Origin of the sequence: Mesorhizobium sp. M0816 (assembly GCF_040320005.1) — a bacterium.
Lineage (GTDB): Bacteria > Pseudomonadota > Alphaproteobacteria > Rhizobiales > Rhizobiaceae > Mesorhizobium.
In genome coordinates, this window is record NZ_JAMYOT010000029.1 from 1 (window position 1) to 55315 (window position 55315).

57 protein-coding genes and 1 pseudogene are annotated in these 55315 nt (G+C 63.5%); 20 read left to right on the forward strand and 38 right to left on the reverse strand.

What is annotated here, in order from left to right; genetic code table 11:
* Positions 1-52: 52 nt before the first annotated feature.
* Entirely contained in the window at positions 53-1588 is a 1536-nt protein-coding gene (gene hutH / locus NKI17_RS29885) for a histidine ammonia-lyase (protein WP_352571517.1), read from the reverse strand.
* Positions 1585-2820: an imidazolonepropionase gene (gene hutI / locus NKI17_RS29890; protein ID WP_352907167.1), complete on the reverse strand. Its 1236-nt coding sequence runs from the start codon at positions 2818-2820 to the stop codon at positions 1585-1587. The genes hutH and hutI overlap by 4 nt, the downstream gene beginning before the upstream one ends.
* A 98-nt stretch (positions 2821-2918) precedes the next feature.
* On the opposite strand from hutI, the gene NKI17_RS29895 reads away from it, so the two are divergent.
* Together NKI17_RS29895 and hutC are read left to right on the forward strand one after the other, a co-directional pair.
* Positions 2919-4271 (forward strand): formimidoylglutamate deiminase, encoded by a 1353-nt coding sequence (locus tag NKI17_RS29895; protein ID WP_352724511.1) that lies wholly within the window; start codon positions 2919-2921, stop codon positions 4269-4271.
* Positions 4268-5029 (forward strand): histidine utilization transcriptional repressor HutC, encoded by a 762-nt coding sequence (hutC, locus tag NKI17_RS29900; RefSeq protein WP_352724510.1) that lies wholly within the window; start codon positions 4268-4270, stop codon positions 5027-5029. Before NKI17_RS29895 ends, hutC begins: the two co-directional genes overlap by 4 nt.
* Before the next feature lie 170 nt (positions 5030-5199).
* Here hutC and NKI17_RS29905 read toward each other — a convergent pair whose 3' ends face one another.
* Positions 5200-5544 carry a RidA family protein gene (locus NKI17_RS29905; protein WP_352724509.1) on the reverse strand — a complete coding sequence of 115 codons (345 nt, stop codon included), beginning with the start codon at positions 5542-5544 and terminating at the stop codon, positions 5200-5202.
* A 212-nt stretch (positions 5545-5756) separates the two neighbouring features.
* Here NKI17_RS29905 and aztA point away from each other — a divergent pair, with 212 nt between their 5' ends.
* The 4 genes from aztA to NKI17_RS29925 all read left to right on the forward strand — a co-directional run bounded on the left by aztA (position 5757) and on the right by NKI17_RS29925 (position 8869).
* Entirely contained in the window at positions 5757-6569 is an 813-nt protein-coding gene (gene aztA, locus NKI17_RS29910; RefSeq protein WP_352724508.1) for a zinc ABC transporter ATP-binding protein AztA, read from the forward strand.
* Positions 6569-7444, forward strand: a complete 876-nt coding sequence (aztB, locus tag NKI17_RS29915) for a zinc ABC transporter permease AztB (RefSeq protein WP_023674413.1) — start codon at positions 6569-6571, stop codon at positions 7442-7444. The genes aztA and aztB overlap by 1 nt, the downstream gene beginning before the upstream one ends.
* A gap of 22 nt (positions 7445-7466) precedes the next feature.
* Positions 7467-8408 (forward strand): zinc ABC transporter substrate-binding protein AztC, encoded by a 942-nt coding sequence (gene aztC / locus NKI17_RS29920; protein WP_352724507.1) that lies wholly within the window; start codon positions 7467-7469, stop codon positions 8406-8408.
* 122 nt (positions 8409-8530) lie between these two features.
* Positions 8531-8869, forward strand: a complete 339-nt coding sequence (locus NKI17_RS29925; RefSeq protein ID WP_023674411.1) for a protein tyrosine phosphatase family protein — start codon at positions 8531-8533, stop codon at positions 8867-8869.
* A gap of 16 nt (positions 8870-8885) precedes the next feature.
* Here the strand turns inward: NKI17_RS29925 and NKI17_RS29930 are convergent, their stop codons facing one another.
* Together NKI17_RS29930 and NKI17_RS29935 are read right to left on the reverse strand one after the other, a co-directional pair.
* Positions 8886-9212, reverse strand: a complete 327-nt coding sequence (locus NKI17_RS29930) for a hypothetical protein (RefSeq protein ID WP_352724506.1) — start codon at positions 9210-9212, stop codon at positions 8886-8888.
* Between the two features lie 9 nt (positions 9213-9221).
* On the reverse strand, positions 9222-9689 hold the full coding sequence (locus NKI17_RS29935; protein ID WP_023674409.1) for an Lrp/AsnC family transcriptional regulator: 468 nt from the start codon (positions 9687-9689) through the stop codon (positions 9222-9224).
* 139 nt (positions 9690-9828) lie between these two features.
* Here NKI17_RS29935 and hppD point away from each other — a divergent pair, with 139 nt between their 5' ends.
* Together hppD and NKI17_RS29945 are read left to right on the forward strand one after the other, a co-directional pair.
* Positions 9829-10941 carry a 4-hydroxyphenylpyruvate dioxygenase gene (hppD, locus tag NKI17_RS29940; RefSeq protein ID WP_352569813.1) on the forward strand — a complete coding sequence of 371 codons (1113 nt, stop codon included), beginning with the start codon at positions 9829-9831 and terminating at the stop codon, positions 10939-10941.
* 51 nt (positions 10942-10992) lie between these two features.
* Positions 10993-11217 (forward strand): type II toxin-antitoxin system Phd/YefM family antitoxin, encoded by a 225-nt coding sequence (locus NKI17_RS29945; RefSeq protein WP_352724505.1) that lies wholly within the window; start codon positions 10993-10995, stop codon positions 11215-11217.
* Positions 11218-11236: 19 nt separating this feature from the next.
* Here the strand turns inward: NKI17_RS29945 and NKI17_RS29950 are convergent, their stop codons facing one another.
* The 7 genes and pseudogenes from NKI17_RS29950 to hmgA all read right to left on the reverse strand — a co-directional run bounded on the left by NKI17_RS29950 (position 11237) and on the right by hmgA (position 15979).
* Positions 11237-11548, reverse strand: coding sequence for a BrnA antitoxin family protein (locus tag NKI17_RS29950; RefSeq protein WP_352457131.1), 312 nt, complete (start codon positions 11546-11548; stop codon positions 11237-11239).
* Positions 11535-11793 (reverse strand): annotated as a pseudogene (locus NKI17_RS29955) (BrnT family toxin). Before NKI17_RS29955 ends, NKI17_RS29950 begins: the two are co-directional and overlap by 14 nt.
* A gap of 50 nt (positions 11794-11843) precedes the next feature.
* Positions 11844-12392 (reverse strand): DinB family protein, encoded by a 549-nt coding sequence (locus NKI17_RS29960; RefSeq protein ID WP_352724504.1) that lies wholly within the window; start codon positions 12390-12392, stop codon positions 11844-11846.
* Between the two features lie 4 nt (positions 12393-12396).
* The gene (locus NKI17_RS29965) at positions 12397-12690 is read right to left on the reverse strand and encodes a hypothetical protein (protein ID WP_352593145.1); all 294 of its coding nucleotides are present in this window, start codon (positions 12688-12690) and stop codon (positions 12397-12399) included.
* 4 nt (positions 12691-12694) lie between these two features.
* Positions 12695-13708 (reverse strand): fumarylacetoacetate hydrolase family protein, encoded by a 1014-nt coding sequence (locus NKI17_RS29970; RefSeq protein ID WP_352593142.1) that lies wholly within the window; start codon positions 13706-13708, stop codon positions 12695-12697.
* Positions 13705-14655 (reverse strand): MBL fold metallo-hydrolase, encoded by a 951-nt coding sequence (locus NKI17_RS29975; protein ID WP_352624205.1) that lies wholly within the window; start codon positions 14653-14655, stop codon positions 13705-13707. Before NKI17_RS29975 ends, NKI17_RS29970 begins: the two co-directional genes overlap by 4 nt.
* A 10-nt stretch (positions 14656-14665) precedes the next feature.
* Positions 14666-15979 carry a homogentisate 1,2-dioxygenase gene (hmgA, locus tag NKI17_RS29980; RefSeq protein ID WP_352755977.1) on the reverse strand — a complete coding sequence of 438 codons (1314 nt, stop codon included), beginning with the start codon at positions 15977-15979 and terminating at the stop codon, positions 14666-14668.
* Positions 15980-16133: 154 nt separating this feature from the next.
* Between hmgA and NKI17_RS29985 the strand changes: the two genes are divergently transcribed.
* The gene (locus tag NKI17_RS29985; protein WP_352907181.1) at positions 16134-16571 is read left to right on the forward strand and encodes a MarR family winged helix-turn-helix transcriptional regulator; all 438 of its coding nucleotides are present in this window, start codon (positions 16134-16136) and stop codon (positions 16569-16571) included.
* A gap of 30 nt (positions 16572-16601) precedes the next feature.
* Here NKI17_RS29985 and NKI17_RS29990 read toward each other — a convergent pair whose 3' ends face one another.
* The 4 genes from NKI17_RS29990 to NKI17_RS30005 are packed head-to-tail and all read right to left on the reverse strand — an operon-like array spanning position 16602 to position 19729.
* A complete protein-coding gene (locus tag NKI17_RS29990; protein WP_352755975.1) occupies positions 16602-17225 on the reverse strand; it encodes a DUF4304 domain-containing protein in 624 nt (207 codons plus the stop codon).
* Positions 17226-17257: 32 nt separating this feature from the next.
* Positions 17258-18292: an L-threonine 3-dehydrogenase gene (tdh, locus tag NKI17_RS29995; protein ID WP_352593130.1), complete on the reverse strand. Its 1035-nt coding sequence runs from the start codon at positions 18290-18292 to the stop codon at positions 17258-17260.
* A gap of 34 nt (positions 18293-18326) precedes the next feature.
* Entirely contained in the window at positions 18327-18545 is a 219-nt protein-coding gene (locus NKI17_RS30000; protein WP_352593127.1) for a hypothetical protein, read from the reverse strand.
* Complete coding sequence (locus NKI17_RS30005; RefSeq protein WP_352786319.1) at positions 18542-19729, reverse strand: glycine C-acetyltransferase; 1188 nt, start codon at positions 19727-19729, stop codon at positions 18542-18544. Before NKI17_RS30005 ends, NKI17_RS30000 begins: the two co-directional genes overlap by 4 nt.
* A gap of 265 nt (positions 19730-19994) precedes the next feature.
* On the opposite strand from NKI17_RS30005, the gene NKI17_RS30010 reads away from it, so the two are divergent.
* Positions 19995-22067 carry a putative bifunctional diguanylate cyclase/phosphodiesterase gene (locus NKI17_RS30010; protein ID WP_352645895.1) on the forward strand — a complete coding sequence of 691 codons (2073 nt, stop codon included), beginning with the start codon at positions 19995-19997 and terminating at the stop codon, positions 22065-22067.
* Positions 22068-22072: 5 nt separating this feature from the next.
* On the opposite strand, the gene NKI17_RS30015 is transcribed toward NKI17_RS30010, so the two are convergent.
* Positions 22073-22315, reverse strand: coding sequence for a type II toxin-antitoxin system Phd/YefM family antitoxin (locus NKI17_RS30015; protein ID WP_352593119.1), 243 nt, complete (start codon positions 22313-22315; stop codon positions 22073-22075).
* Positions 22316-22335: 20 nt separating this feature from the next.
* Positions 22336-22764 (reverse strand): MarR family winged helix-turn-helix transcriptional regulator, encoded by a 429-nt coding sequence (locus NKI17_RS30020; RefSeq protein ID WP_023674397.1) that lies wholly within the window; start codon positions 22762-22764, stop codon positions 22336-22338.
* A 117-nt stretch (positions 22765-22881) separates the two neighbouring features.
* On the opposite strand from NKI17_RS30020, the gene NKI17_RS30025 reads away from it, so the two are divergent.
* Positions 22882-23289, forward strand: a complete 408-nt coding sequence (locus tag NKI17_RS30025) for a hypothetical protein (RefSeq protein WP_352624197.1) — start codon at positions 22882-22884, stop codon at positions 23287-23289.
* A 132-nt stretch (positions 23290-23421) separates the two neighbouring features.
* On the opposite strand, the gene NKI17_RS30030 is transcribed toward NKI17_RS30025, so the two are convergent.
* Positions 23422-25467 (reverse strand): oxidoreductase, encoded by a 2046-nt coding sequence (locus NKI17_RS30030; protein ID WP_352645897.1) that lies wholly within the window; start codon positions 25465-25467, stop codon positions 23422-23424.
* Positions 25468-25580: 113 nt separating this feature from the next.
* Here NKI17_RS30030 and queF point away from each other — a divergent pair, with 113 nt between their 5' ends.
* Positions 25581-26042: a preQ(1) synthase gene (queF, locus tag NKI17_RS30035; protein WP_023674394.1), complete on the forward strand. Its 462-nt coding sequence runs from the start codon at positions 25581-25583 to the stop codon at positions 26040-26042.
* 14 nt (positions 26043-26056) lie between these two features.
* Here queF and NKI17_RS30040 read toward each other — a convergent pair whose 3' ends face one another.
* The 6 genes from NKI17_RS30040 to NKI17_RS30065 form a co-directional block, all read right to left on the reverse strand.
* The gene (locus NKI17_RS30040) at positions 26057-26953 is read right to left on the reverse strand and encodes an alpha/beta hydrolase (RefSeq protein WP_352645899.1); all 897 of its coding nucleotides are present in this window, start codon (positions 26951-26953) and stop codon (positions 26057-26059) included.
* A complete protein-coding gene (locus NKI17_RS30045; protein ID WP_023674392.1) occupies positions 26953-28137 on the reverse strand; it encodes a mandelate racemase/muconate lactonizing enzyme family protein in 1185 nt (394 codons plus the stop codon). The genes NKI17_RS30040 and NKI17_RS30045 overlap by 1 nt, the downstream gene beginning before the upstream one ends.
* A gap of 11 nt (positions 28138-28148) precedes the next feature.
* A complete protein-coding gene (locus tag NKI17_RS30050) occupies positions 28149-28706 on the reverse strand; it encodes a hypothetical protein (protein ID WP_352796320.1) in 558 nt (185 codons plus the stop codon).
* Between the two features lie 4 nt (positions 28707-28710).
* On the reverse strand, positions 28711-29190 hold the full coding sequence (locus tag NKI17_RS30055; RefSeq protein ID WP_352907168.1) for a DUF3828 domain-containing protein: 480 nt from the start codon (positions 29188-29190) through the stop codon (positions 28711-28713).
* Between the two features lie 105 nt (positions 29191-29295).
* The gene (locus tag NKI17_RS30060) at positions 29296-30945 is read right to left on the reverse strand and encodes an ABC transporter substrate-binding protein (protein ID WP_352907169.1); all 1650 of its coding nucleotides are present in this window, start codon (positions 30943-30945) and stop codon (positions 29296-29298) included.
* Between the two features lie 41 nt (positions 30946-30986).
* The gene (locus NKI17_RS30065) at positions 30987-32537 is read right to left on the reverse strand and encodes a trimethylamine methyltransferase family protein (protein WP_352542341.1); all 1551 of its coding nucleotides are present in this window, start codon (positions 32535-32537) and stop codon (positions 30987-30989) included.
* 91 nt (positions 32538-32628) lie between these two features.
* On the opposite strand from NKI17_RS30065, the gene NKI17_RS30070 reads away from it, so the two are divergent.
* A complete protein-coding gene (locus NKI17_RS30070) occupies positions 32629-33531 on the forward strand; it encodes a LysR substrate-binding domain-containing protein (protein WP_352569797.1) in 903 nt (300 codons plus the stop codon).
* Between the two features lie 17 nt (positions 33532-33548).
* On the opposite strand, the gene NKI17_RS30075 is transcribed toward NKI17_RS30070, so the two are convergent.
* The gene (locus NKI17_RS30075; protein ID WP_352542339.1) at positions 33549-34538 is read right to left on the reverse strand and encodes a zinc-dependent alcohol dehydrogenase family protein; all 990 of its coding nucleotides are present in this window, start codon (positions 34536-34538) and stop codon (positions 33549-33551) included.
* A 103-nt stretch (positions 34539-34641) separates the two neighbouring features.
* Between NKI17_RS30075 and NKI17_RS30080 the strand changes: the two genes are divergently transcribed.
* Both NKI17_RS30080 and mutL read left to right on the forward strand, forming a co-directional pair.
* Complete coding sequence (locus NKI17_RS30080) at positions 34642-35544, forward strand: LysR family transcriptional regulator (RefSeq protein WP_352569795.1); 903 nt, start codon at positions 34642-34644, stop codon at positions 35542-35544.
* Between the two features lie 88 nt (positions 35545-35632).
* On the forward strand, positions 35633-37483 hold the full coding sequence (gene mutL, locus NKI17_RS30085; protein ID WP_352907170.1) for a DNA mismatch repair endonuclease MutL: 1851 nt from the start codon (positions 35633-35635) through the stop codon (positions 37481-37483).
* 207 nt (positions 37484-37690) lie between these two features.
* Here mutL and NKI17_RS30090 read toward each other — a convergent pair whose 3' ends face one another.
* Positions 37691-38584, reverse strand: a complete 894-nt coding sequence (locus tag NKI17_RS30090; RefSeq protein ID WP_254817460.1) for a DMT family transporter — start codon at positions 38582-38584, stop codon at positions 37691-37693.
* A 90-nt stretch (positions 38585-38674) separates the two neighbouring features.
* Between NKI17_RS30090 and NKI17_RS30095 the strand changes: the two genes are divergently transcribed.
* Both NKI17_RS30095 and NKI17_RS30100 read left to right on the forward strand, forming a co-directional pair.
* Positions 38675-39601, forward strand: coding sequence for a LysR substrate-binding domain-containing protein (locus NKI17_RS30095; RefSeq protein WP_352907171.1), 927 nt, complete (start codon positions 38675-38677; stop codon positions 39599-39601).
* Positions 39602-39876: 275 nt separating this feature from the next.
* Positions 39877-40110, forward strand: coding sequence for a DUF2093 domain-containing protein (locus tag NKI17_RS30100; RefSeq protein WP_031211156.1), 234 nt, complete (start codon positions 39877-39879; stop codon positions 40108-40110).
* A 243-nt stretch (positions 40111-40353) separates the two neighbouring features.
* Here NKI17_RS30100 and lpxK read toward each other — a convergent pair whose 3' ends face one another.
* The 7 genes from lpxK to epmA form a co-directional block, all read right to left on the reverse strand.
* Entirely contained in the window at positions 40354-41382 is a 1029-nt protein-coding gene (lpxK, locus tag NKI17_RS30105) for a tetraacyldisaccharide 4'-kinase (RefSeq protein WP_352707196.1), read from the reverse strand.
* 1 nt (position 41383) lies between these two features.
* On the reverse strand, positions 41384-42700 hold the full coding sequence (waaA, locus tag NKI17_RS30110) for a lipid IV(A) 3-deoxy-D-manno-octulosonic acid transferase (RefSeq protein WP_352616932.1): 1317 nt from the start codon (positions 42698-42700) through the stop codon (positions 41384-41386).
* Positions 42697-43476 (reverse strand): lysophospholipid acyltransferase family protein, encoded by a 780-nt coding sequence (locus NKI17_RS30115; protein ID WP_023717166.1) that lies wholly within the window; start codon positions 43474-43476, stop codon positions 42697-42699. The genes waaA and NKI17_RS30115 overlap by 4 nt, the downstream gene beginning before the upstream one ends.
* A 5-nt stretch (positions 43477-43481) precedes the next feature.
* Positions 43482-43727, reverse strand: a complete 246-nt coding sequence (locus tag NKI17_RS30120; protein ID WP_023674378.1) for a DUF4170 domain-containing protein — start codon at positions 43725-43727, stop codon at positions 43482-43484.
* Positions 43728-43801: 74 nt separating this feature from the next.
* Positions 43802-44608 carry a 3'(2'),5'-bisphosphate nucleotidase CysQ gene (locus NKI17_RS30125; protein WP_352636583.1) on the reverse strand — a complete coding sequence of 269 codons (807 nt, stop codon included), beginning with the start codon at positions 44606-44608 and terminating at the stop codon, positions 43802-43804.
* Complete coding sequence (locus tag NKI17_RS30130; protein WP_352907172.1) at positions 44595-45938, reverse strand: TldD/PmbA family protein; 1344 nt, start codon at positions 45936-45938, stop codon at positions 44595-44597. Before NKI17_RS30130 ends, NKI17_RS30125 begins: the two co-directional genes overlap by 14 nt.
* 168 nt (positions 45939-46106) lie before the next feature.
* Complete coding sequence (gene epmA / locus NKI17_RS30135; protein ID WP_352624186.1) at positions 46107-47153, reverse strand: EF-P lysine aminoacylase EpmA; 1047 nt, start codon at positions 47151-47153, stop codon at positions 46107-46109.
* Between the two features lie 114 nt (positions 47154-47267).
* Between epmA and efp the strand changes: the two genes are divergently transcribed.
* A complete protein-coding gene (gene efp / locus NKI17_RS30140) occupies positions 47268-47834 on the forward strand; it encodes an elongation factor P (RefSeq protein ID WP_352907173.1) in 567 nt (188 codons plus the stop codon).
* Positions 47835-47965: 131 nt separating this feature from the next.
* Here the strand turns inward: efp and NKI17_RS30145 are convergent, their stop codons facing one another.
* Entirely contained in the window at positions 47966-48973 is a 1008-nt protein-coding gene (locus NKI17_RS30145) for an AraC family transcriptional regulator (protein WP_023674373.1), read from the reverse strand.
* Positions 48974-49199: 226 nt separating this feature from the next.
* Here NKI17_RS30145 and NKI17_RS30150 point away from each other — a divergent pair, with 226 nt between their 5' ends.
* Both NKI17_RS30150 and NKI17_RS30155 read left to right on the forward strand, forming a co-directional pair.
* Positions 49200-50582 (forward strand): FAD-binding oxidoreductase, encoded by a 1383-nt coding sequence (locus NKI17_RS30150; RefSeq protein ID WP_352624184.1) that lies wholly within the window; start codon positions 49200-49202, stop codon positions 50580-50582.
* Positions 50583-50792: 210 nt separating this feature from the next.
* Positions 50793-51533, forward strand: coding sequence for a gamma-glutamylcyclotransferase (locus tag NKI17_RS30155; RefSeq protein ID WP_023674368.1), 741 nt, complete (start codon positions 50793-50795; stop codon positions 51531-51533).
* Here NKI17_RS30155 and NKI17_RS30160 read toward each other — a convergent pair.
* Genes NKI17_RS30160 through NKI17_RS30170 form a run of 3 tightly spaced genes read right to left on the reverse strand, consistent with a single transcriptional unit; the run spans position 51520 to position 55313 of the window.
* Positions 51520-53502 (reverse strand): glycoside hydrolase family 127 protein, encoded by a 1983-nt coding sequence (locus NKI17_RS30160; RefSeq protein ID WP_352907174.1) that lies wholly within the window; start codon positions 53500-53502, stop codon positions 51520-51522. The two genes, NKI17_RS30155 and NKI17_RS30160, sit on opposite strands and share 14 nt — an antisense overlap.
* Before the next feature lie 27 nt (positions 53503-53529).
* Positions 53530-54387: a carbohydrate ABC transporter permease gene (locus NKI17_RS30165; RefSeq protein WP_254817449.1), complete on the reverse strand. Its 858-nt coding sequence runs from the start codon at positions 54385-54387 to the stop codon at positions 53530-53532.
* The gene (locus tag NKI17_RS30170; RefSeq protein ID WP_023674365.1) at positions 54387-55313 is read right to left on the reverse strand and encodes a carbohydrate ABC transporter permease; all 927 of its coding nucleotides are present in this window, start codon (positions 55311-55313) and stop codon (positions 54387-54389) included. The genes NKI17_RS30165 and NKI17_RS30170 overlap by 1 nt, the downstream gene beginning before the upstream one ends.
* Between the last annotated feature and the right edge of the window lie 2 nt (positions 55314-55315).

The window sequence follows — 55315 nt, forward strand, 5'->3', positions numbered from 1 at the left end:
CGGCAGGACAGAGGGGGGCGCGACAGAACGCGACCTGTCACGGCACACCGCCTCATGACGCAACGCCCGGCAGTTTCACCGCACCCGCAGCCTTCACCGCCGCGCCGCTGCGTATCATGGCGATGGCCTTCTCCATGTCGGGGTGGAAGTGCCGGTCGTTGTCGAGATGCGGCACCTCTGCCCTGACCAGCCGGCGCACCGCCTCCAGTGCCGCGCTCGAGGCCAGCGGTGCGTGGAAATCGCAGCCTTGCGCGGCGGCCAGTAATTCGATGCCGATGACGGCCGTCGCATTCTCGACCATGCCGATGAGGCGGCGCGCGCCATGCGCCGCCATCGAGACGTGGTCTTCCTGGTTGGCCGAGGTCGGGATCGAATCGACGCTGGCCGGATAGGCCTTTTGCTTGTTTTCAGAAACCAGTGCTGCCGCCGTGACCTGAGGGATCATGAAACCGGAATTCAGACCCGGCTTGGGCGTGAGGAAGGCCGGCATGCCCGACAGCGCCGGATCGACCAGCATGGCGATGCGCCGCTCCGACAGCGAGCCGATCTCGCAGACGGCGAGTGCGATCATGTCGGCGGCGAAGGCGACCGGCTCGGCATGGAAATTGCCGCCCGAAAGTGCGGAGTCGTCCTCGGCAAAGATCAGCGGATTGTCGGTGACGCCGTTGGCCTCGGTGCCGAGCGTCTCGGCGGCCTTGCGGAGCACGTCGAGTGCTGCGCCCATCACCTGCGGCTGGCAGCGCAGGCAATACGGATCCTGCACGCGCTCGTCGCCGACGCGGTGCGATTCACGGATGGCGCTGCCGGCCATCAAATTGCGCAACGCCTCGGCCGTCTCGATCTGGCCGCGATGTTTCCTGAGCAGATGGATGCGTGGATCGAACGGAGCGTCGGAGCCCTTGGCGGCATCGGTCGACAGCGCGCCGGCGACCAGTGCCGACTGGTAGAGCACTTCCGCCTCGAACAAAGCGGCAAGCGCATAGGCGGTCGAAAACTGGGTGCCGTTGAGCAGCGCCAGGCCTTCCTTGGCGCCCAGTGTCACCGGCTCCAACCCATGCGAAACGAAGGCGACCTTGGCGGGAAAGCGGCCATGCGGGGTAAAGCACTCGCCGACGCCGATCATCACGGCGGTCATGTGCGACAGCGGCGCAAGGTCGCCGGAAGCGCCGACCGAGCCTTGCGCCGGCACCACGGGGATAACGTCGTTGGCCAGCATCGCCTCGATCAGCTCGATCGTCCGCGGCCGCACGCCGGAGGCGCCCTGTGCCAGGCTGGCCAGCTTCAGCGCCATCATCAGCCGGCAGATTGCGACGGGCATCGGCTCGCCGACGCCGGCGGCATGAGACAGCACGATGTTTCGCTGCAACGTTTCCAGATCGGCGGCGGGGATGCGGACGCTGGCCAGCTTGCCGAAGCCGGTATTGATGCCATAGACCGGCTCGCCCTTGGCAACGATCCTGGCGACGGCCTCGGCGCTGGCCTTGATCTTCGGCCGGCAGGCATCGTCGAGCCTCAGTGCGGCGCCGCGATAGATGGCGCGCCAATCGGCCAGCGTGGCATTGCCCGGCCTTAGCTTGAGTTCGGTCATTGTCCCCTCCAGATGCGGGCATGCAGCGGGTTGAAGCCCATGCGGTAGACGAGTTCGGCCGGGCGCTCGACGTTCCAGATCGCCAGATCGGCGGATTTTCCGGCCTCCAGCGTACCGGTCTGTCCAAGCAGCCCGAGCGCGCGGGCAGCCTCGCGGGTAACGCCGGCAAGGCATTCATCGACGGTCAGGCCGAACAACGTCGCGGCCATGTTCATGGTCAGCAGCAGCGAGGTCAGCGGCGACGTGCCGGGATTGTTATCGGTGGCAACGGCCATCCTGACGCCATGCTGGCGAAACAAGGCGATCGGCGGCTTCTTGGTCTCGCGGATGAAGTAGTAGGCGCCGGGCAGGATGGTCGCCACGGTTCCTGCCTTCGCCATCGCCGCCGCACCCGCCTCGTCGGTGTATTCGAGGTGGTCGGCCGATAGCGCACCATAGCGCGCCGCAAGTTCGGCGCCGTGCAGATTGGACAGCTGGTCCGCATGGAGCTTGACCGGCAGGCCCGCCGCCTTCGCGGCATCGAACACGCGGGCGATCTGCTCCGGCCAAAAGGCAATGCCTTCGCAAAACCCGTCGACGGCATCGGCCAGGCCCTCGGCAGCGACGGCCGGCAAAATCTGCTTTGCAACAAGATCGATAAAGGCGTCCTTGTCACCTTTTGCTTCGGGCGGCAGCGCATGAGCGCCGAGGAAAGTGGTCCTGACTGTCACCGGCCGCTCACCGCCCAGCCGTCGTGCGGCGCGCAGCGACTTCTTCTCGTTTTCGAGGTCGAGACCGTAGCCGGATTTAATCTCGACGGTGGTGACGCCTTCGGCAATCAGCGCATCGAGGCGCGGCAGCGACTGGCCGACCAGTTCGTCCTCGCTCGCCGCGCGCAACGCCTTGACCGACGAGACGATGCCGCCGCCGGCCTTGGCAACCTCCTCATAGCTGGCGCCGGCCAGCCGCATCTCGAATTCATTGGCACGGTTGCCGGCGTGGACCAGATGGGTGTGGCAGTCGATCAGGCCGGGCGTAATCCAGCGGCCTTCGCAGTCGGTCGCCTCGGCGCCCTCGCGGAGAGCCGCCGGCATGTCGACTTCCGGCCCGGCATAGACGATCCGGCCGTTGCGCACGGCGACCGCACCGTGCTCGACGACGCCTGACCCGGCGCTGCTTTCGGCCATGGTCGCGAGGCGCGCATTGCGCCAGAGGCGAAGCTCTCCTGCCCGGCTTTTGCTCTCTGCAGCCATCATCTTTTCCGTTTCAATAGGTGACGATTATGTATATACATATGAAAAGGCACTGCAAGCGCTATCATCGCACGGCAGACCGGGATTTGGAGAAAAACGTGACAGCAATCTTTGCGGAACAGGCGCTTCTGCCCGACGGCTGGCACAGCAATGTGCGGATCGTCATCTCCGACGGCAGGATCGCCACGGTCAAGGCGAATACCTCGCTCCTGCCTGGCGACGAGCGCCGTGCCATCCTGCTATCAGGGATGCCGAACCTGCACAGCCATGCCTTCCAGCGCGGCATGGCCGGCCTTGCCGAATTGCGCGGCCCTTCCGCCGACAGTTTCTGGAGCTGGCGCGAGGTGATGTACCGTTTCGCGCTGTCGATGACGCCGGACCAGGTCGAGGCGGTCGCGGCCCAGCTCTATGTCGAGATGCTGGAGGCCGGGTTCTCGCGCGTCGGCGAGTTTCACTATCTCCACCACGACCGCGACGGCCGGCCCTATGCCAACATCGCCGAGATGGCGGAGCGCATTGTTGCTGCAGCGTCCGAGACAGGCATCGGGCTGACTTTGCTGCCGGTGTTCTACGCGCATTCCTCTTTCGGCGGCGCTGCGCCAAATGACGGCCAGCGCCGGTTCATCAACGATGTGAACCAGTTCTCGCGGCTTGTTGAGAAATGCCGCGAATCCATTCGCGCGCTGAATCAAGGCGTCGTGGGCGTCGCCCCGCACAGCCTGCGTGCCGTGACACCGGAGGAACTGGAAAACATCACGGTGATGGCGCCGGAGGGGCCTATCCACATCCACATCGCCGAGCAGATGAAGGAGGTCGAGGATTGTCTTGCCTGGTCCGAGGCGCGGCCGGTCGAATGGCTGCTTGCCAACGCCAAGGTCGACCGGCGCTGGTGTCTCATCCACGCCACCCACATGACCGAGACCGAGACGACCGATTTGGCGAAAAGCGGCGCCGTTGCCGGCCTCTGCCCGATCACCGAGGCCAATCTCGGCGACGGCACCTTTGCCGCGTCCTTGTTCATGCAGCATGGCGGCCGCTTCGGCATCGGCTCGGATTCGAACGTACTGATCGGCGTGCCGGACGAGTTGCGGCAGCTCGAATATTCGCAGCGCCTCGCCCACCGCGCCCGCAACGTGCTGGCGGTGGCCGGTGGCTCGACCGGCCGTGCTTTGTTCGATGCAGCGCTCGATGGTGGCAGTGCCGCGTTGGGCGCCGGCCACTCGCAGATCGCAGCAGGTGCCTCGGCCGATTTCGTCTCGCTCGACGGCAAGCATCCATCGCTGGCCGGCAAGACGGGCGATGCAATCCTTGATGCCTGGATTTTTGCCAACGGCACCAAGGTCGATTGCGTCTGGGTGCATGGCAAGAAACTGGTCAGCGGCGGCATGCATGCCAGGCGCGATGCCATCGCCGAGCGGTTCCGCAAGGTGATGACAGCGCTTTCGGCATGAGCATGCTCGGGACAATAAGCGCGGATTCTGGAAGCGCGGACGGCGGCGAGGTTCTTTCGCTGCACCAGCGCATCCTGTCGGACATCAGCGAACGGATCCTGTCGGGTGCCTGGGCGCCCGGCCACCGCATTCCGTTCGAGCATGAACTGACGGCCGAATACAATTGTTCGCGCATGACAGTGAACAAGGCGCTGTCGCAACTGGCCAAGGCCGGGCTGATCGAGCGCCGGCGTCGCTCCGGCAGTTTTGTCCGCCGGCCGCAGTCACAGGCAGCCGTTCTCGAAATCCACGACATCCGGATCGAGGTCGAGGCACTTGGCCTGCCCTACCGCTATGAGCGCATAGCGCGAAACAGAAGGCGCAGCAGCGCCGACGACCGCGCCCTGCTGGAACTCGACGTCGCCGGGCCGGTGCTGGTGCTGGAATGCCGGCATTTCGCCGGCAAGCGGCCGTTCGCCCACGAGCAGCGGCTGATCAACCTGGCTGCCGTGCCGGAGGCCGCCGAAGAGGCGTTTTTCGACACCGCGCCCGGTCCGTGGCTGATCGGCCGTGTGCCGTGGAGTGCGGCCGAGCATCGCATCCGCGCGGTTGCCGCCGAAAAGCACGTAGCGGCGGCACTCGACATCGCGACGGGCGCGCCGTCCCTGGTGATCGAGCGGCGGACATGGAGCGCCGAGCACCCCGTCACCCATGTCCGCTTCACCTATGCGGCCGAGAGCCACACGCTAGTGGCGCGGTTCACGCCGTCGCAGGGGTAAACCCTCCCCCTTGAGGGGAGGGTCGCGGAGCAAATTGCCGCATGGCGGCATTTTGTGACGCGGGGTGGGGTCGGTGCGACCTCGCCGACCCCACCCCGTCTCGCAGTCTCCGCTTCGCTTCGACTACTCGCCGACCCTCCCCTCGAGGGGGAGGGTAAAGAGCCGCATTCTCAAACCGCCGCGGTAACAATAATCTCGACCAGATATTCTGGTCCGGCAAGCTTGGCTTCGCCGGTGGCGCGGGCCGGCGTGTTGCCCTGCGGTACCCATTTGTCCCACTCCGCGTTCATCTCGGCAAAGGTGCTCATGTCGGCCAGCCAGATGATCGCCTGCAGGATCTTGGTTTTGTCGGTGCCGGCCTTGGCCAGCAATTCGTCGATCGCCGCCAGAATGTCCCTGGTCTGGGCACCGACGTTTCCGCCCGGCTTCCCGACCTGACCGGCCAGATAGACGGTGTTGCCGTGGATGACGATCTGGCTCATGCGCGGGCCTACATCGATACGACGAATGCTCATTGGATATTCCTTCTCTTCTTGTCGGTGCGCCTGTTTAGGGGCCGGGTTCGCCGGGGGCAAGGCCGCTCGAGCGGAACTTCTTGAGCCAAGCCAAAGCAGACAAGATGACGGCCCGGCCGCAATTCCGCCCGATTGGCTTGTTGACTAATGTAATAACATCACATATCGAATCCGCCCCTGCAGCGCCGATCATCGCCCCCTTGGATCGTCACATGAGCCAAACCTGCCTGACCTTCCGCGACCTCACGCTGGGCTACAATAGCCATCCTGCGGTCCACCACCTCAATGGTACGATCCGCAAGGGATCGCTGACGGCGGTGGTCGGCGCCAACGGCTCCGGCAAGTCGACGCTGATGAAGGGCATTGTCGGCGTCCTGAAGCCGATGGCCGGCGCGGTGATCCGGGCGCCCGGCGTACGCGCCGCCTATCTGCCGCAGCAATCGGAACTCGACCGCTCCTTTCCGGCCCGGGTCGTCGACCTGGTTTCGCTTGGTCTGTGGCCGCGGCGCGGCATGCTCGGCCGTTATACGAGGGAAGATCGCGTCTCGGTCAGCGAGGCGCTGATGGCCGTCGGCCTCGGCGGCTTCGAAAAGCGCCCGATCGACACGTTGTCGGGCGGCCAGCTGCAGCGCACGCTGTTTGCCCGCGTGCTGTTGCAGGATGCCGAGCTCATCCTGCTCGACGAGCCGTTCAACGCCGTCGATGCCAAGACGGTCGGTGACCTGATCGCGCTGATCAAGCGCTGGCACGGCGAGGAACGCACGATCATGGTTGTGGTCCACGATCTCGATCTGGTGCGGCAGAATTTCCCCGAAACACTGCTGCTGGCGCGCCAGCCGATCGCCTGGGGAGAGACCAGGGAGACGCTGCGGCCGGAGAATTTGTTGCGCGCGCGCCGCTTCCACGAAGCCTGGGAGGACAACGCGCCATGGTGTGAGCCCGGCGAGCATGATCACCAGCACGGTGGCCACGAGCACGGCCATGACCACGACCATTATCACGGCTCCGGGCCGAGGACGGCATGATGGACGTGCTTTACGGTCTTTTCGTCGCTCCTTTCGCCGACTACGCCTTCATGCAGCGGGCGCTCGCCGGTTCGATGATGCTGTCGCTCGGCGCCTGCCCGGTCGGCGTGTTCCTGATGCTGCGGCGCATGAGCCTGTCCGGCGACGCCATGGCGCATGCCATCCTGCCCGGTGCTGCCGCCGGCTTCCTGTTCTATGGCCTGGAGATCCTGCCGATGACTATCGGCGGACTGATCGCCGGCATCATCGTGGCGCTCGGCGCCGGCGCCGTCTCGCGCTTCACCATTCAGCGCGAGGACGCCTCGATGGCGGCCTTCTATCTGATTTCGCTGGCCATCGGCGTGCTCATGGTATCGATCCGCGGTTCCAGCGTCGATCTCATGCATGTGCTCTTCGGCACCGTGCTGGCGCTCAACAACGAGGCGCTGACGCTGATCGGCGGCATCGTCGTGGTGACGCTGGTCAGCCTCGCCATCTTCTGGCGGGCGCTGGTCGCCGAATGCCTCGACCCTTTGTTCCTGCGCTCGGTCAGCCGGATGGGCAGCCCGGTGCATTTCATCTTTCTCGGCCTCGTCGTGCTCAATCTCGTCGGCGGCTTCCAGGCGCTCGGCACCTTGCTGTCGGTCGGGCTGATGATGCTGCCGGCGGCGGCGGCCCGCTTCTGGACCTCGCGCGTCGAGCCGATGTGCGTGTTGGCCACAGTGATCGGCTTTGCCTCCTGCATTGCCGGGCTGCTGTTGTCCTACCATGCGTCGCTGCCCTCCGGCCCGGCCATCATCCTGTCCGCCGGCGTCGTCTATTTCGCCTCGATCCTGTTCGGCACGCGCGGCATCCTGCGTGCCCGCATCGTTCATCACCGCCACAGAACTGCCTGATCCCAACAAGGAGAACCTGTCCATGCTGAAATCGATCCGCGCCGCTTTGGCCGTGAGCGTTATAACATTAACCGCCTTTGGCGCATCTTCGGCCTTCGCAGAGCCGTTGAAAGTGGTCGCCAGCTTCACGATCATCGCCGATTTCGCCAAGAATGTCGGCGGCGACCGCATCGATCTGACCACCATCGTCGGGCCGGACGGCGACGCCCACGTCTACGAGCCGAGCCCCGCCGATGCGGTGGCGATGGCCAAGGCCGACATCGTGCTGGTCAACGGCCTGCATTTCGAAGGTTTTCTGCAGCGCCTGGTCGACGCCAGCGCCACCAAGGCGACTGTCGCCGTGCTGACCAAGGGGGTCACGCCGATCAATTTCAAACCCGAATTCGCCGAGGCCGATGTCGCCGAAGGCGCGGAAACCGATGGCGGCAAGACGGTCACCGATCCGCATGCCTTCCAGTCGATCGCCAATGCCAAGATCTATGTGAAGAACATCGCCGACGCCTTTTGCACGGCCGACGCTGCGGGTTGCGACAGCTACAAGGCCAATGCAGCCGCCTATACGCAAAAGCTCGAGGCGGTTGAGGGCGAAGTGCAGGCGGCGATCCAGTCGATCCCGCAGGAGAAGCGCGTCGTCATCACCTCGCATGACGCCTTCGGCTATTTCGAGCAGGCCTACGGCTTGACGTTCCTGGCCCCGGAAGGCGTGTCGACCGAGTCGGAGCCCTCCGCTGCCGACGTCGCCAAGCTGGTCAGCCAGGTGAAACAGGACAAGGCGGCGGCGATCTTCGTCGAGAACATCACCAACCCGCGGCTGATCGAGCAGATCGCCAGCGAGACCGGCATCAAGGTGGGCGGCACGCTCTATTCCGATGCGTTGTCGCAGCCCGACGGCCCGGCCGCGACCTATATCGATCTGATGCACAACAACATCGCCCAGATCAAAGGCGCGATCCTCGGCAGCTGAGCTGTCTAGTCACTCCATCCGGTCGGGCTGAAATTGCCCGGCCGGATTTCTGTCTAATGGCGGTTGCCGACCGGGTCAGGGAGTGGCAAGACTGCCGCTAACCAGATTGCGAGGACACCGCCATGGAATACCGTCAGATCAGCGAGGACTATTCGGTCTCGGGCCAGATCCAGCCCGAGGATGTCGCGACCATCAAGGCCGCCGGCTTCAAAAGCGTGATCTGCAACCGGCCGGACGATGAGCAGCCCGGCCAGCCATCGGCCGACACCGTCAAAGCGGCGGTCGAGGGCGCCGGGCTCGCCTTCCGCTACATCCCGGTCATCAGCGGCCAGATCACGGCCGAGAATGTCGAGGACCAGGCCGAGGCGCTTGACGAACTCGAAGGCCCGGTCTTCGCTTACTGCCGGTCCGGCGCCCGCTGCACTAATCTTTATGGGCTGATCCAGCAGTCGAAGGGGTGAGAGGCGTTCCGATGATTTAGTGATGCCGCCGTCTGGCTATGACCCGCCGCAGCCAGAAGAAAGCGACAAGCAAAGCGACATATAGCGCAAGATCGACGAGCGGAACCGTAGCGACCAAAAGTACGATGAAGCCCGCAAGACATATCGGAAAGCCGACACCGCACCACCAGCGCGCCTTCGGATGAGTGAGTTCGACCCAGCCATAGAGCCACGAAGGCCAGGGATTGATGATGCGCAACTCCCAAGCCTTCGGTTCATGCGCGGCGTGGATCAGACTACCAATCGTGAACGGCACAATCCCCACTAGAAACAGCACGATGCCGGCGATCTGAAAGTTCGACATGATTTACACTCAAATCGGCAGCGCGCCGGTCTCCTTCAACGTCTCCAGCACGATCGCCGTCTTCACATGCTGCACGGATTCGTGCGGCAGCAACACGCCGTTGACGAATTCCGACAGCGACTTCAGGTCCGGCGTCACCACTTTCAATATATAATCCATCTCGCCGGTCAGCGCGTGCGCTTCCTGCACTTGCGGCAGCCGCGCCACCAATTCGCCGAAGCGCCGCGCATTGTCGCGGTTGTGGGTGGCGAGCGTCACCGAGATGACATTGACCAGGGAAAAACCGAGCTTGTCGCGGTCGAGCACCGCCCGGTAGCCCTTGATATAGCCGTCCTCCTCCAGCCGCTGGCGACGACGCGAGCACTGCGACGCGGACAGGTTCACCCGTTCCGACAGATCGTTGTTGGTCAGCCGTGCATCGCCCTGCAACAGAGCCATTATCTTGCGGTCAAACTGGTCGATGCGCGCCTCATCCATGAATTTCGGGTCCGCAGTGCACAACTCGCGCATGATCAGACCATTTCAAGCGTTTGAATGCAAGCAATTTGCACTCGCTCCGCGCTATAATTGGGTTCAGATGGCCGACGCGGCCAGTTCCAGATTTCGGAGCAATGCCATGGGTCCCTTCCCGCACGACGCACCGCCCGCCAAGATCAGCAAAACCAATCCCGCCGGCACCGACGGCTTCGAGTTCGTCGAATTCGCGCATGCCGAGCCGGAAAAGCTCGCCGAACTGTTCACCCGCATGGGCTATGTGCCGGTGGCCAAGCACCGCAGCAAGGACATCACCGTCTGGCGGCAGGGCGACATCAACTATGTCGTCAATGCCGAACCCGGCTCGCATGCCATGAAATTCGTCGACAAGCACGGCCCTTGCGCCGCCTCGATGGCGTGGCGGGTGGTCGATGCAAGGCATGCCTTCGATCACGCGGTGGCCAAGGGCGCGACGCCCTATGAAGGCAACGACAAGACGCTCGATGTGCCGGCGATCGTCGGTATCGGCGGATCGCTGCTCTATTTCATCGAAACTTACGGCGAGAAGGGCTCGGCTTACGACGCCGAGTTCGACTGGCTGGGCGAGCGCGACCCCAGGCCGGAAGGCGTCGGCTTCTATTATCTCGACCACCTGACCCACAATGTCTATCGCGGCCAGATGGACAAATGGTGGGATTTCTACCGAGACCTGTTCGGCTTCAAGCAGATCCATTTCTTCGACATCGACGGCAAGATCACCGGCCTGGTCAGCCGCGCCATCACCTCGCCCTGCGGCAAGATCCGCATTCCGCTGAACGAGTCCAAGGACGAGACCAGCCAGATCGCCGAATATCTGAAGAAGTATAATGGCGAGGGCATCCAGCACATCGCCGTCGGCACCGACGACATCTACGGTGCCACCGACAGGCTGGCCGCCAACGGCCTGAAGTTCATGCCGGGCCCGCCCGAGACCTATTACGACATGTCTTATGCCCGCGTGAACGGCCACGAAGAGCCGATCGAGCGCATGAAGAAGCACGGTATCCTGATCGACGGCGAAGGCGTGGTCGACGGCGGCACGACCAAGATCCTGCTGCAGATCTTTTCCAAGACGGTGATCGGCCCGATCTTCTTCGAATTCATCCAGAGGAAGGGCGACGAAGGTTTTGGCGAGGGCAATTTCCGCGCTTTGTTCGAATCGATCGAGCAGGACCAGATCAAGCGCGGCGTGCTGAAGGTGCAGGCGGCGGAGTAAGGCTGCACCGGACTTCTTGCGATTCGGTCAGTAGTAGCTCAGACTTTGGCCATGAACATTCCTATCGCAGAGGCCAAGGCAAGACTGTCGGAACTCGTCAGCCGCGCGGAAGCTGGCGAAGAGATTGTGATTACCCGTCGCGGCAAGGTTGCGGCGCGCCTCGTGCCGCTAGCCGTGCCCGAGTCCCTGCCTCGTGTCGGCGCCATGAAGGGCAAAATCAGGATTGCCGACGATTTTGACGAACTCGGTCCCGAATGGGACGGGTATGCCAAATGACGCTGTCACAGGCAAACGTCTATTTGGCGAGGCCGGCGGCTTTGCGCAGAATCTCGTTGATGCGGCTCTGCCAGCCGGGGCCGCCGGCACGAAAGCGGGCGACTACGTCACTGTCGAGACGGAGTGTTACCTGCTTCTTCGGATTATCGAGAGCCGGCCGGCCGCGCGAACGGCGAATGCTTTCGGCAAGCTCAGGGAACGCTTCGGCGAAAGGACGAGCGTTTCGAAAATCCTCCTCTGTCCATTCCGGATTCTCCGAAACGGCTTCCCAGTCTTCTTTGCTGTAGCCGCGACCAGCTTCGAACTCGGTGCGCACCTTACGCTTTGCCATTGAACAATCTCCTTTCCGCGGGACTTGCCGGGCGCATCGAAATTTTCGAGATGCCCTCGGAACCGAGCCGGGCAAACACGACCGCAACGATGCCATCGATGATCCGGCCAATTGCCATGGAGACGACCGGCCTTGGCAGTGCGGATTGTCGAGGCAAGAAAAAACTCGTCATCAAGCGCCGCAAAATCCAAGCCGTGCTTGTCAATGTTGGCCAACCGTTTCGGTTCGTCCCAAACGATCTTCATCAGAATTTATGTACCTACAATAATTAAGTCAATAATTTTCGTAACTACAACTAATTGCGACCTTCGAGCACCAACCTCTCGACCTCGGCTTTCCTGAGTTTCAGATCATAATCGAGGAAGAACTCGTCGAGTTGCGGCGGCTTCACCGAGGTGCCGGACAGCATCGCGTGCACCTGGCCGCGATGATGGATGTCGTGGATGAAGAGATGGGCGAGCAGATCGCCGATCCGTTCCGGTATCATGCCGTCCTCGCGCCGGTCGGTGAGAACGCGGCGCTCGAGATCGTCGGCCGACAGGCGGTCGCAAAAGGCGATCAGCCGCCGGTCGGCCGCGACCTGGGCAACAAACAGTGCCTCGGGATCATTGAAGGGCACGAAGCCATCATAGGCGGCAGCGCCGACACGGCCCTCTTCGAGAAAACCGAGATAGAGATGATCGACCGCCAGGATGTGGTTGAGCGTTGCCTTGATCGATGGGAAGAAGCTTATCCTTTCAGCCTCGAATTCGCCGGGCTCAAGCTGCAGCACGGCACGATAGAGCCGGTCGTTGGACCACAGATTGTTGCGCGCCATGCGGCGGAAATGGTTCAGCAGGTCCATGACTTCACGGCGCGACCCGGAATAGCGACACACCCGCCCATAGAAGCGCAAACCCAGCCAAAACAATCAGCAGCAGCCCGATCATGCGCCGCCGCATGCCTTGCGTTTCCTCGTCCAGCGCGACATTCGTGTTGGTGACGGTGTGAAACATCATCGCCTTGCGCGGAAAGCCGCTGCGGTTGGTCAGGCCGGGCGAGCGCGCCTCGATGCGGTAGCTCAGCCTGATTGCCTGGATGAAGATCGCCAGCATGGCAAGAGCCCAGGCACCGCACAGCAGATAGAACGTCTCGCCTGTCATTCTCTTACCCCTCGTACTTCTCGACCTTCTGCTCGATGGCGCCGAAGATCGAATGCCCACCCCGGTCCTTCATCTCGATACGCACGCTATCGCCAAAGCGCAGGAACGGCGTTTTCGGTTCGCCGGTTTCGATGGTCTCGATCATACGCAGCTCGGCGATGCAGGAATAGCCGGCGCCGCCCGCCGAGACAGGCTTGCCCGGCCCGCCGTCGAGCTTGTTGGAGACGGTGCCCGAACCGATAATGGTGCCGGCGGCCAGCGGCCGCGTTTTTGCGGCATGGACAATCAGCGCCGGAAAATCGAAGGTCATGTCGATGCCGGCGTTCGCCCGGCCGAACGGTTTGCCGTTGAGATCGACCAGCAGCGGCAGGCTGACCTTGCCGCCGTCCCAGGCATCGCCCAGCTCGTCCGGCGTCACCGCAACCGGCGAAAAGGCCGATGACGGTTTCGACTGGTAGAAGCCGAACCCCTTGGCGAGCTCGGGTCCGGTCAGGCCGCGCAGCGTTACATCGTTGACCAGCATGACCAGCCGGATCGCCGCCCGCGCCTGGTCGAGGCCTGCACCCATCGGCACGTCGTCGACGATGACGGCGACCTCTCCTTCCATGTCGATGCCAAGGGTCTCGTCGGTCATGCGGATTGGGTCGCGCGGTGCGAGGAAAGCGTCCGAGCCGCCCTGGTAGATCAGCGGATCGGTCCAGAAGCTTGCCGGCATCTCGGCGCCGCGCGCCTTCCGCACCAGCTCGACGTGGTTCACATAGGCCGAGCCGTCGGCCCATTGATAGGCGCGCGGCAGCGGCGAATGGGCGTCATGCTCGTGAAAGCGGGCAGACGGCACCGCATTATTCTCGAGCGATTCGGCCATCGCAGCGAGATGCGGCGCGATCCGATGCCAGTCGTCGAGCGCGGCCTGCAGCGTCCGCACCAGGAACGAAGCATCGGTAAACCGCGTCAGGTCGCGCGAGACGACGACGAGCTTTCCGTCGCGCGTCCCGTCCTTCAATGTGGCAAGCTTCATGCGGTTTCCTCTCCTGGCGCAGCTTTGGCGCTGCTTTGATTTTTTGTTCTACGCATGATCTCTTCCGAAAACCGGTTCCACTTTTCGGGATCATGCTCCAGCCCCACAACAAGGCCGTCGCGGGCGATCGTCAAGTCGCCGGCCCATGTTTTCCTCACGGCGGCAATCCAGTCGGCCTCGCCGATCTCGGGATCGTCGGCGGGAATGAGATGGTTGAGGACCAGTCTGTTGACGCCTGCATCGGTGGCGATGCGACCCGCTTCCTCGGCAAAGCTGTGGCTGGCAAGCAGGTGTTCCCTCAGCCTTGCGCCGTTGCCGGTCTTCGCGACCAGCCGCTCGATACCCTCTTCCAGCATGGCCTCGTGGACCAGGACGTCGGCGCCCTCGGCGAAATCCGCCAATGGCGGAAAGAACGCCGTATCCGACGAAAAGACGATGCCTTGCCCCGCATGATCGAAGCGCAGCGCAAAGCAATCCGTCACCGGCGGGTGGTCGACACGCAGCGCCGATATTTTGAGACCGCGCTCCCCGACCACGTGGCCTTCACCAAACTCGACGATCGAGACCAGGTCGCGGATATCCGGCCCGCCTTCATCGGCGATGCGGATCTCGATGTCGAATTCCATTGCCTGGCAAAAGCGCTGCCAATAATGGCCGATGCCGGGCGGGCCGAATAAAGTGACGGGCGCCGCCAGGCCGGCGGTCCAGGCGGTGTGGATGAGAGGTCCGAGTTCCAGAACATGGTCGGAGTGCAAATGCGTGATGAAGATCAGGTCGAGCGCCTTCAGGCTGATGCCGGCATCGGTCAGCCCGCGCGTTACGCCGAGCCCGCAATCGACGACGATGGTGCGGCCGCCAATCTCCAGCAGCGACGAACTCGGCCACGGGCCGCCCGGCCGGAGCGCCGGGCCACCCTTCGAACCCAGAAGCACCAGACGATCCGTCATGCGACGGCGCTCAAGACCAGTCGCCCTCTGGCGTGCCGTTGAAGCGCTTCTTCAGGCCGGCCCAGCAGTCGATGTAGTTGTCCTGCCGGGTTTCGAGCTCGGCGCCATAGCGGGTCACCATCTGCGGAAAGCGTGTTTCGAACATGAAGGCCATGGTGTTGTCGAGCTTGACCGGTTTCAGCTCCGCTCGCGAGGCTTTTTCGAAGCCAGACGCATCGGGTCCGTGAGCCAGCATCATGTTGTGCAGGCTGATGCCGCCGGGCACGAAGCCCTCTTCCTTGGCATCGTACTGACCATGAATCAGGCCCATGAACTCACTCATGATGTTGCGGTGATACCAGGGCGGCCGGAAAGTGTTTTCCGCCACAAGCCAGCGCGGCGGGAAGATGACGAAATCGATATTGGCGGTGCCTTCCTCGCCGCTCGGCGCGGTCAGCACGGTGAAGATCGATGGATCGGGGTGGTCGAACAGGATCGCGCCGACCGGCGAAAAGGTCGCAAGATCATATTTGTAGGGCGAATAATTGCCGTGCCACGCCACCACATCCAGCGGCGAATGGTCGATCTCGGTGACATGGAACTGGCCACACCATTTCGCGATCAGCCGGCACGGTGTCTCCTTGTCCTCGAACCCGGCACAGGGCGTCTTGAAATCGCGCGGATTGGCCAGGCAGTTGGCGCCGATCGGGCCGCGATCCGGCAGCGTCAGCTTGGCGCCGTAATTCTCGCAGACATAGCCGCGCACTTGCGGATCCACCAGTTCGACCTTGAACACCAGACCGCGCGGCAGCACGGCGATCTCGCCCGGCCTGAGTTCGATGACCCCCATCTCGGTGACGAAGCGCAAGGCTCCAACCTGGGGCACGACCAGCAACTCGCCGTCGGCGTTGAAGAAATGATCGTCGACCATCGAACGGTTGGCGACATAGACGTGTGCCGCCATGCCGGTCTGGCCGAGCACGTCGCCGGCGGTGGTGATCGAGCGCATGCCGGCAATGAAATCGGTCGGCTCCTTCGGCATCGGCACCGGGCTCCAGCGATACTGGCCGAGTGCGAGCTGATGGTCGCCGACGTTCGGCGCGCTTTTCCAAAGCGGATAATTCGCCGCTTTGAAGCGACCGGTGTGCCTCACGCTCGGCCTTATCCGATAAAGCCAGGAGCGCTCATTGGTGCCGCGCGGCGCGGTGAATGGAGAGCCCGAAAGCTGCTCGGCATAGAGGCCGTAGGCCGGCCGCTGCGGCGAGTTTCGGCCTTGCGGCAGCGAGCCCGGCAAAGTCTCGGTCTCGAAGTCATTGCCGAAACCCGGCATGTAGGAATAGGCCATGGAATCCTCCCGAATTCATGGTCTCGGAGCATCGTTTGCGCATCCGCAAAGATGCTCCAAGTTGACCATATCGGTTTCATTTGTAACCATTGAAAATGTAACCATCAACGGTGATTTCGGCATGAGCCGCCAGCATGCTCAGTCAGGGCCAACTATGGAAATCCTCGAACTGGAATCCTTCCTACCTTACCGGCTTTACCGGCTTGCCGATGCCGTCAGCCGCGAGTTCTCAAGAATATACAAGGACCGCCACGGCCTGACACGGCCCGAATGGCGCACGCTTGCGGGACTTGGACAGCACGGCACGATGACGGCGACGGCGCTCGGCGAGCAATCGGCCATGCACAAGACCAAGGTTTCGCGCGCGGTCGCCGAACTCGAGCGGCGGCGCTGGCTGACCCGCACGCCAGACGAGAAAGACCGTCGCGTCGAGCATCTGACGCTGACCAAAGCGGGGCTTGCCGCCTATCGCGAAATGGTGCCGCTGGCGAAGGCGTTCGAGCGGGAGCTGCTGGAGAGGCTTGGTGCGGAAGAGCGGGCGGCGATTGTCAGTGGGGTAGCGGCGCTGGAGGCAAAACTTACCCTGCGTTGAAATCCTCTATAGGTTCGACCGTCGCAGAAATCAGATGGCTACCGCGGCAGGCAACGCTCCTAAACCGTAATAGGCGCGTTCGGCTTCAATGATGCCTTTGACATGGCTTCGAAATTCTACCGGATCATCGATGTAGGCCAGGAGCGCCTGTGCCTGCGAAGCCGCGTGTCTTCGAACGCTTTCAAACAGCCGCCTTGCCGTTTCAAAGTCACCAGCCAAGCCGGCCGCCACCCCGGCGTGGAAAGCTGCCCATTCGCCGTACGCACCAAGCTGCAATTCATTCACGAGGGTCGCGGCTGTCGCCTGCACGGAAGGGAACATCGATCGATGAATCTGATCAATTTCGAGTACCTTCCTCGCCATTTGACCGACCAGTGGCACAAACTGTGCGGAGTTCTGGAACTCAACGAACCCGCCGACGCGTTCAGAACGATCGAAGGTCAGTGTTTGCGGAAGCGAATCCCAAAGCCAGTGGACAGCCACGTTCAGGTAAGTGCCTTTGGACCAAGAGCTGGGCTGAAATTCGACTACACTCAGCCAGAAGCCACGATCAGCGATCCAGACACGTGACTGCCCCTTTCGCCGAAATCCGGCCGGCTGCAGTACGGTCTTTGCTTCCGAAGCAATGATACGTCCGTGCTCGTTCTCCGCCATTTTGTCCCCCAAAGTGCAGGCAGTGAGCTGGCCTACCAATCCATCACCACCTTGCCGGAATTGCCGCTCTTCATCGCTTCGAAACCGGAAATGTAATCGTCGATGCCGATCCGGTGCGTGATTAGCCCCGACACATCGAGCGGGCCCTGCACCAGGGCGATCATCTTATACCAGGTCTCGAACATCTCGCGGCCGTAGATGCCCTTCAGATGCAGCATCTTGAAGATGACCTTATTCCAGTCGATCTCGAAGCCGGTCGGCGCAATGCCGAGAATGGCGATCTTGCCGCCATTGTTCATAGTGTCGATCATGTCGCGGAAGGCAGGCGCAGCGCCCGACATTTCAAGGCCGACGTCAAAACCCTCGGTCATGCCGAGCGCCGGCATCACGTCGCGCAGCTTCTCCTTCGATGCGTCAACGACATGCTGGACGCCGAGCTTTTTTGCCAGTGCCAGGCGCACCGGGTTGATGTCGGTGATGACCACTTTTCGCGCGCCGACGCACTGCGCCACCAGCGCGCCCATGATGCCGATCGGCCCGGCGCCGGTGACCAGCACGTCCTCGCCGACGAGATCGAAGGACAATGCGGTGTGAACCGCATTGCCTAAGGGATCGAAGATCGCCGCGATCTCGTCCGGCACGTCGTCGGGGATCGGCACGACATTGTGCTGTGGAATCGCCAGGTATTCGCCAAAGGCGCCCGGCCGGTTGACGCCGACGCCGAGCGTGTTGCGGCACAGATGCCCCCTGCCCGCCCGGCAGTTGCGGCAATGGCCGCAGACGATATGGCCTTCGCCGGAGACACGCTGGCCAACCTTGTATTCGGTCACCGCCGTGCCGAAATCGGCGACGGTTCCGACAAATTCGTGGCCGGTAACCATCGGCACCGGCACGGTCTTTTGCGCCCACTGGTCCCAATTGTAGATGTGGACGTCGGTGCCGCAGATCGCGGTCTTCCTGATCTTGATCAGCACGTCGTTGGGGCCGATCTCGGGCACCGGCACTTCTTCCATCCAGATGCCCGGCTCGGCCTTGGCCTTGACCAGGGCCTTCATCATGTTTGACATTCTTGAATCCTCGATCTAGCCAGCGATTTCTGAGCTAACTGCGGAAGTCCGTGAACACATCCACTTCAAATTTTGGCCCTTCTTTGCCTTGCAATTTTTCGAGGGCACAGACCGAATGCAGGAAGAAATACTGCATTGGCGGATCGTCTTCGGTGGTCCAAAGATTGCGAACTGAAACTTCGATGGCCTGTCTATCGGTCGTTTCAATGACCTCGCCGCAAAACCAGCACGACTTAGGGTAACCTTCAGTCATTTCAGCACGCCCAATTCCCTTCCCACATCCGAAAACGCCTCAACCGCACGGTCAATGTCCGCGCTGGAATGGGCGGCTGACATCTGCGTGCGAATGCGCGCCTGGCCCTTCGGCACCACGGGGAAGGAGAAGCCGATGACATAGATGCCGCGCTTCAGCATCCGCGCCGCCATCTCCTGCGCCAGCGTCGCGTCGCCCAGCATCACCGGGATGATCGGATGGTCGGCGCCGGCCAGTGTAAAGCCGAGCCTGCCCATCTCGGAGCGAAACCGCGCTGCGTTGGCATATAGGCGCTGACGCAACGCGTCGCCATTGCGGACCAGTTCGAACACCCGAATCGAGGCGCCGGCGATCGCCGGCATCAGCGTGTTGGAAAACAGATAGGGCCGCGAGCGCTGGCGCAGCCAGTCGACTACCTGCTTCCTGCCCGAAGTGTAGCCGCCCGACGCGCCGCCCAATGCCTTGCCCAGCGTGCCGGTGATGATGTCCACCCTGCCCTCGACGCCGCAATGTTCGGCCGAGCCGCGGCCATTCCTGCCGACGAAACCAACTGCATGGCTGTCGTCGACCATGACCATCGCATCATATTTGTCGGCGAGGTCGCAGACGCCCTTCAGATTGGCGATGATGCCATCCATCGAGAACACGCCGTCGGTGGCGATCAGCCGGAACCGGCAGTCGCTCGCCTCTTTCAACCGCGCCTCCAGATCGGCCATGTCGTTGTTGGCGTAGCGGAAGCGCTTTGCCTTCGACAGCCGTACCCCGTCGATGATCGAGGCGTGGTTCAGTGCGTCGGAGATGACCGCATCCTCCTCGCCGAGCAGCGTCTCGAACAGGCCGCCATTGGCGTCGAAGCAGGAGCCGTAGAGGATCGTATCCTCCATGCCGAGGAAGTCAGAAATGGTCGCCTCGAGCTGCTTGTGTTCTTCCTGCGTGCCGCAGATGAAGCGCACCGACGCCATGCCGTAGCCGTAACGGTCGAGCGCCTGCTTGGCCGCCTCGCGCAGTTCGGCGCTGTCGGCGAGGCCGAGATAATTATTGGCGCAGAAATTCAGCACCTTCTCGCCGCCGACCTCGATCTCGGCCGATTGGGTCGAGGTTATCACCCGTTCGGATTTGTAAAGGCCGGCCGATTTCAGTCCTTCAAGCTCGCTGTCGATGTGGGAAAGGAATGCTTCGGTCATGATCAGGCCCTGTTGAGATCGACGAGGACTGTCGCGCCGCGCGGACGAAAAATCCATCGCAAAAGCGACCGCTTCGGTGGCGGCAATGGCACGGCAGAGGCCACGATGTTCAAATGCGGAGGCGCCGCGAAAGATTGCAATAACCACTTTGCGGGTTTCCCGCCGCGGCCGCCGCCGCCGGCCTGTTGCCGTCCCAAACCTGTTAACACTTTGGAGCCAAAGGTTATCGCACAAGAATTCGTTGGCGAGAGGGCCGCCTCAGAAAATGTCACAGCAGCCGGTGCACGCCGTTTCGGGCAGGCTCATACTCCTGATCAAATCCGGCTACTGGCTGGCTCTGCTGATCATCGCCGCCATGGTCGTGGCCTCCTTCATCCTGCTGCAACAGGTGATGTCTACCCAACGGCACAATCAGGCGCTGCTCGATATCGTCAGCACACAGAAAGCCCTGTCGCAGCGCATCGTCTTCCTCGCCGGCGCGACAGGCAGCGCCTCACGCGACCAGCAGCCGGCCCTGGTTAGCGCGCTCAAGCAAGCGACGGTGGAGTTCGAGAAGAACTACGATCTGCTGCTCGAACGGACCGCCGCCGATCCGGCGTCGCCGGCAAGGTTCGATCCGAAATCGATCGAGAGCGTGCTTTTCGCCAAGCCGTACCATCTCGACTATTTCTCGGTCGGGCTTATCGCCAACGGCGAACGCCTGATCTCGTCATTCGAATCGCGGCTCAACATGGCCGGCAATGGTGGCTACAAAGGCGGAGAGGAGCGCGTCAACCTGAACGCTTCCGTTGCCAACGCAACTTTGTCGGGCTATGCCGCACTTGGCCAGCGCATCAGCGCCTTTGCAGACCAGCGATCCGAAACACTTCTCGATCTTAACCGCACATTGTTCTACTCGACCATCGGCGTCATCGTGCTGGTGGCGCTTTTCATTTTCAGGCCAATGTCGAATGCCATCCTGCGCCGGACGCGCGAGCTGGTCGATGCGCGCAATTCCATGGCCTTTATCGCCGTGCATGACGGGCTGACCGGCCTGCACAACCGCACCTTCCTGACCGAGCATTTCGATACGCTGATCAATGCCGCGCAGCGACGGCGTGAACGGGTTGCCGTGGTGCAGTTCGATCTCGACCGGTTCAAGCAGATCAACGACACGTTCGGCCACGCCGCCGGCGATTATGTGCTGGTGGCGGCTGCGCAGCGCATGCGTGATTCGTGCCGTACGTCGGATCTCAACGTGCGGCTCGGCGGCGATGAATTCGTCATGATTCTCAACGGCGCCGGCAGCACCGAGAACATCGATACCGTCGCCCGGCGCATCCTGACCAAGCTCAACAAGCCGATCGTCTTTCGAGGCACGACAATTCATCCGGGCGTAAGTGCCGGGATTGCGGTCTACCCTGTCGACGCCGACAATGCGCAGGATCTGCTCGTCCATGCCGATCTGGCGCTGTATTCCGCCAAGAAGCAGGGCGGCGGCAGCTTGTCGTTCTTCTCCGAGGAGCTGAGGCACGAACTCGATTATCGCAAGCAGCTCGAGCTCGACATCAGGACCGCCATCTCGGAGAAGGCGTTCGAAGTCTATTTCCAGCCGCAAGTCTCGCTGTCGGACGGCGGCATCAGCGGCATCGAGGCTCTGGTTCGCTGGAGACATGCCGAGCGCGGCATGATCGCGCCGGGCGAGTTCATTCCGATCGCGGAAAAATGCGGTCTCATGCCCGAGATCGGCCGCATCGTCATTGCCACGGCGATCGACGAAGCAGCCGAATGGAACCGCGCAGGCATCGCCTTCGGCCGGATCGCGGTCAACGTGTCGGGTTCGGAGCTGCGCGAGACAGATTTCGAAGTCTTCCTGTTCGACATGCTGGAGAGGGCTGGCCTGCCAGCGCACAAACTATCGCTGGAGATCGTCGAATCCGTCATCCTCGACGACGAGAAGACCGGTATCGCGGCAAAGCTGCGGCACATTCGCGCCGCCGGCATCCATCTTGAGCTCGATGATTTCGGCACCGGCTACGCATCGCTCAGCCATGTCAATCCAAACGAGATCGATCGGCTGAAGATCGACCGCCGTTTCGTCCAGAACATCAACGAGAACAGCGGCAACACCAAGATCGTGCGTGCCCTCACAGAACTCGCCCGCGGTCTCGGCATCTCGATCGTTGCCGAGGGCGCTGAAACCGAAGCCGAGCTCGACTCGCTGATGGCGATCGGCTGCGACCAGGTGCAGGGCTATTCCATCGCTTTCCCGATGCCGCCGGACAGCGTGCGCGAATGGCTGGTGGCGCGAACGCCCAAGAAGGCCAGGCTGACGGTGCTGCAGGGCTGCCGGGCGTAGATCCGTCATGGTTCGGCCTTGCGAACCGACCTGATCTGCCGAGGCGGAAGGTCATCCTCATCACCGGGAAATCCTGCCAGCAATTGTCCAAAGCTGGGCACACGCGCCAGTCTTTCGTAGTCCTGAAACGACAAAATGACCGCCTGCTTGCGGCCGTGCCGGGTGATGATGGCCGGTTCTCCCGCGACGACCGGATCGAGCAGCGCCGAGAGTGTAGCCCCGGCATCCTTCAGCGAAATTTCGCGCATGGCGTTTCCTATCCTAATTTCTAACCCTCGACATTGGCCCGTAGCGCGGCCAGCACCTGTGCAAACTCTGCCAGCCTGTCGTCGGACAGTCCTTTCCGCAGCCGCTTGTCGAAGGCTAACGCGGCGGTGCGCAATTTCAGGAACAGCGCTTCTCCGGCTTGGGTCAGCTCCACCTGGTGAACCCGGCGGTTCTCGGGATCGCGGCGGCGCATCAGCAGGCCTTGCGTCTCCATGGCGTTGAGGTGGTGGGTCAGCGTTGCGCCCCGGATGCCGATCATGCCGGCGAGCTCGCGTTGGTTGGCCAGCTCCCGCGACTTGACCGACAGCAACGTGACCCAGACCGGCAGCGTGCCGCCTGCCTCGACCAAGGCAGCGTCGAAAGCCTGCGCAACCAGCTTGGCGGTGCGCGCGAGATTCATCCCGATCGGCGGGCGGTCAAAGGGCGTCATGATCCGACACTAGAACAAGGGCAAAGCCTATGGAACCGGCTCGAGCTTATGCGTTGACATCTAATCATTTGATATCTATCAATATGACTAGCGGTGGGCAAGAGAGGAAATGCGGTCATGCAATATGCCTACATCATCGTCCTCGGCCTTCACGTCATGGCGGGCGTGTTCTGGGCCGGCACCACCATCGCGGTCGCCCGCGAACCGGAGATCAGAGCGGAACGTTTCTTCCGGCCGCAAATGGGCGCAGCCGGCGTGGTTTTCCTCACGGGCTTGCTGCTGTGGTATTTCTTCCACAACGGCTCTTTCGGCTCGATGGAGAAGGTCTTGGCGCTGGGCATCTTGACGGCGTTAATCGCCGCCGGGGTTCAGGGCGCGCTGGTGGGTTCCGCCAGCAGGCAGTTGGCCGGCGCTGATGCGGCGAAGCAAACCCAATTGCGCGCCAAGATGACAAAAGGCGAACGCATCGCTGGCGGCCTGCTGGTCATCACCGTGTTCTGCATGGCCACCGCCAGGATGTTTTGAGCGTCCTGCCGCAATCGCAAGATCGTACGGTGCCCGGCGATAGCCGGCGGCGTGCGCGGCGCGCAGATCGGACCGACGTGCCTGGTGGCTCTCCGTACGGAGGTTCGGCTGCGCGCCACCAATCAATATTCCTCAGATCCGCAAGCCGAACCTGATGCCGTCATAGATGGCGGCGTGGATGTTGCGCGAGGCTACTGCATCGCCGATGCGGAAGAGCACGAAACCACTCTGCGGATTGCGCACCGGAAAGATGTCGCCGCCATTGACCAGTTTTTCGTAATCGATCGCGCCGGCGTTCTTCGACAGCGGCTTCAGCGCCAGGTAGAGATCGTCGAGCGGCAGCGTGCCGTGCTCGACCACCACCTGGTCGACCCGCCGCTCGCCGCGCCAGCCATCGGCGAAGTCGGAGGCGAGCTCGGCGATCAGCTGGTTGCCTTCGCGCCGCACCGAGCGCAGCCGTGTGTTGATGGTCACCGTGACCCCCTTTTCCTGGAAGGCGCGCATGTAGGGCACATGGTTCATGCCGCCCATTTCCGGGGCGAAGAAGCGCTCTGGTGAGACCAGCTCCAGCCTGGCGCCGCTATTGGCGATCAGTTCGGCGGCACCCATGCCCTGATGGCCGCCATTGTCGTCATAGAGCAGTACATTCTCGGCCGGCTTGATGCTGCCGGCCATGATATCCCAGCTCGAGGTGACGAGATCGTCGCCCGCCGTCAGAGGCGGGTTCTGCGGCAGCCCGCCGGTGGCGATCACCACCACGTCGGGCGACAGCGCCAGCACATCGTCCTTTTCCGCCCATTTGTCGTAACGGATCTCGACGCCGAGCCGGTCGAGCTCGGCCAGACGCCAATCGATGATGCCGATCAATTCCTTGCGGCGCGGGTTCTGCGTTGCCAGCCGCACCTGGCCGCCGGCCTGGCTCGATGCTTCCAGCACCGTCACCTGGTGCCCGCGCTCGGCGGCGACGCGCGCCGCCTCCAGCCCGCCGGCGCCGGCGCCGACGACGACCACCTTCCGCTTCGGTCCCTCGGTTTTCGGAATAATATGCGGGATATCAGCCTCGCGGCCCGTCGCCGCATTGTGGATGCACAGCGCCTCGCCGCCCTCATAGATGCGGTCGAGGCAATAGGTGGCGCCGACGCAAGGCCGGATCTCGTGCTCGCGGCCTTCCATGACCTTCCTGACGATGTGTGGGTCGGCGATGTGGGCGCGCGTCATGCCGACCATGTCGAGCTTGCCGGTGGCGATGGCGTGACGCGCGGTGGCGACGTCGGAAATCCGCGCCGCATGGAAGGTCGGGAATTTCGTCGCCGCCCTGATCTCGCCGGCAAAGTCGAGATGCGGCGACGAGCGCATGCCGGTCACCGGGATGACTTTTGTCAGCGCCGCATCGGTCTCGATCGAGCCACGGATGATGTTCAGGAAATCGACCTTGCCGGAGCCGGCCAGCCGCCTGGCGATTTCGACGCCCTCCTGTTTCGACAGACCTTTCTCGAAATCCTCGTCGGCGACCATGCGGATGCCGACGACGAACTTTTCGCCGACCGCGGCACGCACTGCGTCGAGCACCATTCCGGTGAAGCGCAGCCGGTTGTCGAGCGAGCCGCCGAAATCGTCGTCGCGCTGGTTGGTGGCCGGCGACCAGAAACCGTCCATCAGATGGCCGTAGGCTTCGAACTCGATGCCGTCGAGGCCGGCAGCCTGGCAGCGCTGCGCCGCCGCCGCATAGTCGGCGACGATGCGCTCGATATCCCAGTCCTCGATAGTCTTGGGAAAGGCACGATGGGCCGGTTCGCGCACCGGCGAAGCCGACAGGACGGGCAGCCAGTCGGCCTTGTTCCAACCGGTGCGGCGGCCGAGATGGGTGATCTGTATCATCACCTTGCAATCGTGCTCGTGGCAGGCATCGGTAAGCTCGGCGAGCCATGGCACGATGCGGTCGTCATAGACATGCAGATTGCCAAAAGCGGCCGGGCTGTCGCGCGAGACGATCGCCGAACCGGCGGTCATGGTCAGCGCCATGCCGCCCTTGGCCTTTTCGGCATGATAGAGCCGGTAGCGCTCTTTCGGCATGCCGTCCTCGGAATAGGCCGGCTCATGGCTGGTCGACATCACCCGGTTCTTCAGCGTCAGATGCTTGAGCTGATAGGGCTGGAGAAGCGGATCGTTGCTGGTCATCGTCTTCCTGCTGTTTCAAATTGTGCTAATGAGCGGCAAATTTTGTTTTTACGCATGTCGCCGTCCCAAATCCGCTGCACAGTTTTGGGCGACATGCAGCAAGGAACCTGCTCATGACCGATACGAAAAACCTCACCCAGCTCGGCACCAACGTCGAGGCGCCACAGAGCCCTGAAGCGGCAGTCCTGGAAACCGTGCCGTTTTCGCGCGGCGACGGCCCGCCGGCCATCGTTCGCTTCACCTGCCCGGAATTCACTTCGCTCTGCCCGGTCACCGGCCAGCCGGACTTCGCCCATATCGTCATCGACTACGCACCCGATGCGCTGCTGGTGGAATCGAAGTCGCTCAAGCTGTTCATGACCTCGTTTCGCAACCATGGCGCCTTCCACGAAGAATGCACGGTGATGATCGGCCGCCGCATCATCGCCGCGACCAAGCCATTGTGGTTGCGCATCGGCGGCTACTGGTATCCGCGCGGCGGCATTCCGATCGACGTGTTCTGGCAGACCGGCGCACCGCCGGAAGGTGTGTGGCTGCCCGACACAGGGGTTGCACCCTATCGCGGACGCGGCTAATCGGACGAAGCGGCTCACCTGATCCCGGTCCGGCACAGGTTAGTCTCCAGGAAAGGCATCACCGCGTCGCGGTACCGCTGTTGGTCATAGCGATAGAGATCAACATGCCGCGCGCCGTCGAACCAGACCAGCTTTGCGTCAGCGCCTGCCGCATCTTTCAACGCCAGTGTCTGGCTGCGAGCGACAAACGGATCCGAATTGCCACCTAGCAGCAATATCGGCCGATCAATCGCGCCGATGCGATCGACCGGCCTGACATCATCTACCCCGAAGTCAAGGCGGAGCTGCATCTGCGCCAAGAGGATGGTCGCCTGTACGTCGCGCAACATAGGCAAGGGCGCTCGCAACGCCGTGGTTTCCAGCAAAGTCGCGTAGAGCTGCTCCAGGACATAGGCATCGGCATGCTCCTGCTGAGCGCCAAATACAAAAGCAGCCGCACCGAGCGACGAGCCGATGGCCGCCACCTTGCGACCGGCGAAGCGTTGCCGCGCAAAGGCGAGGATGCGGCTGGCGTCCTGCCGTTCGATGTAACCAAAGCCTCTGATATCGCCGCCGCTTTCGCCATGTCCCGACAGATCGAACAGCACGATCGAGTAGCCGCTTTCGAAAAGCAGCTTCGCTCTTGGAACCATGGCCAGCTTGTTTGAACCGCGTCCGTGTAACAGCACGATTGTTCCGCAACTGTCCTGCCGATCCGCCACCCAACCGGCAAGATCGGGCGCGCCCTCTTGCTTCAGAACGATGCGCTCCACCTCTAACCCCACAGGCAGCGTGAAGCTTTGCTGAGGCACGCGGGCCACCGCGCGGCTTCCTGCCTCCCAGGTGACAGCGCAGGCCAGGACGCAAACCGCCGCGAATAAAGCAACCACGACAGGACCTCTTCTCATCGATCGGTCACGTGCACTTCGCATCAGTTGAGCGGCAGCCGCCGGTAACGGCCGGGACTGTTCGGATCGCTGAAATGGTGCATCGGCCCGTGTTCGGCGAAGTGTGCTGACCAGCGTTTCATTGCCGCCGGGGCGAGCTCGACACCCAGCCCGTCACCTTCCGGCACGCGCACCGTGTTGGCGATCTGTTTGAACGGGCCGTCCTTGATCACGTCGCCGATCTGCCAGCGAAACAGGGATTGCGACGCCTCGGTGATCCATGGCGTTGCCGCCACGACGTGCAGATAAGCCGATGTCATGATGCCGAGATCGTTCGAATAGCACCAGAACCCCTTGCCCATCGCCTCACAGGCGGCAATGAATTTCAGAGTTTTCGACAATCCGCCGAGTGCTGCGAAATTGCAGACGAAGTAATCCGGCGCACCGAGCGCGACTGCCCGTCTGAGATCCGGGATGTGCGTCGAGAACGGAATGCGCGAATGCTGGCGCAGCGCAGCCATCTCCTCGAAGGTCGCGACCGGATCCTCGTAGTTGCGGATGTTGAACGGCTCGATCTCGCGCAGCACCCAGCGCGCTGTGGTCAGCGACCACTGCATGTTGGAATCGAGTTTGATCTGCGCTTTATCGCCAAGCGCCTCGCGCAGCATGCGCACTGTCCTGATCTCGAGCTCGGGATCGCCCATGATCAGCTTGCCCTCGAAGATCGTCGAGCCGTGCTGTTCTCGCATGCCGAGACAGTAGTCGACGATCGCTTCGGCGGTCATCTCGCCGCCGGCTCCGCCTTGAGCGGGGCGAAAGGCGAAATATTCCGAAAACGGAATGTCCTTGCGCACCGCGCCGCCGAGCAGCTTGTAGAGCGGCATGCCGAAGACCTTGCCTCTTATATCCCACAGCGCCAGTTCGACGGCGCCGAACGCCACCGTGGCTGCATTCTCGCCGGTGTTGGCGGTAATCTGCCAGGGCGGCACGCAGCGCGCCTCGCAGTCGGCGATGTCGAGCGGATCGGCGCCAATCAGCGCCGGCGCGATCTCGGCCTTGATCACCTCGCCGAAATGCCACCATGGCGCCTCGCCCAGTCCGACCACGCCTTCGTCCGTCTCGACCTCGATGATCGATTTCGACGCGCCGCCGTAGAGACCAGCCGTCCACCAGAACGGAGCATCGAGCGGGACGTTGACGTGGGTGACGCGGATGTTGGTGATCTTCATCGATTCCGTTCTCACTCGCACTGGTATTGGCTTAGCGCCCATTCGCCGGTCACCGAGAGCAGGTCCGATATCTTCCAGTCGCCGTCGATTTTTTTGAACTTCCATTCCAGCCGATGCGGGTTGCCGGCGGCGACGAAGGCGACGACGACCTTGGCCTCGTCGCCCTTGACCGCTTCGATGGTCTTCAGGCTCTTGTCGATCTCCGCCTTGTCGTATTCGGAATTGTCGAGCGCCATGTTGGGATCGAGGCACTCGCCCTGCCCCGACTTCCGCAGCGCGTCGCTCTTGTCGAGCACCGACTTTGCCGGGTCGGTGAAATGGCCCCGCTGAGCCGGATCGACCTCGAGCCCGGCATGCTCGTAGAACGGCTTCACCACCGCGGTCGGCGAGCCCGGCTGCACGGCTGCGGCCGGCGCGTCTTCTGCCGGCGGCGAAACTGCCGGCGGAGGTGCCGCACTGTCGGCCGGCGCGTTTGCGGGCGGCGCGCCGAACAGGCCCTGAGCGGCGGCGCTGCTCAATCCGGCCAGCAGGCACGCAGTCGCCAGAACCCAGGGACGGCAGCGGAGCACGGCATCACTCCGGCGACTGCCCGGCAAGGCATTCGAGCGCACTCAGGGTCCAGCCGCTGGTCTTCGAGGTGATGTCGGCGATCTTCCAATGGCCGTCGATCTTCTTCAACGACCAGACCATTTCGCGTTTGGAATCATCGCCTTCCGGAAAAAGGTTGAACGTCGCCGTCACCTCGGCGCTGTCGCCATCCAGCGTTTCGGCCAGCGTCAGCGTCTTGGCCACGGTCTTCTCGTCATAGTCCTGCGCATCGAGACCAGGGGCGAAGTCGATGCAGGGAACTTCATCCGGATGGTTCTTTGCCGCATTGTCGTTCAATTCGAACAGTTTCGTCACCGGCGCGGTGAAGCGGTCGCGATATTGCGTATCGGCCTCGAATTTGACCGACGGGACATAAAAGAACTTCACGGCGTTGGTAGCAGGGCCGGCAAACGCGGCCGCCGGCAAGGCCATCGAAAGCGCGGCAACAAAAAGTGGCAGTTTCATGGGTGTCCCCGATTGTTCACTGACGGAAGCTATCAGTACCACGCATCTTGCCCGTCGGCTTTCTTGCGGTCCATGAAATCCTGCAACGCGTCCTCTGCTGGCAACTCAGGCGTTCAGCCAGACATCCTGGAGATCCATCTCGAAGGTTTGGTGGACACCGTAGTTCTTCACCTTCTCGTTCATGTGGCTGAACAGCTTCTGCCAAAACGGCTGAATGATGACGCCCGAATCCTGCAGGATCTGCTCGATGTCCTTCATGACCTCGCGGCGCTTTTCCACGTCGATGAGCGAAAGAGCCTGCTTGAGCTTGGCGTCGAAATCAGGGTTCGAGTAGCCGGTTTCGTTCCAGGCCTCGCCGGTGCGATAGCCGAGCGCCAACACCTGTACGCCAAGCGGGCGCATGTACCAGATGGTCATCGAATAGGGGTATTTCGTCCAGTCGTTCCAGAACGTCGACCCCGGCAGCACGGTGCGCTTCACTTTGATCCCGGCATCGCGCAACTGGCCGGCAATAGCGTCGCCGGTGTTCTTTTGCCAATCGTCCTCGACGGTGATCAGTTCATGCTCGAAGTCGTCCTGCCCGGCATCGGCCATAAGCTTCTTGGCGCCCGCGGCGTCGCGTGTCTTCTTGGGCAGCGCGTAGTATTCCGGATGAATCGGGCTGACGTGGTGGTTTTCACCAACAGTGCCTCGCCCGGCGTAGCCAAGTTCGAGCACCGCTTTGTTGTCGACGGCCATCTGGAGAGCGTTGCGAACCCGCTTGTCGTCATAGGGCTTGTTCGTGATGTTGGTCCGGGCGACGAGCGTGGTCGCTGTCGCGACCTCCGATTTGACCAGCCCCATCTTGTCGAGGATGTCTATGAAGTCGGCAGGCGTCTCGAAGTTGAGATCGATTTCGCCGGAGTCGAACGCATTTATCGAGGCGTTGAAATCGGTTCCGTAGTCGATGAATTCGACGCCGTCGAGAAGCGCTTCACCGCCCCACCATTTGCCATTCTCACGACGCTTGACGACCGCTTTCTGGCCGACCGCATAAGACACCAGTTCGAACGGCCCGGTGCCAATCGGCTTCTCGATCGGATTGGCGCCGTCGGCGTCGAAGTTGCGATGGACCACCAGCGCCGGATAGTCGGTGAAGTTCGGGATCAGCGAGATGTCCGGTTCGTTCAGCTTCAGCTTCACCGTGTTGTCGTCGACCTTGGTGATCGCCCCTTCCCTGGCCTTGCCGGTCTTTGCATCGATCAGCGCACCGACGCGCGCGGCCATCGAATTGCCGGCGGCAGCCTTCTCGCACCAGCGCGTCAGATTGTAGGCCACGTCATCGGCGTTGAAAGCATCGCCGTTGTTCCAGGCGATGCCCTTGCGCACATGCAGCACGTATTCGGTGGCGTCGTCGTTGACCTCCCAGCTTTCGAGCAGAACCGGCTCGAATGTGAACTGGCGGGTGTAGCGTACGAGCGGCTCGAGCCAGCAGCGTGAAATGTTCGCAAGTTCCACCCAGTCGTAGGTGCGCGTGTCCTTTTGCGCCTTCACCGACATCGAAACGTGCAGCGTTCCGCCTTTCTTCGGCTCTTCAGCCAAAGCCCGCTCCGGCACGGCAAGTCCAATCATGCCGTAGGCAAGGGCCGTCGATGCGCCGAAAGCGCTTGCCAGGGCGAGAAACTCCCGCCGGTCGACGCGACCGGCGCGCGCCTCGCTGGCCATTGCTTCGATGGCGCTCGGTACGCTATCGCCGTTGCTTCTGAAGAGTGTCATTTTTTCCTCCCTTATGGTTCGCATCGGGTCTTCGCCCGTGATCAACTAACGCTGTCCGGCAGTTTCTCCTCGCGCCGCGCAATCAAATCTTTGAGACCCTCGGCGATGCCCTCATCGAGCTTCGGCTCCTCATAATCGGCGAGCATGTTGCGCGCTTTCTCGCGGCCGCGGGTGTCGTGGTCCTTTGCTCCTTCCGCCTTCCACTGTTCGAACGAATTGAAGTCCATGATGCTCGGTATGAAGAAGGCGGACTCGAAATGTTCAAGCGTGTGCTGGGTGCCGAGGAAATGGCCCTGCGGTCCGACCTCGCGGATAGCCGCCATAGCCTCCTTGAAATCGTCGAATGGCAGCCCGCCAGCATATTTGTACCAGCCGACAAGCTGCTCGCAGTCGGTGGCAAATTTCGAATAGCCGCAGGTCAGGCCGGCCTCGAGCCAACCGGCGGAGTGCCAGATGTAGTTGGCGCCGGCAAGGATGGCGGCATGCATCAGCATGTTCGCCTCGTAGCCCGCCTGGGCGTCGTTCAGCTTCGAGCCGACATGGAAACCGGACGTGCGCCACGGCAGACGATACTTCCGCGCCAGGGCGCCCATGAGATACATCATCTGGGCCGCCTCCGGCGTGCCGCCCATGGGAGCGCCGGTCTTCATGTCGACCGTCACCATGAACTGTCCGTAGATCTGCGGCGAACCCGGACGCAGGAGCTGTGTGAACGCGACGCCCGCCAGCGCTTCGGCATTGACCTGCGCGACCGCACCGACGGCAGAGGCCGAAGTCGAGGCGCCGCAAAGGGCGAAGGGGGCGAGGATCAGCGGCTGGTTGTGGCGCGCATAGACTTTCATCGCGTCCAGCATGGTGGCGTCCCACACCAGCGGCGAATTGCAGTTGGTGATCGACACCAGAACCGGGTTGTCGCGGACAAAATCCTCGCCGAACACGATGCCTGCCATCGCCATCGTGTCTTCGGCTCGATCCCTGGAGGTCACGATGCCCATGAACGGCTTGTCGGAGTGCTTCAGCGCCGAATGGATGATGTGGAGGTGACGTTTCGGCACCGCGATTTCCATCGGCTCGCAGATGATCGAGCTCGACGAGTGCAGCGCCGGCGCCATGTAGGCGAGCTTGTGGAAATTGTTGAGGTCGGCGAGTGTGCCGTAGCGCCGGTTGTTGTCGAGGTCGCGCACGTAAGGCGCTCCGTACATCGGCACGAAGATGGAGTTGTTTCCACCCACACGTACGGAACGCTGGGGGTTCCTCGCATTGAGCGTGAACTCCGACGGGACCTTCGAGATGAGCTCCATCAGCAGGGCGCGGTCGATCCGGACCCTTGTCTCCGAGACATCGGCGCCCGCCGCCTTCCACATTGCGATCGCCTCGTCGTCGCGGAACTCGCATCCGACTTCTTCGAGGATGGAGAGCGACTCCTGGTGGATCAGCTCAACCGCCTCGTCCGGAACCATCTGATAGACGGGAATCTGGCGGACCAGGGTTGGAAACGACGCTATGGGTGCGCCCCGCAGCGCCTTGCGCCCCAGGCGGCCACCGCTGCGGCGGTTGGTGTGTTCGCTCACTTCAACGGCCGGTGCGTTCATGGAGACTCCATCTTCCTGTCTCGACCAATCTAGCCAGACAAAATGCGGCTGTGACGCTGGAAAATCCTGATCTCTTGTATAAGCTCAGCTTATGCGAAGCTTGCGCCACCTGCTGCCGTCGGCCGGCAGCCTGATCGTTTTCGAGGCCGCCGGGCGGCTGTCGAGCTTTACCGCCGCCGGGCGGGAGCTCGGCATGACGCAGGCTGCCGTCTCCTATGCGATCCGCGGGCTCGAAGAGCAGCTCGGCGCCAAACTCTTCCAGCGCCGCCACCGGCAAGTCAGCCTGACCGAGGCCGGCGACCGCTTCCATGCCGACGTCTCGCTCGGCCTGTCGCACATTCGCAAGTCGGCGGAGGATCTGCGCCAGATCGCCGTCGGCGCGCATGTGACACTCGCCGCCTCGACCGCCTTTGCCTCGTTCTGGATGATGCCGCGCCTGCAGCAGTTTCGCGACGAATTGCCGGGCATCGACCTGCGCATCCAGACCGCCGACCGCGATCTCGACATCATCGCCGAAGACATCCCGCTCGGCGTCCGTGGCGGCGAGCCCAGGGAATGGCCGGATTATCATTCGCTGCCGCTGGCCGATGAGGTGATATTCCCCGTTGCCGGCGTTAGTTATGTGGCACGGTTCGGGCTGCCGGAGCGTGTCGCGGACCTTCAATCGCACCGCCTTATTCATCTTGAAGAGCCGTTTCGCGAGGCCGCGAGCTGGGACGAATGGTTCGCCTCAGCCGGTGTCGACATCGCCGATGCCGGACGCGGCTTGCGCATCAACGACTATGCGCTGGTGATCCAGGCCGTCATGGAAGGACAAGGCATCGCGCTCGGCTGGGGTCACCTCGCCGAGCGGCTGCTGGCATCGGGGCTGCTGGTGCGCGTCACCGGCCACACGATGACGACCGGCAAGGGCTTTCATGTCATCTGGTCGAAGAACCGCGAACTCAGCGACAACGCCCGCAAGGTGCGGGACTGGCTGGCGGCGCAGGCGTGAGGCCGATAAATGCCCGGTCAAACGGTCACGACGATCTTGCCGAATTGCTCGTTCGATTCGAGATAGCGGTGCGCCTCGACGATCTGGTCGAACGGAAAGGTTCTGGCGATTGCCGGCTTCAGCGAACCCGAGCTCAGTCCGTCGAGGATGAACGCCTTGGCGGCCTGCAGCCGGACCGGATCGCGCACGATCTCATGGACGAGATAACCGCGCAGCGTTAGTGTCTTTGCCAGCACTGCAGGTAGCGGAAAGGGTGTCGGGTCGAGGCTCAAGCCGCCATATTCGATGAGAATGCCGCCCGGTGCCATTGCTGCCGTCAGAGGCTTGAAAATCGGGCCGCCGACGGCATCGAACACCACGCGCACGCCGTCCGGGCCGGCGATTCGCTTCAACCTGGCTTCCAGGTCCTCCTCTGCCGAGGCGATGACGTGGGCCGCGCCGAACTCAAGCAAAGCCCGCTTCTTGGCGGACGTCCGTGTGACCGCGATCGGGGTCGCGCCAATCATGTTGGCGATCTGGATCGCCGCAAGTCCGACGCTGCTCGAGGCCGCGGTAATGACAATAAAGTCCTCGCTTTGGAGGTTGGCAATGTCGATCAGCGCACCGTAGGCCGTGAGATATTGCATCCACGCTGCGGCGGCTTCTTCCCAACTCAGCGATGGTGGATGCTTGACGACGAGCTCGGCGGGATATGTGGCAATCTCACCATAGGCAGGCCAGCGGATCATCGACAATGGCGGCACGATGCTGACGGCATCGCCAGGCGCAAACCCGTCCACGCCTTCGCCGACCATCTCGACGATACCCGCCGCCTCGAGCCCAAGACCGGAAGGCAACGGCGCGGTCTGGATGTAGGTCCCCGAACGCAGCAGCGCCTCGGCGCGGTTTATACCCAACGCCTTGACGCGGATCTGAATCTCACCGCTCGCGGGCGCAGGCGTGTCAACATTCTCGATGCGCAGGACCTCGGGACCACCGAGCTCATGAAAGCGAACGAAACGTGCCATCGGTCACAACTCCAAAATATTTGAACTGAATCGGCTATGCCAGCGCTCATCAGGCGGATAAATAGCCGCTTGAGTAGATCAGCAGAAACTGTGGGTTTTGAATATGGATCGCCTTACGAGCATGGCCGTGTTCGTCAAAGCCGTCGACCTGGGCTCGTTCGCGGCCGCGGCGGCGGCTCTCGATCTGTCCGGGCCGATGGTCGGCAAGCATGTCCGGTTTCTCGAGGAGCGCCTGAGCGTGCGCCTCATCAACAGGACGACGCGCCGCCAAAGCCTGACCGATTTCGGGCGCGCCTATTATGAACGCTGCCGGCTGGTGCTTGCCGAAGCGGAGGCCGCGGATGCACTCGCCGCCGACCAGCTTGCCGAACCGCGCGGAAAGCTGCGCGTCCTCATGCCGGTGCATTTCGGCCGGCGCTGCGTTGCCCCGATCCTGTTCGGGCTTGCGCAGCAATATCCGGCGCTGGAACTTGACCTGTCGTTCAGCGACGCCCTCGCCGACCTCGCCGAGGACGGCTGCGATCTTGCCATTAGAACGGGCGACCTGGAGGACCAGGCCGGGGTAATGGCACGTCGCATCGCGCGCCAGCACATGCTCGTCTGCGCATCGCCGTCCTATCTCGACCGGCACGGCCGGCCGCAGCAAATAGATGACCTCGGCAGCCATCACGCGATCATCTACCGCCGTTCCGGGCGTGCCGTTCAGCCGTGGCTGTTTCCGCGCAACGGCCACCCCGCGATTGAGGTCAGGCCCGTCAGCAGATTGGGGCTCGACGATCTCGATGCCATCGCCGATGCCGCGGCCGCCGGCATGGGGCTCGCCTGGCTGCCATACTGGATGGTTCGCGAGCGCATTCAGGCGGGCGTACTTGTCCCGCTGCTGCCGGAACAGCCACGGTTTCTCTATGACGCCCATGCGCTGTGGTTGCAGACGCCTCACCTGCCGATGAAAGTCCGTCTTGCCGTCGATGCACTGGCGGCAGCGCTGCCCAAGCTCATGACTTGAAGTGCACGAGCGGCCAGTCGCGATCAGCTGCGTGGATTTCCTCAATTCCGCCCTCCCGCATCGACCACGAATCCGCCTATAGTGCCCCATGCCGATCCGCCAGCTTTCCGAAACGATGATCAACCAGATCGCCGCCGGTGAAGTCATCGAGCGTCCGGCAAGCGTGGTCAAGGAACTGGTCGAGAACGCGCTGGATGCAGGCGCTACCAGAGTCGAGATCGTCACCGCCGGCGGCGGGCTGAACCTGATCCGCGTCAGCGACGACGGCTCGGGCATTCCGGAAAAAGAACTGGCGCTGGCGATCGCGCGCCATTGCACCTCCAAGCTCGCCGACAACATTCACGACATCCGTTCGCTCGGCTTTCGCGGCGAGGCCTTGCCGTCAATCGGCTCGGTGGCGCGGCTGTCGATCCGCTCGCGCACCGCGTCCAGTGAAAACGCCGCCGAGATCGGTATCGACGGCGGCCGCGTCTCCGCGGTCAGGCCGGCGGCGGCCAATCGCGGAACCACGGTCGAGGTGCGCGACCTGTTCTTCGCCACGCCCGCAAGGCTCAAATTCATGAAGGGCGAGCGCGCCGAAAGCACGGCCATCGGCGACGTGGTCAAGCGCATCGCCATCGCCTTTCCCGCCGTGCGCTTCACCCTGGCCGGCCCGGACCGCTCGACGCTGGAACTGCCGGCGACCGACGACAGCCCGGAAGGCCGGCTGCGCCGGGTGGCGCAGGTGATGGGCGCCGACTTTCCGGACAATGCGATCGCCATCGACGCGATGCGGGACGGCGTGCATCTCGCCGGCCATGTCTCGGTCCCCTCCTTCACCCGCGCCAACGCGCTGCAGCAATACGCCTATGTCAACGGCCGTCCGGTGCGTGACAAACTGATCGCCGGCGCCATTCGTGGCGCCTTCGCCGACGTGCTGCCGCGCGACCGCCATGCCGTCACCGTGCTGTTCCTGAGGCTCGATCCGGCGATCGTCGACGTCAACGTCCATCCGGCCAAGGCAGACGTGCGCTTCCGCGACCCGGGGCTGGTGCGCGGGCTGATCGTCGGCGCCATCCGCGAAGCGCTGGCCAATGCCGGCATCCGCGCCGCCACCACCGGGGCCGCCGGCATGATGGCGGCGTTCCGGCCAGGCGCCGCATCCTATGCGCATGGCGGCCCGGCCAACGGTCACCGCAGCTACGAGGCCGCCTATCGGGCATCGGGCTTTTCCGGATTCGATCCCGCCCGTTCGCCGCAGCGGCCGCTCAATATGGGCGACGGGTTCGGCGAGGACGAGCAGGCGGCCTTCGACGCGGGGCCGCTGCACAGCGCCGATGCGCGCGCCGGGCAAAACGAAGCGGCGGAAACGCTGCTCGGCACGGCGCTGGGCGCGGCGCGCGCGCAAGTGCACGAGAATTATATCGTCGCCCAGACCAGGGATTCGCTTGTCATCGTCGACCAGCATGCGGCGCATGAGCGGCTGGTCTACGAGGCCTTGAAGAACGCCCTCCACTCACGCGCGGTGCCGTCGCAGATGCTGCTGTTGCCCGAGATTGTCGATCTGTCGGAAGAGGATGCCGAGCGGCTTGCCAGGCATTCCGAGACGCTGGCCCGCTTCGGCCTCGGCATCGAGCGCTTCGGCCCCGGTGCCGTCGCGGTGCGCGAGACGCCGTCGATGCTCGGCGAGACCAACGTCCAGCAGCTGGTGCGCGATCTCGCCGACGAGATCGCCGACAACGACACGGTCGACACGCTGAAGGAGCGGCTGGACAAAATAGCCGCGACCATGGCCTGCCACGGCTCGGTACGTTCCGGCCGCCTGCTCAAGCCGGAAGAGATGAACGCGCTGCTGCGCCAGATGGAGGCGACGCCCGGCTCCGGCACCTGCAACCACGGCCGCCCGACCTATATCGAGCTCAAGCTCGCGGATATCGAGAGGCTGTTTGGGAGGCGGTGAGGAACTCGCAGGGCTCGGACCCCCACCCGGACCTTCGGTCCGACCTCCCCACAAAGGGGGAGGTTGGGAGATTAGCCGCGGGCGCCTCGCGAGGAGCTTACCCTCCCCCTTGTGGGGAGGGTCGCTGCGAAGCAGCGGGGTGGGGGTACGAAAAGAGCCGCTGTACAGCGGCTCGTTTCGAGTCAGGCACAGCCCCAAACCCTTTGCTCATCTCTTCAAATTCACCACGATGACGCCGCCCAGCGCCAGCGCGCCGCCGATTATGCCAAGCAGCGTCGGCACCTCGCCCAGCCAGAAGAAGCCGATCAGCGTCGCCACCGGCGACACCAGATAGAGGAAGTTCGAGGCACGCGCCGCGGGCAGTCGGGAAAGTGCTGTTGCCCATGCGGCATAGGCGATGAGGCTGGGCACGATGCCGAGAAAGATGACGGCGCCGAGCCCGGCGGTGTCGGCGACCGCCGCTTGCGCCAGACCGCTCGGCAGGAACGGCGACAGGCAGAGCGCGCCAAGCACCATGTTCGAGGCCGAGATCGTCAGCGGGTGGTGGCGACCAAACAGCGGCTTCTGGACGATGGTGTTGACGGCCGAGCACAGCGCCGAGCCGAGGACAAGCAGCGCACCGCTGTTGAAATGCAGCCCTTGCCCCTCGCCCATGGCGATGATCCCGATACCGGCGAAGGACAGGAATGTGCCGGCCCAGGCCAGGCCCGAGAAGCGTTCGCCGAGCAGCGCCATGGCCATGATGGCGGTGAAGATCGGGCTGACATTGATGATGAAGCCGGCCGCACCGGCCGAAACGGTCAGCTCGCCGAAATTGAGCATCACCGTGTAGAGTGCGACGAAGACGGCACCACCGAAGACAAAGCGCCAGAGTTCATCGAGCCTGGGCAGTGCCGGCCGCTTGACCGCGAGGAAGATCGCCGCCGGAACCGCGGCGATGGCAAAGCGCAGCGCGCCAAGTTCCAGCGGCCCGAAGGCGGCAAGGCCGGCGCGGATCGCCGGAAAGGCCGAGGCCCAGCCGACCACCGTCAGCGCCACCGCGATGGCAGCCGTGGCATCCATGCGCTGTGTCGTATTCAACGTGCCGGTGTAAGCGCTCATCTGGGTGTCCTCGCGATCCAATGCCATGAAGTAGAGAAACGCTATTGCGGGTCGGTTGACAAACGAACAAATCGAGGATCACCTGTGACTATGGATCACAGCTTAGACCCGATGCTGCCGCTCGAAACGCTGCGCGCCTTCGACGCCGCGGCTCGGACCGGCAGCTTTTCGGCGGCGGCCGAGAAGCTCAACATCACCCACGGCGCCGTCAGCCGGCAGATCGCCAAGCTCGAGGGTTGGCTCGGGCTGAAAGTCTTCGATCGCGGCGCGCGCGGCGTCTCGCTGACCATCGAGGGCAACCGGCTGCATCTGCGCACCACCGAAGCCTTTGCCCTGATCGCCAGCAACTCGGACCGTTGGGTCGAGCCGCGCGGCACGGCGGTGGTGCGGCTGACCTCGATCCCTTCGGTCAGCGGGCTGTGGCTGATGCCGCGCATGGCGGCGCTGGAGAACCACCCGTCCAAGCTGCGTATCGTGCTCGACGTCGACATCCGCCAAGGCGATCTTGCCGACGAGGGCATCGACCTGTCGATCCGCTGCGGGCGCGGTCGCATTCCGGGCCGGATCTCGGTGCAGCTTTTCGAAGAATATGTGTTCCCGGTCGCCTCGCCGGGACTGGCCAGGGAGATCGGTCGCGGAGATCCCGCCCGACTGCTCGAATTTCCGGTGATCAATGATTCCGACGCTTCGGCGTGGCGCGCCTGGTTTGCGGCGCAGGAGATGGACTATCGGCCGCGGCCGCACGACCGCCGTTTCGAGGACTACAACCTCGTGCTCGACGCCGCCGCGCACGGGCTCGGTATTGCGCTGGCACGTCCGCCGTTGACGGTGGACCAATTGAAATCGGGCCGCATCGTCGCCGTAGACGAGCGCAGTACGCTGAGCCCGATATCTTACTGGCTCGACCGGCCGCTGGGGCGCCCACGCGCCGCCGCCGCCGAACTCGCCCGGCGCATCGCGGTCCAGGCAGGACTAGCAGCGGAGAAGATCGAAGAGTTCCTTGAGGTAGAGAGCTAGGAGCGGCGGACAAGCGCTGATCTCCCCCCTTGTGGGGGAGATGCCCGGCAGGGCAGAGAGGGGCGCGAAGGATCGCTAGCCTCGCTAACTTTAAGACCAGCCGAGAACAAGCTGAGGACGCAATCGCAATCGATTGAGAGGTCCGCGGGACAGCGCCCCCCTCTGTCCTGCCGGACATCTCCCCCACTAGGGGGGAGATTGGCCGTCATCAACGTCAAGCTTGACCTCGCCGCAATTTGTGGCGATGACATCGTCATGAATTTCGGCACCACCCCATGATGAACCGTTTCGAAGGACCCGGCGGCAAGGAAGCCCGCATCCGCTATCTCGACGGCGACTTCCAGGTGACCAGCCCCGGCGCCTTCGTGCGCTGCGCGGTGACCGGCGAGAGCATCCCGCTCGACGAGCTCAAATACTGGAGTGTCGCCAGGCAAGAACCCTATGTGAATGCCGCCGCCTCGCTGCGCCGCGAGATCGAAGCGCATCCGGAACTGCGCCGCCGACGCTAGTCCAGCGCAAATGGAAGTCGCCCCGTTGCGATCCTGCGCCCTCTGCCGCGGCCTCAGGCCGGCAACACCGAAACCTTAGAGGCTATCTTGAAATAAAAAACCCGCCTCAGCCTCGAGGGCGGGTCACCGGCAAATCATCACCATAGCTAAATTACTACCATAGCTGCCGGCACAAAGCAAGAACAAAATACGTTCGAAGCTGCAAATTCCAGTCCCGCATTGCCTCGGTGCTCAAGCTTCTGGTCAGCCTTTAAGCCGGCGCTGCCGCCAGGCATCCAGCGTCTCGTCGATGATGCGTTGCGGCACATGGTCGAGCTCGAAGACGGTGTCGATCTCCAGCACATCGAGCCCGTCGAGGAATTCCGGCGGCGCCGCGCCGTGACGCAGGCGGGCAGCGTCCTTGGCGGTGGTAATGAGGCCAAGCCCGGCTTTACGTGCCGTCGCCGCCAATTCGGCAAGCTCGTCCGCACTGTAGAAATGATGGTCAGGAAACGGTCGGGTCAGCGCAAGCTCGCCGCCTGCCTCGCTTACCGTGTCGAAAAACCTGTCGGGATGGCCAATGCCGGCGAACGCCAGGAACCGCCTGCCGGCCAGCGTCACCTTGCTGCTCGGGGCAGTGTGCGCCTCGAAGATCGGCCTGCCGGCGCGCGCTGCCTGCCGCACGACCGTATCGGCCGCGGTGCCCTCGCCCATCTTCAGCAACGCGCTGGTGAAGACCAGCTGGTCGACGATGTTCGCCCGCAGCGGTCCGCCGGGGATGACGCGACCATTGCCGATGCCATGGCGCGCGTCGACGACGACCAGCGCATAGTCGATGTGGATGCGCGCGCTCTGAAAACCGTCATCCATGATCAGGAAATCGCAGCCGAGCTTCTCCAGCAGAAGCCTGGCGCCGGCGGCCCGGTTCGGCGTCACCGCGACCGGCGCATGTTCGGCCAGAAGCAGCGGCTCGTCGCCGACATGCTTGGCGGCGTCATGGTGCGGATCGACGATATGCGGCTGCGCGAAGGAGCCGCCATGGCCGCGCGACAGGAAACCCGGATTGAGCTGCATGCGCCTGGCCTGCTCGGCCAGCGCGATCGCCACCGGCGTCTTGCCGGTGCCGCCGACGGTGAAGTTGCCGACGCAGAGCACCGGCGCCTCGACCTTTTCGCGCGGCGCGTGCCGCATGCGGCGACCGGCGACAAGCGCATAGATGGCGGAAAGCGGCGACAGCGCCGTGACCCGCCAGTCCGGCTCTTCCCACCAGAAGGGTGGCGCTTCCGAGGTCACGTCAGCGCCCGTTCGCGCCCTTCAGGCGCGACTTGACGACCAGCGGCTGGATATAGGGCTCGAGCGACCTGAGCGTATGCGCCAGCGCACCGCGCATCTCGTCGACCGTCGCCGCACCCGCCGCCATCATCTCATGGCGAGCCGCCTCGTTGGTCAAAAGGAAATTAACGGCGCCGGCCAGCATATCGCGGTCGCGCACCAGCTTGGCGCCGCCGCTATCGAGCAGGCGCTGATAGGCCTCGCGAAAATTCTGAACGTTGCGGCCGGCAAGCACCGCTGTCTCCAGCATGGCTGGTTCCAGCGGGTTCTGGCCGCCCTCGGAAGTCAGCGAACGGCCGACAAAGGCGATTTCCGTCAGCCTCAGATAAAGCCCCATCTCGCCGATCGTGTCGCCGAGCAGAATATCCGTGTCGGCGGTGATCCTGTCGCCCTTGCTGCGCTGCGCCAGCTTCAGGCCCATGCCGGAAATCTGGGCGGCCAGCTGCCCGGCGCGATCGGGATGGCGCGGCACGATGATCGTCAAAAGCCCGTGGTGGCGCTTGTGCAGCATGGCGTGAACTTCGGCGGCGACCGCCTCTTCGCCATCATGGGTAGAGGTCGCCGCCCAGGTCGGGCGACCGCCGATCTGGCGTTTCAGCGCCGCCAGTGCCCGCTCGTCGGCCGGCGGCGGCGCGGTGTCGACCTTGAGATTGCCGGATACGGTGACCGGCCGGGCGCCGAGCGACAGGAAGCGCTCGCCATCGAGATCCGACTGGGCGACGACATGGGCAAGATTTTCGAACAATGCTTCGGCAATGTTGGCGCGCTTCTTCCAGGACTTGAAGGAGCGGTCGGACAGCCTGCCGTTGACCAGAACCTGCGGCACGCGGCGGGCGCCGAGTTCCAGGATGGTCATCGGCCAGATCTCCGATTCGGCGATGATCGCCAGGTCCGGCTGCCAATGGTCGAGGAAGCGGCTGACCGCCGGCTTGAGGTCGAGCGGCACATATTGGTGGATGATGCGGTCGCCCAGCCGTTCTTCGGCGACCTGCGCCGAGGTGACCGTGCCCGTCGTCAGCACGATGTTGACGCCGTAATCGAGAATGCTCTCGACCAGCGGCACGACGGCGATGGTCTCGCCGACGCTGGCTGCATGGATCCAGATCACCGGGCCTTCGGGACGCTCGCGTCCGGCGACGCCGTAGCGTTCACGCCGGCGAATGCGGTCCTCCTTGCCTCTGGAAGTGCGCCAGGCGACGTAAGGTCCGACCAGCGGGTAAGCGGCGGCCCCGGCGAAGCGGTAGGCCGTCAGGAAGGCGCGGGCCCAGCGCATACTCATTTCGAACCGTCCACAAGGCGATAGGCCTCGGCGGTCGCGGCATTGAGCGAGGCCGTGACCTCCTGGCGCTTGCGTTCCATTTCCGCGGCGTCGGCGTTGGCCGGCACGAAGACAGGCGTGCCGACGACAATCGAGGAGCGGCCGAAGGGCAAGTTGATCGTCGTCTTGTCCCAGCTGCCCTCGATCACCTTGCGGCGGCTGGTGGCTATCGCGGCAGGCAGGATCGGCCGGCCGGACAGCCGCGCCAGAAGGACGACGCCGAGCCCCGCATCGCGCGGCGTGCCGTGGGGAATATCAGCAATCATGGCGACATTCTTGCCGGTGGCGAGCGACTTTTTGAGGGCGATGAGCGCCTTGGCCCCGCCCTTGTCGAGATGCCTTGCGCTTTCGCGCCCGCCAGAGCCGCGCACCGCCTCGATGCCGAATTTCTCGACCATCAGCGCGTTGAGCTCGGCATCGGCGCTGCGCGATACCATGGCAACCAGCGGCCGTCCCTTGGGATAGTAGGCCGGGGTCAGCAGGTGCTGGCCGTGCCAGAGCGCGATGATGCCAGGCTCGAGCTGCGCATAGGCGCCGCCGGAAAACTTGGCCGATCCGTCGACCATGCGGTTGGTCAAGCGGACAAGGCGGACGAAATACGCAAACAGCGCGGCAAGCGCATTCTTGACGAATCGCGACTGCGCCAGCGGTTCGCGGATCTTGCGCCAGAACGTCTTCGGCTTGCGACGTCTGACCGCCGACCGCGGGGCTGATCGCTTGACCGCTTCATGGTTCATCGATGTCAACCGACAGCCTTGTTTTCGGGGTCGAGCAGGCGGTGCAGGTGAACGACGAAATAGCGCATATGGGCATTGTCGACGCTAGCTTGCGCCTTGGCCTTCCAGACGGCGTGCGCCGATTGATAGTCCGGATAGATGCCGACAATATCGAGCGCGTCGAGATCGCGGAATTCGGTGCCGCCCAGCTTCTTGAGTTCGCCGCCGAACACCAGGTGCAAAAGCTGTTTCTTTCCGTCTTCAGCGGCCATGTCGATCCTTCACATATCGTGAGTTTGGGACAGGTCTAGACCAAAGCCGCCGACTTTGGAACTATTGATAGTGGTCAATTGTCCAGGCCGGCGATGACGCCGGCGAGCACGGCGAGGAGTTCGCCGCTGCCGGCGGCGAGCGGTCCGTGACGGATCACTTCGCCGGCATAGAGCGGCGCGCGGCCATGCCGATCGAGCAAGGCGCCGCCTGCCTCGCGCAGGATGAGATCGGCCGCGGCGATGTCCCAGTCATGCGCGTTGGCCTTGACGAAGGTGGCATCGAGCTGGCCGCCGGCGATCATCGCCAGCCGGTAGGCGAGCGAAGGAATATAGAGCACGCGCTTCAGCCGTTTGTGCCATTTCGCCGGCATCAGGTCGATCATCGCCTGCGGTCCGGCGATTTCGGCCGTTTCCGACGGCGGACGCACGCTGATGCGCCTGCCATTCAGGAACGCGCCCTCGCCCGGCAGCGCCCAATAGATTTCGCCCTTCGCCGGGCAGTCGAGCACGCCGGCAAGCGTTCGGCCGTTCTCGACCACAGCGACACTGACGCACCATGTGGGCAGCCCTTCGAGGAAGCCGCGCGTGCCGTCGATCGGATCGACGACAAAGGTGCGGCGCGCGACGAGCCTTACCGGGTCGTCGACGGTTTCCTCCGACAGCCAGCCATAATCCGGCCGGGCCGCCAGCAAGGTCTCGCGCAGATATTTGTCGGCGGCGTGATCGGCTTCGCTGACCGGCGAGGTGCCGCCCTTCATCCACACCTGCGGATTGTTGTTGAAGTACTGCATGGCGATGAGCCCCGCCTCGCGGGCGGCATCGCGCAACAGCTGCAGGTCTTCAGTAGCGCCGGCCGAGACGGCCGGGTCAAGCTCCGGCAAGGGTCATTCCTTCGATCAAAAGCGTGGGCGCGGCAGTGCCGAAATTGCGGTCGAGATCGCTCGCCGGAACCATGTTGAGGAACATCGTCTTCAGATTGGAGGCGACGGTCACCTCGGCGACGGGATAGGCCAGCTCGCCATTTTCGATCCAGAAGCCGGAAGCGCCGCGGCTATATTCGCCCGTCACCATGTCGACGCCCTGGCCGAACACTTCGGTGACGTAGAAGCCGGTCTTGAGCGACTTGATCAGCTCTTCCGGCGTATTTTCCCCGGGCTCGATGGCGAGATTGGTCGACGACGGCGAGACCGACGAGCCGCTGCGCGAGCCGCGCCCATTGGTGACGAGGCCGAGTTCCCGAGCCGCCGAAGTCGACAGGAACCAGTGGTTGAGCACGCCCTTGTCGACCATGAACAGTTTTTCGCCCTCGACGCCTTCGCCGTCGAACGGGCGCGAGGCCTGTCCACGGCGCCGGAGCGGCTCGTCGGTGACGGTGATTGCGGCCGAAGCCACCTTCTTGCCCATCATGTCGCGGAGAAAGCTGGTCTTGCGCGCGACCGCGGCGCCATTGATGGCACCGGCAAGGTGGCCGGCAATGCCGCGCGCCACACGCGGATCGAACACCACGTCGACAGGCCCGGTCGCCGCCTTGCGCGCGCCAATGCGGCGTACGGCGCGCTCACCGGCCTTGCGGCCGATGTCTTCCGGCGCGTCGAGATCGGAAAAATGCTGGCGCGAGGAGAATTCGTAGTCGCGCTCCATGCCGGTGCCCTCGCCGGCGATCACGCTGGTCGAGCGTGAAAAACGCGAGGCGACGTAATGGCCGACGAAGCCGTGCGAGGTGGCGAGCACCAGGCCGCCGAGCCCGGCACTGGCGCCACTGCCGGCCGAATTGGTGACGCCCTTGACGGCAAGCGCCGCCGCTTCGGCGGCAAGCGCTGCTTCCTTCAACTGGTCCGCCGACACCTCGGTGGCATCGAACAGATCGAGGTCGCGCGGTTTCTTGACCAGCAAGGCCGGGTCGGCGAGGCCCTGATAGGGATCCTCGGGGGATACCTTGGCCATGGCGACCGCGCGCTCGGCCAGCATATTGGGGTCGGATGCCGCCGTTGCCGAAACGCTCGCTACCCGCTTGCCGACGAAGACGCGCAGCGAGACGTCCTCGCTCTCGGACGCCTCTGTGCCTTCGACCTTGCCAAGCCGCACCGACACGCCGGTCGAGCGGCCGCGTACCGCAACGGCATCGGCGGCATCGGCGCCGGCCCGTTTGGCAGCCTCGACCAGGGCCGCGACGCGATCGGTCAGTTTCGCTGCGTCGAGCGTATCGGTCATGCGCATGATCCTGTTATTTCCGGCCGGCTGAAGGGCAGCCGCTGCTGCACCATCTATTGTCCCGATGCCGCTTCTGCAATGGGAGAAGCGGGCAAACCGGGTGCATCAAGCGCCGAAACAGAACCGCAGGCCGCAGGCGGATGAACGGCGAGCGAGATCGACAATCCCTCAGGAAGCGGCCACCGGCGTCCAGATCACGTCGTCGATCCTGAGCGCACCGGTGGCGAGCATCACCAGCCGGTCGAAGCCGAGCGCGGCGCCGCTCGCCTGCGGCATGATGGCGAGCGCGGCGAGGAAGTCCTCGTCGATCGGGTAGCGTTCGCCATAGACGCGCTGCTTCTCGTCCATCTCGACGGCAAAGCGCCGGCGCTGCTCGGCCGGGTCGGTCAACTCGCCGAAGGCGTTGGCGAGCTCGACGCCGCAGCAATAAAGCTCGAAACGCTCGGCGGTGCGCGGATCGTCGGCGCTCGGCCGGGCCAATGCCGCCTCCGAGATCGGATATCCGAAAAGGATGGTGGGGCGTCCCTGCCCCAGCGCCGGCTCGATTTTTTCGACCATCACCCGGCTGAACAGGTCGGCCCAATTGTCGTCGGGCGCGGTCCGCAATCCGGCCTGGACCAGGGCGGCATGCAACCCCGCGCGGTCGGTGCTGCCGTCGGCTGCAACCGTCGCCAGCAGATCGATGCCGGCATGGCGCATGAAGGCTTCGGCGACGCTCAACCGTTCCGGCTCGGCGAACGGGTCGGCCTCGCGGCCGCGGAAGCTAAAACGCTTCGCTCCGGCCCGTTCGGCCGCCAGCGCTACGAGCTCGGCGCAATCGCGCATCAGGCTCTCATAGGTCTCGCCGACGCGGTACCATTCGAGCATGGTGAACTCAGGATGGTGCAAGGGGCCGCGCTCGCGGTTGCGCCAGACAGCCCCGAGGCTGAAGATGCGCTCCTCGCCGGCGGCAAGCAGCTTCTTGCAGGCGAATTCCGGCGACGTGTGGAGGTAGAGCGGCTGGCGCTGCCCGTCCGGCCCGATCGCCTCGGTGGCAAAGGCCGACAGGTGCGCTTCATTGCCGGGCGAGACCTGCAGGGCCGATGTCTCCACCTCGACGAAGTCGCGGCGGGCGAACCAGTCGCGCATCCCGGCGGCAATGGCATTGCGCAGGATCAGCCGCGGCCGGCGGTCGGCGTGGACATGCGGCGTCCACCACGGCGAGGCGGCGGTCATCGGCTTCAGGGGAATTGCACAGAGGGCTGGCGATTGCGGCCAAGATGCGCTAGGCCGCACGCAACGGCCTCTCCAGCCGATTTGCGCCAACAAATTTTATTAGGATGGAAACCCGTGAAGGTCATCGCCAGCTCCTTACGCAAAGGCAACGTCGTCGAAAAGGACGGCAAGCTTTATGTGATCCTCTTTGCCGAAAACATTCATCCTGGCAAGGGTACGCCGGTCACCCAGCTCGACATGCGGCGTATCTCCGACGGGGTAAAGGTTTCCGAGCGTTACCGCACCACCGAGCAGGTCGAGCGCGCCTATGTCGAGGAGCGCGAGCACACTTTCCTCTACCGTGACGGCGAAGGCTTTCACTTCATGAATCCGGAAACTTACGATCAGGTTGCGGTACCGGAAAGCGTGGTCGCCGACATGGCGCCTTATCTGGTGGAAGGCATGCCCGTGCAGATCTCGCAATACAACAACATCGCCATCTCGCTGGTACTGCCGCAGCGCGCCACTTTCGAGGTGGTCGAGACCGAGCCGGTGACCAAGGGCCAGACGGCGTCGTCGTCCTACAAGCCGGCAACGCTGTCCAACGGCGTGCGTACCCTGGTGCCGCCACACATCAGCGCCGGCACCCGCGTGGTGGTGATGACGGCCGATGGCGCCTATGTCGAGCGCGCGAAGGATTGAGGCGCGAAGTCTGACACGCCTCGCCGAAAGCGTCGCGGCGGCCGGTCATCGTCTACCGCTTTGTGCCAGGGGCTTTCGAGCATTGGGGCGCTGCACGCAGACTGAAGCGTCAACGCCCTGCCAGTTCTTTCCTATTGCACGACGCCAGCGGGCAATCTCTGAGCCTCGAGCAACGCCGACCGTCCCTTTCGCCAGGTGCCAGGTGGAATGCCGACGAACTTTTTGAAGGCGCGATTGAAGGCGGCTTCCGACTCGTAGCCGACCTCGGCACCCGCTTGCGCGATGCTCATTTCGGGGCGTTCGAGCAAGCGTCCTGCCAGTTGCAGACGCCAGCGAGCAAGATAGTGCATGGGGGAGACCTCGACATAGTGGGTAAAGCGGCTCGCAAACGCCGTGCGCGAGAGCCCTACTTCGCGGGCGAGCCGGTCCAATGTCCATTCCTCCCTGGGGCGAGCGTGGATGAGCCGGAGCGCCTCGCCGACATGTGGATCCCGTAGGCCTGACAGCCAGCCGCGCGAATCGTCGGGGAGGGTCTCGAGATGGCGGCGGATGATCTCGACAAACATCAGCTCGCTCAGCTTGGCGAGGATCGTCTCACAGCCCGCCCGCCCACTGCCACCTTCAGCCAGCGCCAGCCGAAAAAGGTCGATAACCCAGCTGCTTCCATCGGCGGGCTTGCGGGCACACAGGATGGCCGGCAATGCGGCCAGGAGAGGATTGAAGGGACGTGCATCGCAGCCAAGATACCCGCAAATGAACCGGGTCCGCTCGTCTCCCCCGCCACCATGGATCACCGCGAACGGCAGGCTCTCGTCTATCGGCCGATAATACATCGCCATATTGGGTTCGCCCCGCGCCCCCGGCGAGGAGCTCAACACGTTCGGAACACCACCGGGGAAGACAACGACATCACCGGCGTTCACGAGCACCGGCGGCACCGAATCGTCTCCCAGCGCGGCCCAGCACGAGCCCGACATCACGGCATGAAAAGAAATGATGTGCTCTGCCTCCGGCATGACGGCGGCGGCAATGTCGGCCGTGCCCGGCGACTCGCCAACCCAGGGAGAGCTGGCGTCGACGTCGAAATAGATCGCACCGGTGAGGCGAACGGCTCGGAGCACATCGGAAAGGACATCCATGCACTACACCTCCGGAAACGATCGGCTACTCCCTTTGACAACGAGTTTTTCCGCCAGGCATCTCGAACTATCCGGCAATATGGCCGCCCGAGCAACTATCCATCCGGTCTAATCCTACTCTGAACGATCGGGCAACAGAAATGGACGATGTGACATTTGCGGGAACAGCGGACGGGATTAGCGTTTCATCGGCCGGCCGACAGGTCCAATAACAGGGAGGAATGTCATGAACGATGAAGACATCACCAAATTCGCAGCAAGCCTGCGAGGCGAAGTCATCCGCGCCGGCGACGCCCGCTATGACGAGGCCCGCAAGCTCTACAACGGCATGATCGACAAGCGGCCGCTGATCATCGCCCGCTGTGTCGACGTCGCCGACGTAATCACAGCGGTGAATTTCGGCCGCGACAACAATTTGCTGGTTGCGGTACGTGGCGGCGGCCATAACGGACCAGGATTGGGGAGCTGCGACGACGGTCTGGTGATCGACCTGTCGGCGATGAACGGCGTGCGCGTCGATCCGGATGCCCGCACGGCGCGGGTAGGCCCGGGCTGTACTCAGGGCGACCTCGACCATGCCACCCATGCCTTTGGCCTGGCCGTACCGGCGGGCATCATCTCGACCACCGGGGTCGCCGGACTGACGCTGAGCGGCGGCCATGGCTATCTGACGCGCAAATATGGCCTGACCATCGATAATCTGATCGAGGCCGATGTCGTGCTTGCCGATGGAAGCTTCGTCACCGCCAGCAAGGAGCGGAACCCCAACCTGTTCTGGGCGCTTCGCGGCGGCGGCGGCAATTTCGGCATCGTCACCAGCTTTGTGTTCAAGCTCCACCAGGTCAGCATGGTCTTTGCGGGGCCGATCGCATGGGATCAGCGCCACGCCCGCACCATCATGCAGCATTATCGCGAGTTCCTGCCGAACGCGCCCGAAGAACTCGGGATCTTTCTCGGGCTCAAGACCGTCCTCTCGAGCGCACCCTTCCCGGAAGAGTTTTGGGGAAAGCGGATGTGTCTGCTGATGTGCTGCTACAACGGCCCGGAGGAAAAGGGCAGAGAGGCGCTGGCCCCGCTGCTCGATGCGCTGCCCGCGCCCTGGTTCAACTGGATGGGAACGATGCCCTATCCCGCGGTGCAGAGCATGTTCGATGGGCTCTACCCGAAGGGAATGCAGTGGTACTGGCGGGGCGATTTCGTCAAGACGCTGTCCGACGAGGCGATCGACGCCCATCTCGCGCAGGCGGCGAAGACGCCGAGCGAGCTATCGCTCATGCACCTCTACCCGATCGATGGTGCGGTCCATCGCGTCGGCAAAGACGAGACACCCTGGAATTACCGTGATGCGACCTGGTCGATGGTCATCGCCGGGATCGATCCGGACCCACAGAAAGCGGGGCCGGTGACGCGCTGGACCAAGGCCTACTGGGAGGCCGTGCATCCGTTCGATCTGGGCGGCGCCTACCTGAACTTCATGATGGATGACGAGGGCGATGCAAGGCTCAAGGCGGCTTATGGCGACAACTATGAGCGCCTGGCTACGCTGAAGAAGAAATACGACCCAAACAACCTCTTCCGGGTGAACCAGAACATTCGACCGGCTGCTTGACGGCGGTGGCGGCCGGCCAGATCAGCCTCCGCACTGAAGCGCGTCGCGCTGAAATGGGTTCAGTCGACGCGCTTAAGCCCGCTGGGTATTTCGTCGAATCCAGTCAAGCTGTTGTACATGACAGTTCGGATGCTGATCCGCGCCGGTGTACTCGGCCCTTGAGAATCCTCCAGCCTTCGGCAACATGGCGGCAAGGCTGAGAGCATGAGGATGAGCAAGGTCATTTCCGCCGCATCACGGCGTTCGCCGCGCAAGACACCGATGGCGCTGACCGAGGCGCTGGTCGCCCGCACCTTGCGTGCGGTCGAGGATGCCGGGCCGACGCCGGGCATGGTCTACATGACCGATGCCGATTACGCGCGCATTCGCGACGAGGTGCTGGCCGGCGCGCCGGGCGGGCCGGTGAAGCTGTTCGCCTATGGCTCGCTGCTGTGGAAGCCGGCCGGCGAGGTCAGGGGTGGCGAACGGGCCGTGGCGACGGGCTGGCATCGTTCGTTCTGTTTTACGGTGCAGCGCTTCAGGGGCACCATCGAGCAGCCCGGCCTGATGATGGCCCTCGACCGCGGCGGCCAGTGTCAGGGCATGGTATTCGAGATCGCCGAGCCAGTGGGGGCCAATCTCGAAACGTTGCTGCGACGTGAGATGACCATCCTGCCGGCCGTCAACGTGCCGCGCTGGCTGCAGGTCAGGACGGGCGACGGCACGGGCCAAGCGCTTGGTTTCGTTGTCGATCCCGCCAATCCGCGCTATGCCGGCAAGCTCGAAAAGCGAGCGATAGCGGCGACCCTGGCCACGGCCGTCGGCCATTGGGGTTCGGGCGCCGAATATCTGTTCGAGACCATTCGCCATCTCGACGCCTGCGGCATCCGCGACCGCAATCTCTGGCAGTTGCAGGAACTTGTGGCCGAGGAGATCGGTCGGGCGCTGCGATCGGGCTTCATTCGTCCCTGAGCCAGACCAGCATCTCGCCGGGGTCGCGGTTGTCCCAGGCGAAATACGGCACGGCGGTGATTTTCGCGTCCTCGACCGCCGGCGGTTCGGTGCGGTAGAGCCCCTCTTCCCAGTTTTCGAAAGCCTCCTTTTTGGCAATCGCCGAAAGTGTCACGACGCCGCCCAGAAGGTTCGGCTGCTGATGCGCCTCGATGTCGGCCGTGCGCGGCAGAGCGATGCGGTGCAGCTGGCTGGAATTGTCGGTCTCCTCGACGCAATAGATCAGCGGGCCGCGCGCCAGTGCGACACGGCCGATATCCTGCCGCACCTGCGGATTGGCGTAGAGGCGGTCGACGGCCATTTCGAGGTCGAGCTCGACCCGGTCGCCCTTGCGCCATTCGCGGCGGATCGCGGCATAGCCGTCGCTGCTGATGGCAGCCAGATCGACATCGGCGCCGTTGACCTTGAGCGCTGCCTTGCGGCACCAGGCCGGCAAGCGCAGGTGCAAAGTGAACTCGGTCGGAGCTTCCGGTTCGACAGAGATCGAGACCGCGCCGTCCCATGGATAGTTACTGGTCTGGGAGAGCTCTATTTGCCGGCCCGCGATATCGAAACGAGCCGTGCCGTTTCCATAGAGATGGACGGCGAGTGCGTCGTCCGACAGGCCATAGAAATAGCTGCCGATCGAGGCGACCATGCGCCCGACATTGGGCGGGCAGCACGGGCAGCGATGCCATTTCCAGCGGTGGTGGGCGCCGCGGCTTTCGAGCGGATTTTCGTAGAAGAACAGCGAGCCGTCGAGCGACAGGCCGGAGATCGAGCCGTTGTAGAGCGCCCGCTCCATAATGTCGGCGTAGCGCGCATTGGGGCCCATGCCGAGCATGCGGCTAGCCCAGAACACGAGGCCGACCGAAGCACAGGTCTCGGCATAGGCGGTGTCGTTGGGCAGGTCGTAGTCGGCGGTGAAACCCTCATTGTGCGACGACGGCCCGAGGCCGCCGGTGACGTAGAGGTTCTTGGTCATGAGGTCGTCCCACAGCCGGTCGAGCGCCACCCGCAGCGTGTCGTCGCCATATTCGGTGGCGATGTCGGCCATCCCCGAATAGAGATACATCGCCCGCACCGCATGGCCGACGACCTTGTCCTGCTCGCGCACCGGCTTGTGCGACTGGTTGTATTCGTAGGTTTTGAAATGATAGGCCTTGGGGTCGGCGCCGCGGGCGCGCGCCTCCTCGTCGAAATAATGCGGCTGCTGTCCGCGCTGATCGATGAAATATCTGGCAAGCTCCATGTATTTGCGCTCGCCCGTCACCCGTGCCAGCTTGACCAGCGCCAGCTCGATCTCCTCATGGCCGCAATAGCCCTTCTTCTTGCCGGGCTCGGGACCGAACGTCTCGGCGATGTGATCGACATAGCGGCACATGATGTCGAGCAGCTTGCGTTTTCCCGTGGCCTGGTAATAGGCGACCGCGCCTTCGATCAGGTGGCCGGCGCAATAGAGCTCGTGGCAATCGCGCAGATTGGTCCAGCGCAGGCCGGGCTGGATGCGCTGGTACCAGCTCGACAGATAGCCGTCGGGCTGCTGCAGCTTGCCATACATGTCGATGACGGCATCGATCTTCGTCTCCAGCTCGTCGTTGCGGCGGCGGTAGAGCGAATAGGCGGCGGTCTCGATGGTCTTGCCCCAATCGGAGTCCCAGAACATCTGCGTCGTCACCGTCGATCCGGTGAACTCGTTGCCGGCGGTCGCCGCCTCGTCCGGTGAAGGTGAGTGGAACGGAATGACGACGCCCGGGGATGGCCGGTCCGGATCGATCTGCTCGAGCATGCGCGCCTCGACGCAGCGGTCATAGAGGATGCCGGCGGTCTTCGAGGCGACGGCATCGACGCGGTCGCCCCAGAAGCCGCGCACATCGACCTGCGGCACGGGCAGCGGGCGGAAGGCGAGTTTCGGCTTGGCGCCCTGACTGGCGGATTGCGATGCGGTCATCAATTTACTCCGGTTCGGTTCGATTGGTCACTTCACGGCCCCTGCCATCAGGCCGCGGATGTAGAAGCGCTGCAGCAGCAGGAAGAGCACCAGGCACGGCACCATCATCACGGTGACGCCGGCCTGCACGGCGCCCCAGTCGATCGCGCCGAAGCGGCCGGACTGCAGTGCGGTCATCATGATCGGCAGCGTGAATTTGGACTGGTCGGTCATCAGCACCAGCGCCGCCAAAAACTCGTTCCAGGCGCCGAGGAAGGCGAACAGCGCGATGGTGACGATTCCCGGCCAGACCAGCGGCAGCATCACTCTGAGCAGCATGGTGACGTTGTTGGCGCCGTCCATGCGCGCGGCCTCCTCGATCTCGCGCGGCACCGCATCGAAGGCGTTGCGCATCATGAAGATCGAGAACGGCAGCTGCAGCGTGACGTAGACGCAGACCAGCCCGGTCAGCGTGTTGTGCAGGCCAATTTTTGTCAGCACCAGGAAGATCGGCGTCAGGATCGACTGGAACGGGATCATGATCGTCGACAGGATGACGACGAAGAGCAGGTTCTTCAGCGGAAAGCGGAAGCGCGAGAAACCGTAGCCGGCGAGCACGCTGACGATCACCGACAGCACCACGGTCATGACCGAGACGTAGATGCTGTTTTGCGCCGGCAGCCAGAGGCCGTCGCCGAAGGTGTTGAGCGTGGCGTAGTTCTCGAGCGAGATGCCGCTGGTCGGCCAGGGCGGCAGCGGCGGCTGACGCGCCTCCTGCGCCGGCTTGAAGGCCGAAAGCACCGTCCAGGCGATCGGCGCCAGGAACAGTATCGACGCGATGATGCCGGTCGAGTGCTCGGCAATCTGCATGCCGATGCGGCGTTTGCGGCTCCTTGCCTGCGCCATCAGTCGACCCCTTCCGGATTGCGCAGCAGCCGCAGCTGGATCAGGCTGAGCGCCACCAGGATGACCAGCAGGACCATCGAAAGTGCTGCGCCATAGCCGAGCTTGAACGACACGAAGGACTGGTTGAAGATCCAGTAGACGGCGGTCAGCGTCTGATTGCGCGGGCCGCCGCGCAGGATGATGTAGAACTGGTCGAAGGCGAGGATCGAGCCGGCGACCGACAGGATCAGCGCCAGCGCCAGCGTGCGGCGCATCAAAGGCAAGGTAATCGCCCGGAACCGCGCGAATGGCCCTGCCCCGTCGATCATCGCCGCCTCCTGCAGATCCGGCGGGATCGACTGCAGGCCGGTCATCAGGATGATCATGGTGAAGCCCGCCACCTTCCACACGACCATGGCGATGATCGACCAGAAGGCCGGCTGGAAGGTCGCCAGCAGGTTGAATTTCTTCTCGGTCAGGCCGAGCTCGAAGGCGGCCGGGCTGAACAGTCCGGAATCGACATTGAGCAGCCACGACCACAAAAGGCTGGCCGAGGCGAAGCCGATAACCGCCGGCATGAAGAAGGACGTGCGGTAGAAGCCGGTCAGTTGCCGCGGCCTTTCGATGAACAGCGCCAGCGGAAAGGCGACGGCGAAGATCGCGATCGTGACCACCACCGTGTAGTAGCCGGTGAACTTCAGCGCGTTCCAGAAGCGGGTGTCGCGCAGGATCGCCCAGTAATTGTCGAGGCCGATAAAGCTATGCGCGCCCATCAGCGGCCAGTTGTGCAGCGACATCCAGGCGGTCATGCAAAGCGGCACGATGAAGAAGACGACGACAAGGGCAACGGCGGGCGCGACATAGAGCAGGCCGATCCACTGCCGGCGGCCGGCGCCGACGAGTTTGTATGCGCGCGCTGGCGCGGAGATTGCTGTGATGGTGGTCATGC

Bases quoted from the DNA above. Each gene is read 5' to 3' on its own strand.
- hutH (WP_352571517.1), bottom strand. From the start codon at position 1,588: ATGACCGAACTCAAGCTAAGGCCGGGCAATGCCACGCTGGCCGATTGG.
- hutI (WP_352907167.1), bottom strand. From the start codon at position 2,820: ATGGCTGCAGAGAGCAAAAGCCGGGCAGGAGAGCTTCGCCTCTGGCGC.
- hutC (WP_352724510.1), top strand. From the start codon at position 4,268: ATGAGCATGCTCGGGACAATAAGCGCGGATTCTGGAAGCGCGGACGGC.
- NKI17_RS29905 (WP_352724509.1), bottom strand. From the start codon at position 5,544: ATGAGCATTCGTCGTATCGATGTAGGCCCGCGCATGAGCCAGATCGTC.
- aztA (WP_352724508.1), top strand. From the start codon at position 5,757: ATGAGCCAAACCTGCCTGACCTTCCGCGACCTCACGCTGGGCTACAAT.
- aztB (WP_023674413.1), top strand. From the start codon at position 6,569: ATGGACGTGCTTTACGGTCTTTTCGTCGCTCCTTTCGCCGACTACGCC.
- aztC (WP_352724507.1), top strand. From the start codon at position 7,467: ATGCTGAAATCGATCCGCGCCGCTTTGGCCGTGAGCGTTATAACATTA.
- NKI17_RS29925 (WP_023674411.1), top strand. From the start codon at position 8,531: ATGGAATACCGTCAGATCAGCGAGGACTATTCGGTCTCGGGCCAGATC.
- NKI17_RS29930 (WP_352724506.1), bottom strand. From the start codon at position 9,212: ATGTCGAACTTTCAGATCGCCGGCATCGTGCTGTTTCTAGTGGGGATT.
- NKI17_RS29935 (WP_023674409.1), bottom strand. From the start codon at position 9,689: ATGGATGAGGCGCGCATCGACCAGTTTGACCGCAAGATAATGGCTCTG.
- hppD (WP_352569813.1), top strand. From the start codon at position 9,829: ATGGGTCCCTTCCCGCACGACGCACCGCCCGCCAAGATCAGCAAAACC.
- NKI17_RS29945 (WP_352724505.1), top strand. From the start codon at position 10,993: ATGAACATTCCTATCGCAGAGGCCAAGGCAAGACTGTCGGAACTCGTC.
- NKI17_RS29950 (WP_352457131.1), bottom strand. From the start codon at position 11,548: ATGGCAAAGCGTAAGGTGCGCACCGAGTTCGAAGCTGGTCGCGGCTAC.
- NKI17_RS29960 (WP_352724504.1), bottom strand. From the start codon at position 12,392: ATGGACCTGCTGAACCATTTCCGCCGCATGGCGCGCAACAATCTGTGG.
- NKI17_RS29965 (WP_352593145.1), bottom strand. From the start codon at position 12,690: ATGACAGGCGAGACGTTCTATCTGCTGTGCGGTGCCTGGGCTCTTGCC.
- NKI17_RS29970 (WP_352593142.1), bottom strand. From the start codon at position 13,708: ATGAAGCTTGCCACATTGAAGGACGGGACGCGCGACGGAAAGCTCGTC.
- NKI17_RS29975 (WP_352624205.1), bottom strand. From the start codon at position 14,655: ATGACGGATCGTCTGGTGCTTCTGGGTTCGAAGGGTGGCCCGGCGCTC.
- hmgA (WP_352755977.1), bottom strand. From the start codon at position 15,979: ATGGCCTATTCCTACATGCCGGGTTTCGGCAATGACTTCGAGACCGAG.
- NKI17_RS29985 (WP_352907181.1), top strand. From the start codon at position 16,134: ATGGAAATCCTCGAACTGGAATCCTTCCTACCTTACCGGCTTTACCGG.
- NKI17_RS29990 (WP_352755975.1), bottom strand. From the start codon at position 17,225: ATGGCGGAGAACGAGCACGGACGTATCATTGCTTCGGAAGCAAAGACC.
- tdh (WP_352593130.1), bottom strand. From the start codon at position 18,292: ATGTCAAACATGATGAAGGCCCTGGTCAAGGCCAAGGCCGAGCCGGGC.
- NKI17_RS30000 (WP_352593127.1), bottom strand. From the start codon at position 18,545: ATGACTGAAGGTTACCCTAAGTCGTGCTGGTTTTGCGGCGAGGTCATT.
- NKI17_RS30005 (WP_352786319.1), bottom strand. From the start codon at position 19,729: ATGACCGAAGCATTCCTTTCCCACATCGACAGCGAGCTTGAAGGACTG.
- NKI17_RS30010 (WP_352645895.1), top strand. From the start codon at position 19,995: ATGTCACAGCAGCCGGTGCACGCCGTTTCGGGCAGGCTCATACTCCTG.
- NKI17_RS30015 (WP_352593119.1), bottom strand. From the start codon at position 22,315: ATGCGCGAAATTTCGCTGAAGGATGCCGGGGCTACACTCTCGGCGCTG.
- NKI17_RS30020 (WP_023674397.1), bottom strand. From the start codon at position 22,764: ATGACGCCCTTTGACCGCCCGCCGATCGGGATGAATCTCGCGCGCACC.
- NKI17_RS30025 (WP_352624197.1), top strand. From the start codon at position 22,882: ATGCAATATGCCTACATCATCGTCCTCGGCCTTCACGTCATGGCGGGC.
- NKI17_RS30030 (WP_352645897.1), bottom strand. From the start codon at position 25,467: ATGACCAGCAACGATCCGCTTCTCCAGCCCTATCAGCTCAAGCATCTG.
- queF (WP_023674394.1), top strand. From the start codon at position 25,581: ATGACCGATACGAAAAACCTCACCCAGCTCGGCACCAACGTCGAGGCG.
- NKI17_RS30040 (WP_352645899.1), bottom strand. From the start codon at position 26,953: ATGCGAAGTGCACGTGACCGATCGATGAGAAGAGGTCCTGTCGTGGTT.
- NKI17_RS30045 (WP_023674392.1), bottom strand. From the start codon at position 28,137: ATGAAGATCACCAACATCCGCGTCACCCACGTCAACGTCCCGCTCGAT.
- NKI17_RS30055 (WP_352907168.1), bottom strand. From the start codon at position 29,190: ATGAAACTGCCACTTTTTGTTGCCGCGCTTTCGATGGCCTTGCCGGCG.
- NKI17_RS30060 (WP_352907169.1), bottom strand. From the start codon at position 30,945: ATGACACTCTTCAGAAGCAACGGCGATAGCGTACCGAGCGCCATCGAA.
- NKI17_RS30065 (WP_352542341.1), bottom strand. From the start codon at position 32,537: ATGAACGCACCGGCCGTTGAAGTGAGCGAACACACCAACCGCCGCAGC.
- NKI17_RS30070 (WP_352569797.1), top strand. From the start codon at position 32,629: ATGCGAAGCTTGCGCCACCTGCTGCCGTCGGCCGGCAGCCTGATCGTT.
- NKI17_RS30075 (WP_352542339.1), bottom strand. From the start codon at position 34,538: ATGGCACGTTTCGTTCGCTTTCATGAGCTCGGTGGTCCCGAGGTCCTG.
- NKI17_RS30080 (WP_352569795.1), top strand. From the start codon at position 34,642: ATGGATCGCCTTACGAGCATGGCCGTGTTCGTCAAAGCCGTCGACCTG.
- mutL (WP_352907170.1), top strand. From the start codon at position 35,633: ATGCCGATCCGCCAGCTTTCCGAAACGATGATCAACCAGATCGCCGCC.
- NKI17_RS30090 (WP_254817460.1), bottom strand. From the start codon at position 38,584: ATGAGCGCTTACACCGGCACGTTGAATACGACACAGCGCATGGATGCC.
- NKI17_RS30095 (WP_352907171.1), top strand. From the start codon at position 38,675: ATGGATCACAGCTTAGACCCGATGCTGCCGCTCGAAACGCTGCGCGCC.
- NKI17_RS30100 (WP_031211156.1), top strand. From the start codon at position 39,877: ATGATGAACCGTTTCGAAGGACCCGGCGGCAAGGAAGCCCGCATCCGC.
- waaA (WP_352616932.1), bottom strand. From the start codon at position 42,700: ATGAGTATGCGCTGGGCCCGCGCCTTCCTGACGGCCTACCGCTTCGCC.
- NKI17_RS30115 (WP_023717166.1), bottom strand. From the start codon at position 43,476: ATGAACCATGAAGCGGTCAAGCGATCAGCCCCGCGGTCGGCGGTCAGA.
- NKI17_RS30120 (WP_023674378.1), bottom strand. From the start codon at position 43,727: ATGGCCGCTGAAGACGGAAAGAAACAGCTTTTGCACCTGGTGTTCGGC.
- NKI17_RS30130 (WP_352907172.1), bottom strand. From the start codon at position 45,938: ATGACCGATACGCTCGACGCAGCGAAACTGACCGATCGCGTCGCGGCC.
- epmA (WP_352624186.1), bottom strand. From the start codon at position 47,153: ATGACCGCCGCCTCGCCGTGGTGGACGCCGCATGTCCACGCCGACCGC.
- NKI17_RS30145 (WP_023674373.1), bottom strand. From the start codon at position 48,973: ATGGATGTCCTTTCCGATGTGCTCCGAGCCGTTCGCCTCACCGGTGCG.
- NKI17_RS30150 (WP_352624184.1), top strand. From the start codon at position 49,200: ATGAACGATGAAGACATCACCAAATTCGCAGCAAGCCTGCGAGGCGAA.
- NKI17_RS30155 (WP_023674368.1), top strand. From the start codon at position 50,793: ATGAGCAAGGTCATTTCCGCCGCATCACGGCGTTCGCCGCGCAAGACA.
- NKI17_RS30160 (WP_352907174.1), bottom strand. From the start codon at position 53,502: ATGACCGCATCGCAATCCGCCAGTCAGGGCGCCAAGCCGAAACTCGCC.
- NKI17_RS30165 (WP_254817449.1), bottom strand. From the start codon at position 54,387: ATGGCGCAGGCAAGGAGCCGCAAACGCCGCATCGGCATGCAGATTGCC.
- NKI17_RS30170 (WP_023674365.1), bottom strand. From the start codon at position 55,313: ATGACCACCATCACAGCAATCTCCGCGCCAGCGCGCGCATACAAACTC.